Here is a 57,671-nt window from a genome sequence, read left to right as displayed (position 1 = left end):
TGTGACTGATCGTCGCCACACACCGATGCCCAGGTCCCGCACCCGAGTTGAGAGAGTGACCGTTATGAGACGACGCACCGTCACGATGAGCGACGTGGCACGCGAAGCCGGCGTGTCGGTGATGACCGTGTCGAACGTGCTCAACGACCGGTCGAACGTCGGGGCCGACACTCGACTTCACGTACTGGAAGTCGTCGACCGGCTCGGCTACGAGATCAACCTGAGTGCCCGGCGTCTTCGATCGGGGCGGACCGGCACGGTCGGCCTGATCGTGCCCAGGTTCGACTTGCACTATTACGGCGAGTTGGCGTCCCTGATCTCGGACGCACTGGCGGCAGACCGCATGCACCTCGTCGTCGAACAGTCGGGCGCCAGCCGTGAACGCGAGCTCTCCGCGCTCTCGCTCGCCCGGCTCCAGCAGTACGACGGCGTCCTGCTTGGCGCTGTCGGACTAGACATGGCCGATCTCGATCGGATCCATCCGGACCTGCCGATCGTGCTGCTCGGCGAGCAGGACGTGCCAGACCGCTACCACCGCGTCCAGATGCGTAACGTCGCCGGAGCGCGACTGGCCACCGAGCATCTGATCACCTGCGGCGCGAGACGAATCGCGGCGCTGGGCGGCAAACTCACCGCACCTCGCCCGGAGATGGCGACCTATCGCGCGAACGGCTGGGCAGGCGCGCTCGCCGACGCGGGCCTGGATCCCCGCCCTGACCTCGTGGTTCCACTCCACGACTATTCGATCGCGGAGGCACGAGCCACGATCACTGATGTGCTGGCTGCAGGACTGAAGATCGACGGCATCTTCGCCGTTACTGACGAGGTGGCGATCGGCGCCCTGGCCGGCCTCCACGATGCCGGGTTGCGCGTTCCGGATGACGTCCAGCTCGTCGGGTTCGACAACCTCGATATCTCTCAGCACCTCGCCCCCGGCCTGACGACCATCGACCCCGATCGCCCGACAATGGTGGCCGAGGCGCTGCGCTTGCTGCGCCGACAGCTCGCGGACAAGAACGCCGCCCCGGAACACATCGTCAGCACCGTCTCGCTCGTAACCCGAGGCAGCACCAGAAATTAGACCCCTGTTCGGCGAAGGCGCGGGACGCCAAGGTGGCGCACCACCTGTGGGAGGTCTCCGAGGAACCGACCGGAGTCACCTTTCCGCAGCACTCCCGGCCGGCCGCCTGACCGCCGGCACAGCTCAACGCTCCAAAAAGGACACGGCGGTCCCCTTTGGAGCGCGTGACTTCGGGTCAGGGCTTCACAGAGGGCGGCTTCTGGTACGGGCGGGTCGCGCCGGTCTCGGCGTTGTGCTCGGTGACCTTGATGCCCTGTTCCTCCAGCTTCGGGTACTCGATCTCGTCGAAGACGTTGTCGGGTCGGGGCGTATGTCCGAAATGGACTTCAGTCGAACGCGTTCCATTATGTGGGTGGGCTGGGCGATTCTCCGCGTGCCTAACGGTTGCGCGACGCTTTTGCACGGAGGTACAGCGCTGACGGAGGTAGCTGTCGACCCGCTATGCGACTGCGTTGGGTTCCCCGGGGTGGGTAGTGGATTCCCCCGGACGGTGGGCTTGGGCGCGTAGGTACGTCACCGCGGCAGCGCCTGCGATGAGCAGCGCCGCCACCAGCAGGAGCCCCGCGTGAATGCTTGTGTGGTGGACGGCGTCCAGTTGGCCGCGTTGTTGGTCCGGGTCGGTGCCGGCAAGCGCTGTCAGTACGCCGGTGCCGCCGAGCACGAGTGTGGACGTGAGCGGTCCGAACGACGCGGGTAGGCCGTCCACGGCCACTGGTACCCGCGCCACGGATGCGACCATCACGGTGGCGGTGGCGGCGAAAAGCGCCAGTAGGCACGCGCCGGCCACAGGCAGTTGGTGGTCGATGAGCCGCTCCGGGGTCCCGTCGGTAGCGGCCGCGGCGATGACCAGGACGATGGCGGACACCACCGCGAGGCCGACAGCCAGGTGCTTGCGCCAGCGTGACGCCGTGGCCAGGCATCCGGCGGCCACCCCGACCGCGGCGGCGGTCCAGCCGAGTACCGGGTCGACCGCGACCGAGTACAGGGCGAGCATCAGCGGTGCCGTGATACCCAGTTGGGTGAGTGCCGCGGTGGCCGTGCTGAACGCGACCCGGGCGCCGGCAATTGCGCACAGGATGGCACCGCCGATGAGGATGACCAGGCCGATGATCGCCGGTAGGACCTCCGGGTGTCTGGCGAGTTGGCGGCCCGACATACCGAGCGTGCCGTTGACCAAGTCTGAGTTGATGAACACCGCCACCAACGGAAGCAGTACGGCACCGACCATCGCGGTGATGATCCGTGCCGACGGCCGGTTCGCTACGGCCCAGTCCGTACGTCCCTTGATGGTCACAATCGCCAGCACCGTCCCGGCTACACCGACGACGGTGAGGGCGACGTGCCAGAACTGGGTGGCGGTCGGCGCTGCAAACCACGTGGTTCCGGTCAGCCCGGCGGCGAAAACCTGCGCGCCGATCCCAAGCGCCACAACGACAACACCCTGGGTCTTTGCGCCTTGGCGGAAAAGTTGTTGGGCGGCAGCGAGAACCGCGATGAACACCACTGACGGCCCGCCGCTGGCCGCGACCATCAACGCGGTGTGGGACAGGATCGTGTTCGGCAACACCGCTTGCAGCGTGACGGGCAGAGAAATCACAGTACCGACCAACAACAGCCACGGCCACAACCGCGTCGCGAGCACGACGACGAGTACGGCAGCGAGCACGGCGACCATCGGTACGGCCTGCTCCCACACCGCGTACCGACTCCAGCCGCTCGGTGTCGCCAACGCAATGAACGGCGCCAGCGGCATGCTGCGGTAACCGCTCAGTGATGCCGCCACGATCCCGAGTGCGGCGCATGCCGCGACCGTGGCGAGCAGGATGGTACGTTTTTCAGTCCCCCCACGCATGCGGGCGACTGTAGCGGAGCCCGTGGCGTTGGTTCTCGCAACGCCGACACGGTCAGGTCACACTCTGCCCCGGAGCATCCGCTCGATCCCGTCCAGGACCCGTTCGAACAGGCTGGAAACCGGAAACTCGCGCCGATCGACACAACCGGGAGCGGGCTCGGACAGCGCGCGCTTCGATGTCGTCAGTACTGAAATGTCCCAAGCGCCGCAATGCAAGCGCGCACCCTTTACTCTGCCGTACCAGTACTATCCGGCCGGTCAACGACAGCCAGGGGGACGCATGTCGACGCCGGACCAGTCCAGGGGTAAAGCGCTCAAGATCGCGCTGCTCATCGTGATCATCTCGGTGCTGCTCGTGGCCGGTGTGCTCATCACGTCCCGGATCGTCTACCTCAGCACGGACTCAGGCGTGGAAACGCAAGGCAAGCGGCCGTACACGGCGTGTGTGGTGAGCCAGCCCGCGCTCGACAAAGCCAAAGTGTCGGTGAGCACCGAGGGCACCATGAGCGGCGACTTCCATTTCAGTTGCACTTACGAGACCCGCAAGGGCTCAGATGGCGGCACCAGCAGCAAAGCTGAAGTAACGGTGACGAAGGCCGCGGCCGAAGCCGTTGAGACGAACGCCGACAGCGTCTTCGACGAGTTTTCAAGTGGCAGGACGATGGGCAATCCGATCGTACTGGAAGCCGACTACGAGTTCGGCAGCCATCGGAAGTTGTCCTTGGCCACAATCGGCAAAGAGACATTCGTCGATCTGTACGTCCTAAATGGAACGATCCTCTACAAGATCACGTATTCCAGCTCCACCAAAGGCTTCTTCAGCGATCGCCCGACGTCCGCCGATGCGGTGGAGGTGCGAGTTCTGACCATCGCCCGTGACATCGAAGACCGACTGGAAGATTGTTCCGCATTGCCCTCCACAGGACAGACGCGCGCCCAACGTCGGCTCGAACAAGCCCGCTGCCCGTTCGCCTACGAGGATTGAACACCCCTTCCGGGCATGGCAAGAAACCATGCCCGGAAGCAGCGTTCTCAACGAGTGTCGGCGTAGCGGCATAGGCTCACCAGCTCGTCCGTGGCGCCGAACATGATGAACCGCTGGCCGCCGACGACGTTGCCTGTCCTGGTCGAGAATGCGGTAATCCAGTTTGACCTGGGCGATCGCGACATCCGACGATCTGCGATCGTGTCCGTCCGCCTGGTCTACCGACTCTCTGTCCAGATGCTGTCCTGGCTTGCTCTGCTCGCTCGGTCGTCGGCAACGAAGGACGCGGAGATACTCGCCTTGCGCCATGAGCTCGCCGTGCTGCGACGCAACAACCCAAGACCTCGCCTATCCTGGCCGGATCGCGCGGTCCTGGCCGCACTTGCCCGAATGCTTCCCAAAGCCCTACGCGTCCACCGGATAGTCACACCGGCAAAGTTGTTGTACTGGCACCGCAAGCTGATCGCCGCGCGGTGGCGACAGCAAAAACCGCCGGGCCGGCCGCCGATCAGCGACGAACTGGCCACTTTCATCCTGCGCCTAGCGAAGGAGAACCGAACCTGGGGCGTGGTTCGCATCCAGGGCGAACTGCGTCGCCTCGGCCACCGAGTCGCCGCCTCCACCATCCGCAAGACCCTGCGCGCCAACGGAATCCCGCCATCGACACGCCACGATGACACCTGGCGCACCTTCCTACGAGCCCAGGCCAGCAGCCTGCTTGCGATCGACTTCTTTCACGTCGACACCGTGACACTGAAGCGGCTTTACGTCGCGTTCGTCATCGAAATCGAGACACGCAGAGTCCACCTACTCAGCATTACCGATCATCCGACTGCGGACTGGGCGGCCCAGCTGGCCCGCGAACTTGCCAGCGGCCTGGAAGAGGCCAGCCACCGATTCACATACCTGATTCGAGACCGTGACGCGAAGTTCGGTACCGCCTTCGACGCGGCCTTCGCCTCTATCGGCATCGAGATCGTGCTCACCGCACCGCAGGCTCCGCGGATGAATGCCTTCGCTGAGCGCTGGATCGGCTCCGTCCGTCGAGAGTGCACCGACCGGATCCTCATCACTGGAGAAAGACACCTACGCCACGTACTCGACGTCTACATTGCCCATCACAACGCTGGGCGCAGCCACCAAGGCGACGGAATGCTTCTGCGTGCGCCCCACGACGAACCGAACACGATCCCATGCCCGACCCCGATCAACGGGATCCGACGCCGACAGTGTCTCGGCGGACTACTCAACGAGTACCGACCTGCTGCGTGAAAGTCCAGGCCAAAACCGGTAACCGAGTTTTCGACCAGGACAGGCTGGGCCAGGCTGGTCCCACTCGTGGAGTGGGAGCTGGTCATGGCTCGTCGTCCGGATATGTTCGTCCGGCAGCTGCCCATGGACGAAGGCCGCAAGCTGCAGCGGATCACGCGAACAGCGAAGGACCCGGTGAAGCCGCGTCGGGCGATGCGATCGATGGACTCGCAGACAGCGTAGTCGAAGCGCCCCTTGAAGCACGACCAGCACCAACCGAAGTAATCAAGAAGGTCGTCGTGGTGGGCGTGCGCTTGCCGCAGCGCCTGCGCACGTGCGCTCGGTGCGGCAACTCGTGCTCGACCACCTCACCACGGCCGACCTGCAGGCCCTCGTCCGCCTAGCAGCCAAACTGCGTGCATTGTGTCGCTGCGGGTCAGCTTGCCGGGCGAGCATTGAGTGGTGACTCAGAACTCGACCGGCAGGGTGTCGTAGCGCTTGCCGCCCAACGGAGGGACGAAAGTCCATTGTGGAGCTTGGTTGGCGGCCGGCTGGATACCTGGCAACCGTTCGAGCAGCAAGCGGAAGCACTCGCCGGCCTCGACCCGGGCAAGCGCCGCACCCAGGCAGTAGTAGGTGCCGATACCGAAACCCAGGTGCCGGTTGTGCGCGCGTGTGATGTCGAACCGGGCCGGATCCGGGAACACGACAGGGTCATGGTTGCCGGCATACACCGCGAGATAGAAAAGCTGGCCCGCACCGAAGTCCTGCCCGGCGACGCTCACCGGCTCGGTGCTCTCCCGCACGACCGAGACCACGGGGCCGTCGCACCGCAGCATCTCCTCGACCGCCGAGGCCATGAGCTCGGGCCGGGACTTGAGCTGGGTCAGCTGATCAGGGTGCGCCATCAACAGCGTCAGGCCGTTGGCGATCAGGATCGCGGTCGTTTCGTGCCCGGCGAACAGCAACAGCACACAGTTGGCGACGATCTCGTCCTCGTTCACCACTCCGTCCCGCTCCGCGGCCGCGAACATGCTGATCAGGTCGTCCTGCGGGTGCGCGCGCCGGTCGGCCACGATCCGGCGCAGGTAGTCCTGCATCTCCAGGACACTGCGTTGGCTGGCCCGCAACGCGTCCGCATCGGCGTAATGTAAGACCCCTTCGATGTCCTGTGACCACCTCCGCAACTGCTCGCGGTCGCCAGCGGGCATCCCGAGCATGTCGGCGATGATGTTGGCAGGCAAGGGATAGGCCAGGTCGCTGACCACGTCCATCCGGCCATGCGGCTGTTGCGCGTCGAGGATCGAACAGTTCGACAAGCCGACGGCGCACGTCGTGGTCCGCCGGGTTGTCGAGTACTGGGTGCGGCAGGTGATCTCCGCATCGAACAACCCATACGAGGCAATGCTCGACGCTTGCGCGAGTGCGGCATGACGCGCGAGCCAGACAGCGCGCCCTCAGCTCTCTTGGACGTATCGGTCGACCACGTGAAGATGTACGTGGCCGACACCCAAGCGGCAGCCGAACAGTGGTCTCGGCTGTACGGGCTGACGGTGTACGCGGTGAGCCACACTGAGCAGTCACAGGAGCGCTCAATCGCCCTGGGGCATGGCGACATCCGGCTGATCGTCACGCAGGCTTTGGTCGAGGACCACCCCGCGACTTCGTACGTCGACCTACACGGCGAGGGCGTCGCGGACATCGCACTACGGACCACGGATGCGACCCGCGCGTTCGAGGTGGCGGTCGCGCGCGGCGCGCGGCCAGTGTCCCCTCCGACGACTCGTGATGGTGTAGTGACGGCGACGATCGTGGGTTTCGGAGACGTGATGCACACGTTCGTCGAACGATCCACTGAGGACAGCCGACTGCCCGGTTTTCGAGCTGTCCCCCATGACAGCACGGACGGCCCCAATCTGTACACGATGGATCATTTCGCGGTGTGCCTCGAGGAGGGTCAGCTCGACCCCACCGTCGAGTTCTACCAGGATGTACTCGGTTTCGAGATGGTCTTCCGCGAGCGGATCATCGTCGGCCCCCAGGCAATGGACTCCAAGGTCGTGCGGAGCCACTCAGGCAAGGTCACGTGGCAGGGCGGCAATCGCGGCAGTTCATGGACCGGCAACGCCACGTTCCCGGCGGAGTTGCGCCTGGTGAACGCACCGGACGGCCCCTCAGTGGCCCGTACCCCGGTCACCGAGCTGGACTCGTTGCGCGCCGACAGCAAGAGCTGGCGGAACGAGACGGTGAACTCCGCAGACGGGCGCAACCTCTTCGCCGGGATCCTGGCCGACACCTACGAGATCACCGCGCGGTTCGACCTTCAGGGCGCGACCGCCACGCAGTTCGGTTTCGCGCTGCACAGCCGCAGCGACGGCACCGCGGACCGCTCGGTCGTGTACGACCGCAAGGCGGGCACGTTGTACGGCAAGGCGTTGGCGCCCACCGACAACGAGATCAGCATGCGGCTGCTGGTGGACCGCGGCCAACTGGAGATCTTCAGCGGTGACGGGCTGTTCTCGGTCGCCGACAACGTGAACTTCGACTCGGCCGCGGTCAGCCAGGGCATTCGGCTCTTCGCGACCGGCGGCGATGTCCGGCTGAAGAGCGCGACGTTCGCCCGCCTCAGTACGAGCTGGGGCACGGCGCAGCCGACGCTGGAGAGCACCCTCGCGGGTCCGTGGCACGCCAGCGGCGGCTCGTGGACCGACACCAGCGGGGGCAAGCAGGGGCAAGCCACGGGCGACGCGTTCTACCTGAGTGCAAGCAGCGCAGGCGATACCGTCTGGCTGGGTACCGCGCAGGCCGCCGGGCTGACCTTCCGCGCCACCGGGTACACCGCGAACATCGACACCAACGGCGTGGTCAAACTCTGGCGCCCCGACCGGGACATCGCGACCTACAGCACGCCGATCGCCGCAGGCAGCACCCACCATCTGAAAGTGGAGACGACCGGCGACCGGATCAGGGTCTGGCTCAACCACGGCACCACCCCGGTCATCGACGCCACCGACACCGCCTACACGTCGGGACTGTTCGGCGCGAACGTCTACCACGGCTCCGCGACCGTCCAGAACCTGAACACCGGCTCAGGCGGCTTCACCGCGTTCTCCTCCGGACCATGGACAACGCGTGGCGGCACCTGGACCACCATCCCCGACGCATTGCACGCGAGTTCGTCCGGGGACGGCTTCTACCTCAGCGACCGCACCGGAACCGACTTCGGCTACGAAGGCGACGTATCGGTCACCAACGGCACGGCAACCGGTCTGACGTTCCGCGCTTCCGCCGACGGCGCTGGCTACACCGCGAACATCGACACCAACGGCGTGGTCGAACTCTGGCGCCCTGGTCGTGACATCGCGACCTACAGCACGCCGATCGCCGCAGGCAGCACCTACCACCTGAAGGTGCAGACGACCGGCGACCGGATCAGGGTCTGGCTCGACCACGGCACCACCCCGGTCATCGACGCCACTGACAGCACATACGGCACTGGTAGGTTCGGGGTCAACGCCTACGCCGGGAACACCACGGCGCAAAACCTCACCATCACCCGACGCGTTGAGTTGTCGCTGGCCGCGGGGCCGGTACAACCGTTGTGTGGCTTGAGAAAAGCAGCCATCTGTTGTGTAGTTTGGGATCGTGACCACGGGCAGGCTCGACGGGCACTACACGATTCTCGTCGTCGACATCAAGGAGTACAGCCGGTTCACCACTCGGCCGAAGCAGCTCGACGCCAGGAAAGGCGTTTATTGGGCGTTGCGGGCCGCATTCGATCGGTCCGGGATCCCATGGGAGAAGTGTATTCACGAGGACCGCGGCGACGGTGTGCTAGTGCTGATTCCCGGTCAGCTCTCCAAAATCCCGCTCGCCGCGCCGCTGCCGACCGAGCTGGCGCGTGCCCTTGACGAGCACAGCGCGGCGCTGCCGGAGCACGAACGGATCCAGCTGCGGGTCGCGGTGCACGCCGGCGAGGTTGCCGGAGACAGTTACGGCTACACCGGAACGGCCATCAACCTGACCTTCCGGCTGGTCAACTCGGCGCCATTGCGTGGGGCGCTGGACAAGTCCGACGGTTTGGTGGCGCTCGCCGCGTCGACCTGGTTCTATGACGAGGTCATCCAGCACCACGCCTCGGCGCGGCCGAAATCTTACCGGCGCGTTTTCGTGGAGAACAAGGAAACCCGGATACACGCGTGGATCAGCCGCCCGGACGACCCGTATCCGGATCGGGTATCCGACGACGACGTCATTCCGGACCGCGATTTCGAGGAACGCTACGTCGACTTCGTCCGGGAGGACAACTCGGGTTTCGAGCTGTTCAAGGTGGCCAGGCGGCGGGGATCCCGGGACTATTCCTTCGACAAGTACTACGTCGTCCCGCCGATCACGCGACGGCAGGCGGCTACGTCCGCCCCAGAGCTGACCGGCGCGGGCACGGACTCCGCCAACGCCATCGCCGGCGCGCGTCGCGTGCTGCTGCTCGGCGGAGCAGGCGCAGGCAAGACGACCTTCCTGACGTGGCTGGCCAACGACGTCGCGCGCCGGCATGACGAGGAGGGCCCATGGCACCGGGTCGTGCCGTTCCTGATCTCGTTGCGCCACTTCTCGGAAACCAACCTGCCGGACGATCTTGAGCGACTGCTGGCCGCCGTCGCGCCCGCGCTCGCTGAGGAGAAGCCGGCGGGCTGGGTCACCGAACTGTTCGGGTCCGGACGTGCGATGCTGCTGGTCGACGGGCTCGACGAGCTGGTGGAGAATCGCCGGGCAAAAGCCCAGCGCTGGATCGAAAAGTTCGTCCGCTCTTATCCGGACGCGCGTTATGTCGTGAGCACCCGGCCGTCCGCAGTGGACGATCACTGGTTCGTCGACACCGACACCGCGATCGGCCTTGATCGCTTCGAGCTGCCGGAGCTCAGCCGCCCCGGCCTCGGGCGGGTGATCGACCGCTGGTTCGCCGCGGCGGCCGACCTCGAGCCCAGCGCCGAGCAGCAGGAGCTGCTGAAGAGCTACCCGCAGCGCCTACGGGCCGAGTTGGACACCCGCCCGAACCTGCGTGGCCTGGTGTCCAGCCCGCTCATGGCCGGGCTGTTGTGCGCGCTGTACCGCGAAGACCAGTACCTGCCCCGAACCCGCCGGGATCTGCTCGACCAGGCACTGGACCTGTTGCTTGCCCGCTGGGACGACACCGCGCACCGCGGCATGGCCGTCGTCGGGGAGCTCGACCTTGTCAAAACCGAGAAACAGATCCTGCTGGAGCGATTCGCCTCGCCGATGGTGCGACGCAACGAACTGTTGGTGCCCAGGCCGGACGCGCTCGACCGGCTGGGCGAGGCGAAGAAGGAGTTACGGGCCCAGGCCATCGACTCCGGCCAGCTGCTGCAGCATCTGCTGGAACGGTCCGTGCTGCGGGAGAACCCGGCCGACCACAAGATCCAGTTTCTGCATCGCACGTTCCGCGACTACCTGGCCGCAGCCGACATCGTCAAGCGGGGCAGCCTGGACGAACTGGCCAGCCGGGCGCACGAGGATTCCTGGTACGAGGTGGTCTTCATGGCAGCGGCCCGGGCGAGAGAGGGCGAGGTCGCCGATCTGCTCGACGCCCTGCTGCGGCGCGCCAGGCGCAGCAGCACCGACCGCTCGACCGCCGACCGGCTGAAGCTGGTCGCGGCGGCGTGCCTGGAGTACGCCGACGTGGTCGACCCGTACAGCAGGCGCCTTGAAGTGGAGAAAGCAGCTCGCCAGCTGGTGCCACCGGCCGACGTGCAGCAGGCGGAGATGCTGGCGAAGGCCGGCCGGTTCGTCGTCGGCCTGCTGCCCGGACCGGACGAGCTGACCGGGCCGAACCGGGACACGGCGGCGGCCGCGGTGCTGCGGACCCTCGCGCTGGTCGGTGGTGAGGAGGCGTGGGAGAAGATCCGGCCGTTCACGGCGATGCACCAGTCCACGGTCGTCGAGGAGTTGTTACGCGGATGGCGGACCTTCGACTTCTCCGACGAATACGCCGCCGATCTGCTATCCAAAGTGGACTTTGGCGAGCGGGTGCTGAACGTCCACCGCTGGGGGATGCTGTCCCCGCTCCGGCACTTGACCACCCTGCGCGCGGTGAAGCTGATCGGCGATCTCGCGCTGGTCAGCGACCGCGACGGCATGCGCCCGCTCGCAGCTCTGCAGCGGCTGCGCCGACTGGAGATCGCCTCCAACGAGATCGTGCGAGACCTGCACCCCTTGGCGGACTGTGCCGTACTGCGAGTACTGATCATCTCCGGCTACAGCGCACTACGGGACCTGTCCGGGCTGAAGGGTTCCCCCGTGCAAGAGCTCCGCCTGCTCACGATCGGCCGGACGGTGCACGGCTATCCCAGCCTCGGCACGCTGGCCGGAACTGGGTTGAGCTCGCTGACGATTCGCCACCCCGGGCTTTCCGGCGGCCTCGACCCGCTTCCGGCTGACCTGCCACTGACCGAGCTGGCGGTGCACAACCGCGCGGACAGCCGATCGCTGCTGGGCATCGAGCGATTCCCGCTGCTGGCCAAGGTAACCGTCACCGGTGTGCCGCAGCCCAAGGAGATCGCGGCGCTGTGCGCGCTGCCCGGACTGCGCCACCTCGTGCTGCACGATGCGCACCCAGTCGCCGACCTGGCCCGGCTGCAGCCTCTGGCCGACCGGCTCGACGTCCTCGAGCTACGCGGCGTGGACGCGCCTGATGTCCGGTCTGCAATGAAGGCAGTCGGCGGCGAGCTCACCGCGAAGTTACGCACACGCGCGCATTCCTGATGCACAGGTGGAAAAGAGCTGTTATCAGCGCGGAACCTCGGCGGCAACACCAGGTGCCCGCGAGGACACGTGAACCACCAGTCCCCCTTCACGAGCGGTACAGGCCAAAGCAGCGATCCGGATCCAGCTGACGAGCAGAGCTAGCGTCAGCGGGATCAGGTCCTTCGCACTGGCACCAGACGGTCGTCGTCAGGATCGGTCGGGATGGCTTGCGGCGTTGCCCGAGGTGCCCTGGGCAGTAGGCGCCGCCACGGCGGATTCGTCGGCGTAGACCATGAGGGTGGAACCGCCGATGGCAAGCACGATGCCGATGAACCCGTAGACCGACGGCATGGTTTGGTAGACGATCAGCGAGAGCACGATGGTGAGGACCGGCGCGAGCGCGTTGGTCACCGGCGCGACAATGGTTGCTTTGCCGCGAGAGAGCGCCATGACGAGGAACAGCGCGCCGACGGCGTTGAGCAGCTGGATCCCCAGCGTGAGGGCGGGAGCCTGCCACGGGGCGTCGCTGGGGAACTCCCCCATCATCAACCAGGCGACGGGCACGAGCAGCAGCCCGCTGATGGTCATCCACGCGAAGGTCGTGGCGTCGTTGACGCCGACGTTGGCGGCTTTCTTCATGTAGTACGCCTGCACGCCCCATGCGACCATGACGATCAGTGCCAGGACCAGCCATGGTCCGGCGGCGGCGTCACCTGAGCCGCTGCTGATGCTGAACAGGACGATGGATGCCAGTGCGGCGACCACGCCTATGGTGGCCAGCATGCGGATGCGCTCCCGCAGGATGACCACCGCCATCAGCACGGTGATCGCGGGAGAGATCGAGATGAGCGGGAAGATCAGGTACGCCGGTCCGATGGTGAGGGCCTTGAACAGCACGAGCTGGCCACCGGCGCCGGTGAGGCCGACAACAAGGCCGTACACCGCCGCGATGGGGCGCCGGTCCAGCTTCTGGCCGCGCATGGCGAAGTAGGCGGGAATCAGCATCGTGAAGGCCCACAGGATGTACACCATCTCGTTGGGATAGTCGTACAACGAGGTCGGGGTGCTGGAGAATGCTCCCCAGACGCCCCAGAACAACACCAGGAGTCCCGCGTACGGGATCCAGCGGCCACGGGTTGTTGTGCGGTCAGGCATCATTGCCTCCTTGGAATACGGTGGTCGCGTGGGTCCGTAGCCGGTCGACGGCCTCGGTGCGCAGTGGTGTGCCGGCCAAGCGGGCCGCGTACAGCGCAGCACCGAGGACAGGCGGGAGGAGCGGGTCGCGCAGATCGACCGGCGTGTCAGCGAGGCGTTCATGGAACGCGCCACGCACCTCCTCGCTCGCGAAGACGCCGCCGGACCACGAGACTGGGACGATGTCGCCGGGCGCGTAGCCGAGCTGGGCGATGGTGGTCTTCACGAGGTCGGCCAGCCGCCTGCCCGCCTCGCGGAGGATCTCCACGCAGGTGGTGTCGCCGTCGGCCGCAGCCGCGGTGACGACCCGGGCCAGGGATGCCACCTTCATCCGGTCGCCCTGCCACCGGTTGAGCACCACGTCGACAAGGTCCAAGTCGGTGGCGAGCCTCAGATGGTCGGCAATGTGCTTGTGCAGCGGCCCAGCGGGCAGCCGGCCGTCAGACATCCGCGCGAACGCGTTCAGCCCACGGATGGCGATCCAATAGGCCGACCCCTCGTCGTCGAACAGCTCGCCCCAGCCGCCGACGCGCAGCCCGCGGCCGTTGTGTTCGCCGTAGGTCATGGATCCGGTGCCGGCGATCACGTTGACGCCGTCAACGGCTCCCAGCGACCCCGCCCAGCCGGCCACCATGTCGTTGTCACAGCCGTACCGCTGGTGACCGAGCACCCGGTCCGGGATGGCGTTCAAGGCCGCAAGATCGCCGCTGACCTCGCCATAGCCCGGAAGCGCGACGAACGCGTAGGTGATGTCCGCCGGGGTGATACGGGTTTCGCCGCAGACCGACGCGACGCCGCTGCGCAGGACGTCCTCGACCAGGCCGATGTTCCGCCCGAGGTAGTAACTGCTCGGGGCCAGAGCGGTGGCGAGGAGCTCGCCGTCACCTGTCAGCAGCGCGAACGCGGTCTTGGTGCCGCCGCCGTCCACGCCGAGGAACATGCCAAGGTCACTGGTCGAGCGCATGGATGGTGACTCCCTCCACGACTCGGTTCACCTCGCGGGCCGGGAAAGGATTGTCGGGACTGAGCCCCAGTGCACGTGACGTTGCCAGGGCGATGTGCTGGGCGGCCAGCAGGAGTACCGGTGCGACGGCGACATCAGGCAGGTGGCCGAGTCCTGGGAACGACCAAGTCTCCTCTTCCGCGTCGTCGCGGCATCCCACGGTGATCAGCTGCCCGTCGGGCAGAGCTGAGCGGAGCTCGTGCACGATGTCGAGGTCGTAGCGGCGCGTGTAGGGGTCGTTGGACAGGTACACGACCACCACCGTGGTGGCGGTGAGCACCGACTTGGGGCCGTGCCGGAATCCCAGCGGCGAGTCGAAGTAGCTCACGACGCCGCCGGCGGTCAGCTCGAGCAGTTTGAGCGCGGACTCGCGGGCCACTCCGGTCAGCAGGCCGCTGCCGAGGTAGACGAACCGGTCCGCATGGTCCTCGGCCAGTTCTCGTGCCCGCTTGGCCAGGTCCGGCAGCGCGGCTGCTGCGACGTCGGCGAGCAGCGCGATGTCGTGGCGTCCACCCAGCACAGTCAGCGCGGCCAGCATCATGCTGGTGACGCTGGAGGTCATGGCGAATCCGCGGTCGTTGGTGCCTTCGGGCATCAGAAGCGCGAGGCTGCGGCTGCCGCTCGTGGTTCGGTACAACCGTCCGTCCGGGTTGCAAGTGAGGATCAGGTGCCAGCAGTCGGTCAACACCTCGTCGGCGAGCTGGACCGCGGCGAGCGACTCAGGGCTGTCCCCGGAACGGGCGAAGGAGACCAACAGTGTCGGGTAGTCCTCGGCCAGGTGCTCACGCGGGTTGCTCACCAGATCTGTGGTGGCCACCGCGTCCACACGACGGCGTAGCGCCCGCGTCAGCCCGGGAGCGAGGATTTGCCCGGCGAACGCTGACGTGCCAGCGCCGGTGAGCACGATCCGCAAGTCGTTACGCGCCAACAGTGGCGCGAGAAACGCGTCGATCCGTCCCTGATCGGCGCCCAGGGAGCCGGCGAGCGCGCGCCACACGTCTGGCTGTTGGGCGATTTCCCGTGCGGTCCACAGGTCCTCGGTCATGCGGAGAAAGTAAGGACGGCCAGACTGGTCTGCAATGAAACTACTACTGGTACGATACTGGTATGCAAGGCTCCGACCACGGATTACGGCCGCTGGCACTCCCCCGCGGCGCCTTCGGTCCGGAGTCGGTTCCCTTGTACGAGCGAGTCGCGGGCCAGTTGTGGGAAGACCTGCGGGCAAGCGGAGCGCGCAGCAGCGACCGTCTCCCGTCCGAACGGATCCTCGCCGAGCGCTACCACGTCTCCCGGGTGACCATGCGCTCTGCGCTGGGACTGCTCGCCGAGCACGGCGCAGTCCAGGCCGCGCCCGCCCGCGGCTGGTTCGTCGCCGGCGAGGTGACCGCCGCGACCGCGACCGCACACGTCGAGGGATTCGCGGACTACGCCCGCAAACACCGCATCCCGCTCAGCACCCGGGTGCTGTTGTCCCGTGTCCGCCCCTGCACTGTCCGGGAGGCACAACGCCTGCGGATCACCCCGGGCGACAGCCTCTTCGAGATGCGGCGGCTCCGCTCCCTCAACGGCATGGTCGTCGCCCTCGAACACAACCGGCTACCGCTCGCCCTGTGCCCGGTCCTCGTCGACACGGACTTCACCCACGCGTCGCTGTACGCCACGCTGCTGACCGCCGATCCTCCCCAGATCCCGCGGCACGCGGAGTACGCCGTGGAAGCCCGGCCTCCCAACCGCGAGGAGGGCCGCCTGCTGGAGTTGGCGGGCACGTCTGTCCCAGTCTTGATGGCACGACAGCTGACCTACAGCCAGCACGGCCACCCATTGGAACTCACCGACCAGGCGTACCGGGGCGACCGATACCAGTTCCGCGCCGCCATCACCTAGGCCGTGTCTCAAAGTCCTCGTGACACGACCTAGGCGCAAAGGGAGACCACGCCCAAGATCAGGTCCGGTTGGTGATGGAGGCCCGGAAGCGGTAACGGTCGCCCCGGTAGACCTGGACGGTCAGTTCGATCGGGCGGTCGTCCTGGTTGAAGGTCAGCTGGGTCGCGACGAGCATCGGCATGGTGTCGCCGGTCTCGAGCAGCTCCATCTCCCGTGGCGTCGGGTGTCGGGCCTCGACCGAGTAGTCGGCGACGCGCGGCAGCTGTGGTGGGTCCGCCGCGCGCAGGGTGGCGTACAGCGAGGCGTTGTTGAAGTCGGTGTCCGCCAGAGCAGGGCAGACCGTCAACGGGAGGCGGTTGTGCTCGAGCACGACCACCAGGTCGTCGAGGAAGCGCAACCGGTGGAGGTCGAAGAGGTCGGCGCCGGGCGCGATGCGGAGGTGTTCGGACTCGGGCACCGTCGCCGGGCGAACCGTGGCGGACAGTACCCGGCTGCTCGCCGTCAGGCCGTTGACCTCGGCGTAGTCGGCGAAGCCCTGGACCTGAGGCGCTGTCGCCACAGACGCCGCCGCAGGTTCGGCCGACTGGTCAAGCTCGGCGACGAACCACCCGCGCGACGACGTGGGCCGCACGATGCCTCGCGCCTCCAGTTCAGCGAGAGCGGCTCGCAGAGTCACGCGTGACACGCCGTATCGGGTCGCCAGCGCTCGCTCGGAGGGCAGTCGGTCGCCCGCGCACGCCGCGGTGGCACGCAGATCGTCCAGCAGCTGCGCGGCGGTGCGCTCGTACAGCGGCAACGCGTCGTCCGCCAACAGGCCACGGGGCAGCGGCGTCTTCACAACGGGCATACCAGAACGATACCGGTCCTTTTTGGCCCCAAATCGGACGACCGGAGCATACCGATACAACCCATTGACAAGCCATTTTTAGACCACTTACGTTCGCCGGGTAGACCGCCGACTCGCTGTCGGACACGCACCTGACAACGAAGGGGAGTTCGACATGGCCAACATGAAGCGGCGAACTGTGCTGAAGGTGGCGCTGGGAGGTGCAGGCGCGGCCGCGTTTCCCGTTCTGGCCGGCGGCGCCGGATCAGCAGCCGCCGCACCGAACCGTGGACCCGACCTCGTGGGGGTCGGCGACACCTCCATCACTGTGGAGTTCGACGACAAGCTGCGTAGCCGAGTGGCTTTGAAGGGCGCCAACGTCACGCGCTTCGACGCTGGAGAAGCTCTGTTACTGGGCAACAGGACGATCGACGCGTTCGCTTACCGCAGCCACCAGACTCGCAAGACGTGGCACCCCCGGCACGGAGCGGGGATCCAGGTGACGATCCAGGGCGACTCCGCTGAAGGCGTACGGAAGACGGTCGAGCTGACCTCCTTCGAGCGCCTCGCGGGGATGGTCGTGATGACGGTGACCTACACCAACCTGTCCGGCGCCGTGCTGAACGTGACCGGGTGGCGCAACGGTGCCCACGAACTCCTGGACGCACCGGGCGGGTTCTACACCTTCTCCGGTACCACGCACGAGGACCGCCGCGACTGGGTGCAGCAGATGACGGACGGGTTCGCCCAGGAGAACTCGCTCGGGATGGTGTCCTCCGACTACGGCGGCGGTACTCCGCTGGCGACTGTCTGGCGCCGCGACGCGGGCCTGTCCATCGGACACGTCGAACCCGTGGCCAGGATCCTGCGCATGCCCGTGCGCAGAACGGGCGGCGGCGCGAGCATCGCCATCGAAGGCGACACGCCCCGTGCCCTGCAACCGGGCAAGCAGCTGACCACCGACACCACGTTCCTGACGGCACACCCGCGCGACCATTTCGTGCCGCTGCAACGCTATCGGCAATACATGGGCGACATCGGTCAACGCGCACCCGAGACGCCCAGTGCCGCAGTTGAGCCCATCTGGTGCGCCTGGGGTTACGAACGTGGTTTCACCGTCGAGCAGATCGTCGGGACGCTCCCGAAGGTGGCCGATGTCGGTCTCAAGTGGGCTGTGCTCGACGACGGCTGGCAGACCAACGAGGGCGACTGGGACATCAATACGCAGAAGTTCCCGCGCGGTGAAGCGGACATGCGAGCCTTCACCAAGCAGATCCGGGACGCGGGACTGCGGCCGCGTCTGTGGTGGGCCCCGCTCGCGGCCGACCCCGACAGCAACCTGTTCAGGCAACGCCCCGACATGCTGCTGTTGGACCGTGACGGCAACAAGCAGGTGGTCACCTGGTGGGACGCCTTCACCTTGTGCCCGGCGTACGAGCCCACTGTGGACTACTTCGTCGCGCAGGCGAGGAAGTTCATCCGCGACTGGGGCTATGAAGGGCTCAAGATCGACGGCCAGCACCTCAACGCCGTCATCCCGTGCCACAATCCGGCGCACGGCCACGCCCGCCCCGAGGAGTCGACCGAAGGCGTGGCGCGGTTCTGGAAGCGGGTGTACGACGCGGTGCATAAGGCGAACCGCGACGCCGTCGTCGAGCTCTGCCCCTGCGGCACGGCCTTCGCCTTCCACAACCTGCCCTACGTCGACCAGTACCCGGCCTCGGACCCGCTGTCGTCCTACCAGGTTCGCACCAAGGGCAAGACGATGAAAGCGATGATGGGTTCGGGCAGCAGCTACGCGGGCGACCACGTGGAACTGAGCGACGGCGGCGACGACTTCGCGTCCAGTTACGGCGTGGGAGCGGTGCTGTCGACCAAGTTCACCTACCCGCAGGCCTCTCCGAACGATCCGTACGTGCTCACCCCGGAGAAGGAGGTCTTCTGGCGCAAATGGGTAGGCCTGTACAAGAAGAACATGCTGTCCACCGGCGAGTACCGGGGCGAGCTGTACGACATCGGTTTCGACAAGCCCGAGGCGCATGTCGTCGCCAAGGACAAGACTCTGCACTACGCCTTCTACGCCGACCGGTGGCACGGCAAGGTCGAACTGCGCGGCCTGGGCCGCAGCCGGTACCGCCTCACGGACCCGTTCAACGGTGTCTCGCTCGGCACCGTCGACGCCCAGCACAACACCGTGAAGGTGACCTTCGAGCAGTTCCAGATCATCGTGGCGGAGCCGATCAGCTGATCTGATCCGCCGAGGTGCCCGGAGCCAGGCCCGCCTGGCCCGGGCCGTCCACGGTTCGGGTCATCCTGGCCGCGAACCCGTTCACGGCGTGCTGGAACACACGGGTCACCTCGGCGCCGTGACGCTCGGCCAGAGCCGTGCCTTGCCGGGAGGCGGCCGGAAACGCCTTGTCGCGCAGTTGGATCAGGTAGCTGTCAGCGATGGCGTCGACGGCGTCGGCGTAGCGGCATGGGTCTACCAATGATCACGGCATCTCCTCGATTCCAGGAAACGCAGGGCAACCTGCATGCCAGCGCGCCGATGCCCGAAACAACGAAATGGCGGACTCGCGCCAATGCCAGTGTGCACTGAACCAGGAGAAACAGTCTCTGTGGATGTCAAGCGAAAGACGACACAGCGAAACCGAACACCTACTCCCACGAAGATGGCCAACTCTTGCCAGACGCGTACAGGTCCACCAGTTTGGACAGGATCATTCCGCTGAACATACCGGATGTGCTTGAGGGACAACAGATCCACTGTCTCGGACGTCCGCGGCTCGCACCGGCTGGCCGGCTAGATTGACGACGTGGCAACACGTTGAGGGTGACTTGTTGTAGGCCCTCAGGCCCATAGCATGGCTTTCGTGTCCACGGCTACGACGGAGGATGACGAGTGAGCACAGTCCAGGCGTCCGACAGCAGGCGTCTCGATGTCTTCGCGGAAGGGCCGGAACATGCGCCCGCACTGCTGTTCCACCACGGAACCCCGGGCGCTGCCGAGTACTACGCGCCCCTTGTCGCGGCGGCGAAGGCAGCCGGATTCCGGTGGATCTCCTACACACGGCCAGGTAACGGCGGCTCTGACCGGTCGCCGGGGCGCACAGTGGCCGATGCCGCGGTAGATTCCGCAACGGTACTGGACGCGCTGGGAGCCGGCGAGTTCGTGACAGCCGGTCTGTCCGGTGGTGGCCCGCACGCGCTGGCTTGCGCGGCACTGCTGCCCAGCCGGTGCGCGGGGGCCGTGACTGTAGGCGGGCTCGCCCCGCGGACCGAGTTCGTCACCGCCGGGCTCGACTGGACCGATGGTATGGACCAGACCAATGTCGCCCAGTTCGACGCGGCCGGTGCCGGAGAGAACTCGTTGCGTGAGTTCATCAAACCGTTCGCGGACCAGATCGCCACGCTCGACGGCGCCGGGGTGGCCGGCATGCTCGGCAGTCTCGTGGACGCCCCCGATCGCGCCGTTCTCACCGGAGGCTACGCCGACTACATCGCTGCGAGCTTCAAGGAGGCGACCCGCGTCGGCATCGACGGCTGGGTCGACGACTTCCTCGCGTTCGTCCGGCCGTGGGGTTTCGCACTCGCCGATGTCCAGCGCCCGGTCGCGGTGTGGCATGGGTCCGAGGATCGAATGGTTGCCCCGCGGCACGGCGCGTTCCTGGCCGAACACCTCCCGGATGTCCGTCCACACCTATTGCCGGGCGAAGGGCATCTGTCCCTCGGTGTCGGCTCCTTTGCCGAGATTCTCGCCGAAACCAAGGCATTCCTGGACTAGCTGTCGCGGGTCATGAGGTTGTTGACGCCCCGCTGCTCGCGCGAACGGACATACATCCGCTCTTTTCCGGCTACTGACACATTTCAACCACCGCAACCGTGAATTTCGTACGATACATCGGATATCTGCCTACTTTGGGAGAGATTCGATGGGTATCAAACGACGACGCGTGCTGCTGGGGACAGCCGCAGTACCACTATTGGGCGCGACGCCTGCCGTGGCGGACGTGACCCCGCAGTCGGTCATCTGGGATGGCGACCCCGCCAGGGGAACCAGCGTGTTCGACGGCCTCGAGCGGGATCCGGGCTCGATAACGGTGGCGAATGACCCGCAGGGCACCTTCGGCCGGTGTTTCCGGTACCAGACCCAGGACTGGTCCAACGGCAAGGAGCGTTGCGAGAGCAGAGGATTGCGCAATCCCGACGGTTCAGTACTACGCCTGAACTCGGCATACGAGGGACGCACCCTCTACATGGGCTGGCGGGCATTGTGGAACGTCAACCCGAACAACGCGTGGATCGCCGTGTATCAGCTGCACATCTCTGGAGCGAGCGGTGGGCAGGCGAAGTCCGGCCCGTTCGTGCTGCGCACGGTAGGCGACGGCATGCTGCACTTTCAGCTCACCGCACCGGCGGGCGCGACCAGGCACATCTGGTCGACCAGGTTCCCGGTGAACCAGTGGAACCGGATCGTGGTCGGGATGCGAGTGTCTCGAGGCGGCGACGGCTGGGTGGAGTTCTGGTGGAACGGTGTCCAGCAGAGGTTCAGCAACGGCCAGACCCGCTATCCCTGCCCGACGTTGTGGGGCAGCCACATCAACCACAAGTGGGGCGTCTACCGCTCCGGTAGCAACAGCGGTACCAGCGTCGCCTTCCTCAACCGCGCCCGTCTTGGCACCACGCTCGCTGACGTCGCGCTCTGATCCAGTCCCACCACCTATCGCTGGTTTTCCTCCGCCGCCCAGCGATGGGCAACCGTGATGGTCGACCATCCGGACTGCTCGTGGATCTCGACTCGACTGGCGGTCGTTCCCAGGCCGGGACTACGTCGCACTGCGCACGAACGGTTCTGGGCCCGCGGTTGTCACGTGTCTGCCGCCATCACCGTCGCAGTGTCCCGCGTTACCCTCCCGCGACTCGCGGGGAACGAGCCGGTGCCCGTCGGCAAGTGGATCACCACGAGGAACGGCAGGTAAGACGCGCTCGCCTGCCGCGTCACCAAGACGGTGGAGCTTCGATGTCTCCCCAAGGGGCAACTCACAGTGCGATGTACTTGGTGTCCAGGCACTCCTGGATACCGCCGTCCCGGCCACCGATCGGTTCTGCTGCGTTTCCCGCTCGGCCAGCTGTCCAACGACGCCACCGTCATCGTCCCTCTGGCACCCTCCGCCTGGGCACCGCTGTACGGCATGCTCAAGGACGTCGATAGCTCTGCCTACAGCGGCGAGGACGCCTCTTCCTGACGGCGTGTGCCGCCGCGGAAGGCGGCTACGACGGCGATCGCTACGACCACGTGCATGAGCATGAGGCCGACGACGTTTCCGGCCGTCGCGCCACTGTTCAGCAGAAGCACATCCGGGATCCAGGTGAGGACCAGCACGACCGGAACGACCACGCGTAGTGCCCGTGGGGCATAGCGGGAAACCACGGTCCAGCCGACCGCCCCCAGGACGATTCCGATCAATGTCAGGGACAAGTATTGCGCAGGAACGAGGCCTGCCCCGATGCCGCCGTCGTCGAATTGGCGCGCGGCCAGCGCGATGGCCGTATTTGCCGCCAACGCGATCAGGGCGGCCACACCGAGCCTTATCGCGATGCCGCGGATTGAAATGCTGGTGGTCATAGCCATCCCCGCCTTGGGTTGTCTGTGCAACCCAAACTAAGTGGGTTGCGTGTTGAAGTCAAGCGGGATCTACGGAAGGCTGTGAGCGTGACATCGGAGAACGGCGCACCGGTGGGCTGGCGCGGCGATGATCGCGGCTTTGCCTGGCTCAACCTGGTGAAAGTGCTGCTCACGCTGCCCGGCGCGCTGGAAAGCCAGCTCATCCGCGATGCGGATCTCACGCTGCTCGGCTACATGATCCTCTCCCGGCTGGCCGCGCTACCCGACGCGACTCTGCGGATGAGCGAAGTCGCCCAGATGGCGAACGGGTCGTTGCCACGGACCTCTCACGCGGTGACGCGACTCGAAGAACGCGGATGGGTGAAACGAACCTTGTGCACCGGCAAAGGACGGCGGTTCACCACCGTGACGCTCACCAACGCCGGCCGCGCTCACGTCGAGGCCGCAGCTCCCGGGCACATCGCCAACGTTCACCGGCTAGTTGTGGAACCCCTGGGCGACGACTTCAGGGCGATCTGTGCCGCCGCCGAACGCATCGTCGAAACCCTTGGACTGCCCGTTGCCGGTGAGCCCGGCCTTTGATGGCCGGCAGTACATACAGCGGCGACAGGTGTCTGTGGCGCGCAAGCTGGTACTTCAGGATCCCGGACTTGTAGCAGATCACCTGGTTGCCGTTGAGCACCGACGGGAACCAGTACGCGGACTTGTCGTCCGGCGTCTTGCAGTGAGTCGTTGGCGCTGTTGGCGTTGATGGAGTCGTTGCCGAGGAAGGTGTGCAGGTGCGACGCGCCCGGGGACGCGATCACGTGGTCGGCGGCGTTCAACAGCAAGTACATCGACAACAGCGGCGGCCTGGCGAACACGCCTGTGCAGGTGAACGGCAACCGGCTGACCGTGACTGCCCCGGATCGCCTTGGCGTCTGGAAGGTCTACGTCATGGCCGAGGACGGCCACGGCAACATCGGCATCAAGACGAAGTCGGTCCGGGTCGTGGCGCCACAACCGGCCGGAGTGAACGTGGCACTGGGCAAGCCGTCCACCGCGTCGTCGTACCAGCAGATCGGTGACGGCGCACCACTGTGCGAGGAAATCGATGCCACCTGGGTGGGTCCTCAGAATCTGCTTACCCAAGACGTGGACGTCCTGGTACCCGCGGCGCTGGGCGGTTGGCCTGCCGTGCACCGTTCTGCAACCGTCCTCTGCGCTGTCGAGAAACGCCATGCTGATCAAATATGCACACAGCAGCGCTTGATTGAGCAGATTCAAGCAGATACGGTACGGCGCTGATCCGTCACGAGCTGTAAACGGAACGGAGTTCCCATGGCCGGAACACTCCGCAGGCTCGCTGCCTGCCTATGCGCCTGCACCGCCTTCCTTGCCGCACAACCCGCGAGTGCCGCCGATACGACCGTCACCTACACGCCGTCGGCGGAGAACTTCGCCAACCCGGAGCGGGGGCTGTACCACCACACCGGGGACTGCGACAAACAGGTCTTCGACGCCGCCGTGCTGCGCAACTACCGCACACAACAGGGCATCTCGCTCGTGATGTGCGTGTTCTACCTGGCGGAGTTCAGATCCGCTCCGATCAGCCAGGCCGCGCTGACCCACCTGCAGCGGCAGTTCGACGCCGCACGCACGGCCGGAGTCAAGGTGATCCTGCGTTTCGCGTACACCACGAGCACGGACGGCGCCGACGCACCCAAGGACCACGTGCTGGCCCACCTCGACCAGCTCGCCCCGGTCCTGAACGCCAACAGCGATGTGATCCACCTGATGCAGGCGGGGTTCATCGGCGCCTGGGGCGAGTGGTACTACACGCAGAACTTCGGCAACGCAGGCGTGATCAGCGCGACCGACTGGACAAACCGGAAAGCCGTCACGGACAAGATCCTCAGTGTCCTGCCGGCGACGCGGATGGTCCAGCTGCGGACTCCGAAGTTCAAACGGACCATGTACAGCGCCAGCCCGCTCTCCCCCGGCGACGCGTACAACGGCACAACCCTGGCACGCCTGGGACACCACAACGACTGTTTCCTGGCCAGCCCGGACGACTTCGGCACGTACGAGAACCCGTCCGTCGAGTACCCGTACCTCGCCGCGGAGACAACGTACCTCGCCATGGGCGGCGAGACCTGCGCGCCCAACCCGCCGCGATCCAGTTGTCCCACGGCCACAAGCGAACTAAGCAGCTTCCACTGGACATACCTCAACACCGACTACCACACCGGCGTGCTGGACAGCTGGCGCGCCGAAGGCTGCATGGCCGACGTGACCCGCCGCCTCGGCTACCGGTTCACCCTGCAGACTGGCACATTTCCCAGTGCGGCAACGCGTGGCGGCCAGTTGCGCGCCAGCATCTCGTTGAAGAACGACGGCTGGGCCGCCCCGACCAACCCGCGCGGCGCCGCTCTCGTCCTGCGCAACACAGCAACCGGCGCGTACTACTGGTTCACCGTCGAAGCCGACCCCCGCAGGTGGCATCCGGGCAGTACGACGACGATCTACCCTGCGGTCACGTTGCCCGCCGACATGCCGACAGGCATCTACACCCTGCTGCTCGTCCTGCCGGACAACCAGTTGACGTCCCGGCCCGACTACTCGATCAGGTTCGGCAACGAGAACGTCTGGGAAGCGACGACAGGCTTCAACAATCTACGCCACACCGTCACCGTCTCCTGACCCGAGGGCTCGCGGCACGACCCGGCCGTCAAATGGCCGGCAGCGGCGTCACCGCATCACTCGCCACCAACGGCCTACTTCGAATGATTTTCCTCGTCGACATGGCACCGCATACTCCCTCGCGCCATGGCTCCACTGTGGGCGTGGGAGCCGCCAGATCTCAGACCTGCAGTGGTCGCTCAGGCCAGTTCAGCAAGCGCGCACCGAGAATCGCCGCCTCGAGGGTGAAGCGCTGCGCGGGGTCTCGTGGGTCGTGTCCGGTGAGATGTTTCGGGTTGAGAATCTCGACGTGCGTTTCACGACGCGAAGATGGATCCCTATGGGCCAGCAGATCCAGTCCGTGCCGCTGCTCCACCACGTGCAAACCTACGCCGGCGAACACCGAGGAACCGAGTCAAAGCCGAACAACAGGCCCAACCGCCAGTACAGCCTCGAACGGTTCGACCACACCGCGAGCGGAATCACCACGATCACCAGCAACGGACTGCGCCACATCGACAGCGACGCGCCATTCGGCGAAGAAATCGCCTGCACACTCCGCACCCCACAAGCCGGATACGCACGCGCCATCGTCGGCGCGATGTGCGAGTTCATCACCCTCAGACGCACCCGCATCGAATACGGCCAGATCATCGACAACCACAACCACCTCTTCGACGGGACAGGCAAAGAGGGCCTACTCGCCGCCACCCACCCGCGCTTCGACGAGAAGTTCAACTACATCACACGCAACCCCAACGCCGCCCGCACAAGCGACAACATCGAACTGCAGATCGTCACCCTCCTCCCGATCAGCCGGCACGAGATCGAGCTTGCCGCGCCCGACATCGATCTGCTCTACGAGCAATGGCAGAAAAACCACCCTGACTTGCTTGACATCACCAGACCATCCGCCCTGTAGCGGCTGCAATCCGCGCGATACGCCAGATGTTCGGCCGCGCCAAACCCGACCTACTCCGCAAACGAGTCCTACTCACCGACTGAACCAAACCGATCAGATCACGGAAACCGTGCCAGAACCACGAATGGAGCGGCGTTGACACCACAGGTTCGAATCCACGTTCCTAGCTGGCCGAAACGGCACCAACCAGCGCCGACTGGCCCTATCGCGCCGCACGTGCAGCGCACCGCGCAAACGCGTGCATAGGAGTTGTCACCATGCTGCAACGGTCTTCAACCGACACGACCAGGGTGGATGTTCAGCGCCGTTTGCCACAGTTCGGGATTGTTACCCAAATCACATCCCGCAGCGGGCTACTTGGCGACCCTATTTGGCTGTTGGGTCAAAAAGTTTCATGATCCACTCCAGTTTCGCTCCAGAATCGGCCTGTTGATCTTGATTTAGATCAATGTGGACAGTTAGAGCATGATCATCCGGCAAACACAAAAAGGCCCTCCGACCTGATGATTCATTCAGATCAGAGGGCCTACTTGCGACCGTCGGGACGACAGGATTGAACCTGCGACCCCTTGACCCCCAGACAGGTCCATAAAGGAGGGTCACCTGCGGAAACAGAGAACCCCCTGCACAACACAGGTCCGTTGAGGTCAGTTTACCGCATCTCAAGCATCTACAAGCAGAACGAACTCTCCCAATTTTCTCCCACTCCCAGGCAGGCGACGCACAGCACCCAAGGCGCCCCACCACCATCACCAAAGCCGAAGCCCGAAGACACCCGCTGGCCCAAGGCAACGTAGACGGTCCTCTTGAGACTATCCACACCGGAACATTGCACACTTGACGTGCTATCAAAGGCGCATGGTTCGTGATCGTGCAATGCCCTAAGCCACTTTGGACAGTTCGAACGCGTCCAGAATGTGAGCTGAACTCGGTAGCCAGTGATTGACTCTCGCTTCGCTGGCCACGGCCATCGTGGTATGGACGTTCTACAGCTGCACGTGCAGGCTTGACACGAGCTGAATCCGGCCGGTCATCTCCGTGAGGCATTCCCAGGCCTGCAGGCTGGTCGCCGGGTCGGCAAGCAGGTCGATGAGCGCGCGGCGTGCAGTCGCTCGATGTTGCGGATCGAGCTGTACCAATAGCTGCGCGGCTTCAGTCCGCTGGGACGGCGCCGCGCCAATAGCCTGAGCTTCGAGGACCGCGCCGGCTCGATTCCGGTCGGAGAACCAGCGTGTGGCGAGCAGGCCATCTGCGAGCGCGCGGTGGTGTTCGTCCACGGACGTGTCGGAGACGAGCCGGCCGAGCACCCCGACTGCCAGATCTCGGTGTTCAGCGGGTTGGTCGAACAGGGCGCGGCTCGCGTGGTATCTCGCGGCAGCGTCGGCTGCCTCGTCCTTCGCGATGGTCTCCATCACCGACAGTCCGGCGTCGGAGTATCTGCTGTGCACTTCGATCAGCGACTGCCAAGCCTGCACTCGCGCCAGGTCCGGGAACTGTTCGGATGTCATTGCGTGGAGTAGCGCTATCCCCTCGGCGCGCTCTCTTCCGGACGTCGCGAGGGCTACTGCGGCCAACCTGCGCTCGTCAGCGTGGGCTTGCTCGTCGACGGCCAGGTCGCGCAGCACTGCGTTGGCGGCGTCGCGGCGGAACCTGGACATGTCGAGCAGTGTGGTGGCGGCGTGGCGGCGGCAGGCCGGGGTAACCCTGTTGTCCTCGGCGAATCGTTGAACGAAGTCGAACATCGCCTCCCGGCGGGGTGTGTCGAGTTCGGCGACGTTTATCGCGGCCTCGGTCCGTTCCCAGACCGCGCAGGAATCATCCTCGACAAGGCGCGTAAGCGCGTTGATGGCATCGGGACGGCAAGTCAAGTCCAAGCTGGCGAGGCGCAGGGCAGCCAGTCGGCGTTCCCACCCTCGCAGGCTGTCTCCGGTCAGTTCATGCAGCATCCGGGCGTTAGTGCGTCGATTGTGTGGGGCGATTTGGAGCATGCCTTCGACTGCTTCCAGGCGCACGAGTCCTGGAACGGTTGGGTTGGACCCAAGCTCAGTCAGCTCAGAGTAGGTCTCCCAGGCCCGTGTTTCGTCGGCCCGGACCAGTTCGATCCGCGCGTGGATCGATGGGATCGGTTCGGCTGTCTCCTCGGTCGCCAGCCGCGCCAAGGCGGTGAGGCCGGATTTACGCGCGGCCTGATCGAGGGAGCGCAGGTGCTTTGCTGCCTGTAGGCGACTCCGCCCGTCCGCTCTGCGATCGTCGGCGATGTCCTGCAGCGCGGTCACTGCGTGTTCCCTCGGTTCGGGGCCTAGGCGGACCAAGTGTTGCGCCGCTTGGTAGCGGAGCGCGGGGTCAGTGTGTCGGGCATCGGCCACTGCCCGAAGGGTGTCGACCAGTCCGCGCAGTGACGCACCGCGCCAACCGTCGAGTACGTCAGCAACCTTCATGCGCCACGACGGTTGCGTGGACGGGTCGAGGGCCAGCGCCCTGGCGAGGTCGGCGGCTTCACGCACCTGATCGCCACCGAAGGTTCCTAGCTGCACGCAGGCTCGAAGCCGGGATTCCGGCCACACCAAAGTGTCTGCCGCCAGGCCGCGTAGCGCGGCGGCGATAGCGTTGTACCGCTCGGTGCCGTTCTTCTCGACGAGGTGCTCAAGCGCATCGAGGCGATGTTCGGGGTGAACCGCAGGATCATGCGCGATGTTGTCGAGTTCCATGAACGCGGCCCGACGCCGGTCGCCACCGCACAATACTGCGACCTTGGCGATCTGAACTCGCGATCGGGCATCAGCCGCTTCCCGCAAGTGGTCAAGCCATGGACCGACCGTCTCATCCCTCGCGCGAGCGAGCACCAGACACGCGTTGATGCGCTCACGCTGCGGTGCCTCGGAATTGTCGACCATGGCGCGGAGGGTCGTCAGCGTGACGGCTCGTTCCTCATCGTTCACCTCCATAAGCGCCTCGGCCACGATCAGTCTGTGCTCAATGGGAAACGTGGCGTCGCTGGACACTGCGCGGAGTGTTCGAATGGCACGCCGGTGTTCATGTTCGCCGCCGACTTGCGCCACGAGCCGGATCAGGCCGGAGAGGTCCGTGATGCGGCCGGGATCGGCGAGTCGCCACTGCAGGGCTTCCGCCACCGGCGCGAGATCGCCTTCCGTGTGAGTGAACAGATCAGCCACGTACGGATCGACTGGACTGCGTGGCAGGTCAAGCAGCCAACGGTGTTCCTCGGCGAGTTCACTCTGAAGGTCTGGTCGGTGATCTCTGAGATCGTCGACGGCCCGCCAACGATCGTCGGTATCGGCGGTCGGATCCGTGGTGAGATGGCGAAGTGCTGACTCGCCGCGTTCGCGGTAGTGGCTTGGCGAGCTCAGCAACTTCACGGCTGCACGGCGCCGTGCGCCGTGGGAAGCAGCCACGTCGGCGCCCAATCTGGCGAGCAGTGCTGTTGCGTCCGCGTGGGCGCCGGTCCTGGCGAGCTCGGTGGCGATGGCCTCCTTGGCAGCGGACGTAACGGCCATAGACCGGCCGAGCCGAACAAGCAGCACTCTGGCCAGCGCCTCCCTGGCCGGGTCGACATTGCCTGTCAGGATCGCCGTGTGGACCTGCCAGTCCGCGGACATCGTCGAGTCGTCGAGGTGCGCATCGCACAACTGAAGTACATCGGCACGATGTTCATTGCCCATATTCGCCAAGATTTGACCGGCACGCGCCCAGTCCGCAGGCTTGCCAGTCGGATCGTCGAGCAGTCCAGGCAAGGCTCTGAGAGCCACCTCATACGCCTCGGCGCCTAGCTCAACCAGGGCGTTGATTACATCGAGTCGTTCGCCAAACGACATCGTCGTGTCTTGTACCAGCACACTCATGATGTCGACCGCTCTGGACCGATATGTCCGCCCGAGTCCGGCGATGGCCTGGGCCGCATAGAGCCGCCAGAACGGGCCAATGCTGTAGTCGTGGGCGACGCCAGCGAGGAGTTCGGCAGCCGAAGGCAGGTGGGGCGTTCCCAGTGTGCCAAGGGCTTTCGCGCCGGACACTCGAGTCCCACCAGATAGCGCCGGTTCTGCGAGCAGTCTCTGAAGCTGCTTCGCCGCCCAGTCGTAGCGACTCGGCGCGATCGCGAGTATCGCCTGGACTACTTCCAGGCGCTCGCCGTCGTCGATAGCTGGATCGTCGACGAGCTTGACCAAGACGTCCGCGGCGAGCTCACGGTGATGCCTACTGACTTTCGCGAGCGCTGAAGCGGCCTCCACTCGGTCAGATACTCCGAGAGCCGGGCTCAGCATCATGTCCTGCAGCAGAACCACGGCTTGCTGTAGGTACTCACCGCCGAGCTTGGCCAACTCGCGCACCGCGATGTGGCGTTCGTCCGGGGATGCGCCAAGGTCGACGGCCACGTCGGCGAGCACTCGTGCGGCCTCCTGACGATGTTCAGCATCACCGAGTTCGACCAACAGACCAGCCGACTCGACCCGGTCTCGCACAGTGGTCGCCGAGCGCTCCGTCATCCTGAGCAGCACCCGCATGGCGAAGCCGTGGGCTCCAGATCCGAACTTCGCGAGAACCTTCGCGGCCTTCCGACGGTGGTCGGGGGGCCAGGACTCACCGGTGTACGCCTCGAGCAACGGGATCCCATCACGGACGAGGTCAACTACGGCGATCTTCAACTCGTCGTGAATGTCCTCCTCGAGCAACGACACCAGCCAGGAGGGCACCTTTGGTCGTCCGATCAGACCACCGAGCTTCTTCTCCATACTCTCGAAGTCCGGCTCGTCGGTGAAAGCCTCATTGCGTAGAACAGACAGGTAGTTCTCGAGCCTCGCGTCGTCGCAGGGCACGCCCCGACTAATCAGTTCGCCAGCGCGTTCGCGCTGCTGAAGCGTGCCGTTTTGGAGTGCATCGAGCACTGCGTCGCCGTCCGGGCCGATGTGCAGGTAGTGCAGAACAACCGTGGTGTCGTGCTCGTTGCCCTGGGACATTCCGCGGATCAGCTTGGCCCAGGCGGATTCGGTGATGCTGAACCGTGCCGGGAGCATCTTGGCTTCCGCAGAAGCCGCAAGATGTTCGGCGAACGTCTGGTGCAGGAACCGCAACCGCTGTCCGCTTCGACTCAGCAGGCCACCCTGGCACAGCCACTCTGCCAGGTGGTCCTTCCACTTGGGCCCGCGCCTGGCCGGGAGCAGGTCCTTCTTGGTCAGGTAGTCCCCGGCAAGGTCAAGCAGCGGCGTCTCGGTCTTCATGTAGCTCAGGGCAAGATGCTCCAGCAGCGGTCTGCGTTCTTCGTCGATCCGCTCTGCCCGCTCATCATCGGGCCCCGCCAGCTCTGCGAGAACCACATGAGCGATGGAACGGCGGATTTCCGCATAGCTCTCGATGTACCGGTCGTAGAGTGCGTACTGGTTGGCTGGCAGCGAGCTGTCGGGGGCCGACTGGTGGAGTTTCGCTGTGATCGCCGCCAGCAACGGCATCTTCAAAACGCGTGTAAGACCGGCGGTTCGGACCTGGTCGAGGAAATGGTTGGCCGCGATCTCCCCCTCGGACGTACTGTCGCTGTTGAACCAGTTCAGCGCGAACCGCTTAAGAGCCTCCGAGTCAAACGGTTGCAACTCGAAGATGCCCGCCCCGTGGAGCCGCTCGGTCTCACGGGCATTCAGAGGCCTGGTGGTGATCAGGAACCTCGTCGAGTTGGTGGGCTGCCCAATCCGGTCCGCGATCTGCGTGAGCAGGTTCTTGCGTGAGGCCTCGTCGGGTATCTCGTCGAGCGCGTCGATCACGACCAACCATCGGTAGCCCTTGATGTCCTGCGTGAGCTGCGAGTCGGGCATCTGATGGTCGGAGAACCCCGCGTACTCCTCAGAGACCGACGCGTGCAACGCCTCGGCCCACAACGGCATGTGGGGGCGCCTGGGGTTGTCGAGATGCTTGGCAAGCACGCGAGCCGGCAGCAGCAGGGGGATCAGGGTCGGTGCGGCAGGATCTGCTCTTGGTGCCCGTGCCCATTCGGCACGTGTGACCGTCAGTTGCCGGGCGAGCATCGTCTTGCCCATGCCCGCGTCACCCTCGATCACGAGATGATCGTTTTGATCGAACACGTCATCGAACGGCTGTGCCAGCGTCGACGCCAACCGTGTGCGCTCCACATAGCCCTGTTTTTCCGATGACTCTTCTAACGGGTCATCCCGTCGCATCTCGGCCAGCGAACTGACGCTCTGCCTCACATACACCTTCAAAAGGGACAGGTGCTGGCGCTCCGGAAACAGTTCGCCCAGGTCGCTACAGTGTCTGACGACCTTATCCAGCAGGTCGACCAGGACGGCTGGAAGCGCGTCGAGCTGCAACTCGACTATCCCGACGAGCAGAACCTGCAGGTCCTCGGTCCGCGCCACCCAGACCGAATGCTCCCCCCACCCGTCGGCGCTGTTGTAGCGCGCACGCACCACACCCACAACGACATCGTCAGTGAGCCGGCGCACCGGCGCACCGCTCATCCCCAGCATCACCGACGACGAGACCATACGTCCCACCAGCACCTGCCCCTGCGGCGCGCGGCCCGCCCACTCGCCCAGAGCAGGCAGCCAGCGGTAGTAATAATCCGGATCGTCTATTTTGGACACACCGGTCGCCACGACCTTGGTTTTATTCTCCACCAAGTCGGTGCGGGACCACCCCTTGACCGACTCCGCCAGCGGCACCGATGCCCTCATCACGGCCAGGTCATGCAGCCGGTCGACCTGCACCACCTCAGCGCTCGCCGCCTCACCGCCAACCTTAAGCGCGTCCACCGACACCGTCGCCCCCACCTCACCGCACCTCAGACCGTGCAGCACGTGCCACGCGGTCACCAACACCCCTGGTGACACCTGGAAGCACGTCCCCACAGCGACGCCATCAGCGTCGAGCACCCGACCCAAATACCCAGGAACGACGGAGTCACCGGTCATGGCCTACTCCGGTCGCGGCGCGTCGTAGGTCAACTTGACCTTCAACGTCGCATCCGCCTGGCCTCCCACCACGATCACATTGCCCTTCACAGAAAACCCGAGCCCAAACTCCACTTCGAACTTGTCCGGTCGAGCCGCCCGCCCGCCGAGCTTGCCGATCACTTCCATCGTCGACACCGCGGCGCCCACAATCACCTCGTGCGCCCTCTCGAAGGCGTCCAGCACCCGCCGACCGGTGTCCCCCACAGCCGAAGTCTTCTCCGTCCCCGCCACCGGAATCGTCTGAACCAGCACCTCGACGTCCCCAATCCGCATCGGCACGACTTGACCAGCCACAACAAGCCCCCTTCAGCCATCGTTACCCCCTGATCGCTCATCTGCGCTGCGCGTTACTCACCGCAGTCACGCGCAAGCCTTTCGTCGAGCGCCGCAAACGCGCGCCGAACGCGCCCTGACCAGCGTGGTGGCGACCTGCTACCTGGAGGCGCGTCGATCACCAACTACGATGACTGCCCAGTCGGCCGCTTCTGCGTGTGGGACCACCTCAACGGTTATGGTTCAATCAAAATCATCGACCCCGGCGGCGACGCCGATCTGCGTTCCCCTGCTCCTGACTGGAACGACAGGATCCGCTCACTGTGGAACCGCACCGGAAATGTCTGGTGCACCTTCCGGGACATCAACTACGCCAGCCTCTCCGGCGACCCATGGCCAGTCGGGAACTGGCGAGGAAACACGGCTCAGTACAACATGGACATGAAGATCAGCTCGCTCCGCCCGGGACGGTGCTGATCGGTGGGGTCGATCGTGGTGCGCTGGCTCGCCAGCCTGTGCACCGTACTCGGGCTCGCTGCGTTGGGCGCCATCACGCCAGTAGGCGTGGCCTTCGCAACCCCGGCAATCAATGACGGGAGTGCGTCGATAGCCGCATTCTCCGATTGCCCGGTCGACTGGCTCTGTGCGTGGGAACACGTTAACGGGCAAGGCCGAATGATCCGGACTCAGACCGGCATTAGCGACCTTGGAGACATGGACAACCAGATCTCATCGTTGTGGAACCGCACCAGCGCGGTCTGGTGCGCCTACGACGAGAGCGACTTCACCGGGCCGGTGCTTTGGCTCGGGAACATACGAATGGTGCAGCTCGCCAGCATCGGCTGGGATGACAGGATCAGTTCCCTACGCCGAGGTGGCTGTCAGCAGCAACCGAACAATGCAATAGACACGACTCGGCGCCGGGCGAACGGCGGGATATCCCTACCTCGCCCGGTGCCAGCCGCATGCACAGGTACGCCGCTTGCCCTGCACGACAAAAGGTCTGACACCGGCCCACGACCAGGAACTGGCACGCCCGTCAACGGTGTAGTACAGCGTGGCGAACTCGATGAGCAGGATTTCACTAGTGCCCACAAGCAACTCTGTTCATCAACTCGGTCACGCCATGGCACGCGTTTCCCACGGCATGACAGAACGAGAGTCACGTTCCAGAAACACCCTGCAAAGCAGGTGCAGCAGTATGACCACCGACAAACGACCGCACAGGGAACGAACAAGAACACCCGTTGGCGAATGCTCGCCCAGGTGGTCACGGTCGGACCGGCCATGGCCTGGTGCAAGGAACCCCTTCTGGCGACCTGCCCCACGGAGATCTCGACACTGGGCGGCACGCGTGACTCGAACTCCACGGCGATTCCTTCCGTGGCCGCAGCAGCGGGTGGCTCGATCACGTCCACGGTCAGTGTGGACTCGCCGTTGTCTGATGTGGACAGTTGGATCTCTTGCCGAGTCGGGCCATTAGGCCGAACATGGTGTCTCCTGGAGCGGTGCCGACTGCGGACTGGCAGCCCACGATGTCCTACGACATCCACGGTCCTGAACGGAACAGATCTACACGGAGGGTCGGCCGCAAATCCTGACCCGCACAGTTCGTTCCGGTTACACGCTTTGGGGCCGTGGCGTCCTTCCCGGCTGGAGGTGAACGAAGGCATGCCCCGCCGCTACGCCGACTACCTGCACAGCAACGGATTCACCAACCTGAACATCATCTCCACCATCCAGCCGATCACCGGGTTACGAGACAGCCTTTAGTCTCAGAAGTCGCGGGCGCAGATGCTCAGCGGCGTATCCGTCCGGCGGACCCGCTTGTGTCCAACACTTTTCCCAGCTGCGACTCAGCTCCGGCATCGCTGGATGACGGGGTCCGCCGAAAATCCAGCACAGCATTTGACTTTCTGTGGTGTGACCGTAGAGACTTCCGCACCCTCGCTCGCCGAAGATCACGCCAGGCGGGTCAAGCAGAATCCGGCTGGAGCCCGCCAGGTTCGATTCGACCGACCCGGTGACAAGCCGGGACCTTCGCGAGAACCACGAGGTGATCGAGAATGACGAAGATCGGTAAGGCACTCGGGGTGCTGGCCGCGGCCGTGGCGCTGCCCCTGGCGGTGAACGGGACCGCGTACGCGGACATCCCGTTCGACCGGCCGATCAACGGGAATGCCACGTACTACGACAACTCGGGTTACGGCGCGTGCGGCACCTGGGTCAACGCCGCCACGGAGATGCTCGTCGCGGTGCCCGCCTCGTACTGGACATCCCCGAACCCGAACAACGACCCGCTTTGCAAGGGTGTCTCCGTACAGGTGACCTACAACGGGCGGACCATCACCGTCCCGGTCAAGGACAAGTGCCCGAGTTGCGGCAGCGGGCACATCGACCTCAGCCGGCCGGCGTTCGCCCAGCTCGCCGATCCCAATCTGGGCAACATCCCGTTGACGTGGAAGTTCGTTCGGTCCTGACGACGAAGCACGCCCGTTGCCGGCTCCCGCGTCGGCGAGCCGGCAACGGCGCGGCAACGAGGAGAGCCGTACATGCGATCTTTCCGCTACGTGATCGTCCTCCTGCTGGCGGTGCTGGCTCTTGGCACGACGCCGGTTTCCGCGGTGCAGGCGACGAAGAAAGGCGTGAGCGCACTCAATTTCAACGGCGTCACCACCGCACTCGCCGATGTTCGGGCGGGTTGGTACTACGCGTGGTCGTCGAATACGCAGGGCATCACCGCGCCTCCGGGCGTGGAGTTCGTGCCGATGATCTGGGGTCGCGGGTCGGTGACCGACGCCGAGCTGAACCAGGCCAGGGCCCTGGGCACCACCCTGCTCGGCTTCAACGAACCGGACATGGCCGGTCAGGCGAACATGTCGGTCGAGCAGGCACTCGACCTGTGGCCCCGGCTGCAGGCAACCGGGATGCGGCTGGGCGCTCCGGCCGTCGCGTTCGGCGGCGACCAGCCCGGCGGCTGGCTCGACCGGTTCATGAGCGGTGCGGCCGCTCGCGGCTACCGCGTCGACTTCATCCCGTTGCACTGGTATGGCAGTGATTTCTCCAGGGCGGCTACCGATCACCTGCGGGGTTATCTGCAGGCGGTCTACGACCGGTACCGCAAACCGATCTGGCTTACCGAGTACGCGCTCATCGACTTCACCGGTCCGGTCCCGCGGTACCCGAGCCAGGCCGAGCAAACCGATTTCGTGCGGAACTCCACCGCGATGCTCCAGGGCCTGCCGTTCGTGGAGCGCTACGCCTGGTTCACGTTGTCGACCAGCACCAGCCCCACCGGGCTGTACAACGGCACGGCCGCCAACGAGTCCGGCGCCGCGTACCGCGCGGCCGGCTGATCCGCCCGCGTGTGACGCGATTCCTGTGGTCGGACCGTGAAGACCGCGGCCGGCCTTGTCCAGATATTTGGTCTGTACCAATTTTGTCGAGCGGTGCACACCGCCGCCGGGAAGGAGGTTCTTCCGTGTCGAAAGTGAAACGGCTGGTGCAGGGCATCATCGCCGTTGTGGTGGGGCTGGCGGCCACAGCTGGCCCGGCCGCGGCGTCGTAGCAGGCCGAGGCCGCCTTCGTCGTCAGCGAGGCACAGTTCAACCAGATGTTCCCCGGCCGGAACTCCTTTTACACCTACCAGGGACTCGTGTCGGCGATGAACGCGTTCCCCGGCTTCGCCAACAGCGGCAATGACACCGTCCGCAGGCAGGAGGCCGCCGCGTTCCTGGCCAACGTCAGCCACGAGACCGGTGGTCTGGTCCATATCATCGAGCAGAACCAGGCGAACTGGCCGCACTACTGCGACTGGAGCCAGCCCTATGGTTGCCCGGCCGGGCAGGCGGCCTACTACGGCCGTGGCCCGATCCAGCTGAGCTGGAACTTCAACTACAAGGCGGCCGGCGACGCGCTGGGCGTCGACCTGCTGCGCAACCCCAACCTCGTGGAGAACGACGCGGCGATCTCGTGGAAGACCGCGTTGTGGTACTGGATGACGCAGAACGGTCCTGGCCACATGACTCCGCACAACGCGATGGTCAACGGCCACGGCTTCGGCCAGACCATCCGCAGCATCAACGGCGCCGTCGAGTGCGACGGCCGCGCACCCGCGCAGGTGCAGCACCGCGTCGGGCTGTACCAGCAGTTCGCGTCGATCCTTGGCGTGAACCCCGGCGGGAACCTCTACTGCTGACGCGCCTGTTCGCGACAACCCGGAGGAACAATGCGCAAGATCCTGTGTGCGGTGATCGCCGTGATCGCCGCACTGGTAGCTGTGACGCCCGCGGCCGCGGCCGCGGACCACACGGTCACCTTCGTCAACCGGTCCGGTCAGACGATCTGGATCGGCAGCGGTGTCAACGCCGACGGCTCGGTGAACTTCACCCGGCTGCCCGTGTTGCAGGACGGGCAGTCCGCGACGGTCACGATCCCCGAGTCGAGCGCGCCGAACCACTGGCGTGGCAAGTTCTTCGCGCGACAGGGCTGCACCGGCGAGCCGGGCAGCACGTTCCGCTGCAAGGTCGGCGACTGCGGGCCGTTCCCCGACCGCTGCACCACCGGTGAGCAGCCGGCCAGCCTCGCGGAGTTCAACTTCGACCGCAAGGACGCCCTGGCTCCCTGGTACAACGTGAGCTACGTCAACGCGTTCTCGTTGCCCATCACCATCGATCCCCGTGACGCGTCAGCGCCACCCGGCTCGAAGGAGTGCGAAGGGGTCGGTTGCTCGCAGAACCTGTTGCCGTTCTGCCCACCGGCGAACCTGACCCGGTGGGACGACGGCACGCCGATGCTCTGCACGAACCCCAACCGGGACGCCAAGACGCCGTACAGCGACGCGATCTCGTCCCGGTGCCCCAAGGCGTATGCCTGGTCGAAGCAGGACACCGAGCCGGGCAACCAGGTGATGCGCCAGTGCCGTCAGTGCAGCGGTTTCACCGTCACGTTCCACAGTGGAAGGTAGGAATCCATGGTCCAACGTGCGCTGACCGGGGTCGCCGCCGTGGGATCGGTGCTTGCTGCCGTTCTGCTGGCGGCGCCGGCCGAGGCAACGGTCCAGACCATTCAGGATGACGTGGTGCGGCTGACCAACGCCGAACGGCAGAAGGCCGGTTGCCCACCGCTGACTGCCGTGGCGCAACTCAATGTGGCTGCCCAGCGCCATTCCGAGGACATGGCGGCCAACAACTTCATGGGCCACACGGGTTCCGACGGCAGCACGATGGTGACCAGGGTGGAACGGGCCGGGTACACCGGCTGGCGGAGCCTCGCCGAGAACGTCGCGGCCGGGTACCGGACCGCCGAGGACGTCGTGGCTGGGTGGATGAACAGTTCCGGCCACCGCGCCAACATCCTGAACTGCGGGTTACGGGACATCGGCGTCGGGTACGCGACGAATCCCAACAGCACCTACGGCGTCTACTGGACGCAGAACTTCGGCAGTCGGTAGCACCGTTGACGTGTCCTCCCCGGTTCGAGACACCGGGGAGGACACGTCATGTCAAGATCGGGCAACACGCTGTGACAATCCGGGCAGAAATCACCGTTGTCCGGCGGCATTCTGCCCGTAGGCCACAACAATCACTGAACGTGACCCAACGGCCGAGGACCGAAGTGTCAACCGACATCGACGTCGCGTCCGGCTCAGTGCAAGCGACGCTGCCGACCAGCAAGGACTGGTTCGTTCCGGCGGTCCGGGATCTGTTGTCCCCGCGTCTGGGGGACGTGCCCGCGGCGGTCATCCCTGGGGCCCGTTCGCCGGATGGGTATCGTTGCCCGGCTGACCAGGCCATTCAGGTGGCACACAGTGGTACCTACCGGGTGGAGGCTGTTCAGCTCGCCGAGCAGGCGTTGTCCGGCGGCCACTGTGCGACGGACCCGAAGTGCTTCCGGCACGCCGTGCTGACGATGGTGTTCGCGGGCGATCTGATGTCGGCTGAGATGCACTGCGCTGAGGCGCTGCGGCGCGTGGAGTGGCGTGCGGACGGACCCGTCCGTCAAGCTTTCACCTTGCTCCAGGCCAGGATCCGGTACCTGACCGGTGACTGCGCCGGTGCGCAGGAGAGGCTCTCGCGCCTACTCGGTGGCCCGGTGCATCCCGGCCTCCGTAGCCCGGCTGTGGCCTGGCTGGTCGAGGCGCTGGTCCAGCGGGACGAACTCGGCCGTGCGGAGGCGTTGCTGGCTGAGCATGGCCTGCTGGAGTCGGTCGGGGCGCAAATCCCCGACCGGGCCGCGGTACTCGCCGCTCGTGCGGCCGTGCACCTGGCTGCTGAACGGTTCCAGCCGGCCGTGGACGAATACCTCGAGTGTGGCAAGCAGTTGTCGGAGTCGCAGATCGTCAATCCCGCCGTGGTCGCGTGGCGCTCCCGCGCGGCACTGGCCGCACTTGCGACCCACCGCGTCGACCTCGCTTTGGCGTTGGCTCACGACGAACTAGTGGCCGCACGGCGGTGGGGTTCACCTGCCGCTGTGGGCGCCGCCCTGCACCCTGTTGCGATGCTGCAGACCGATGACCGCGGCGCCGAACTCCTGGCGGACGCGGTGCGGTTGCTGGACGTTGCCCGTGCACGCAACGAGCAGATCTGGGCGTTGTACGACCTGGGGCTCATGTTGCGCAAGCGGCAAAACAACGGTGCAGCGCGGGCAAAGCTGGAACTGGCAGGCAACCTGGCCAGGCGCGGCGGCAACACGCGCTGGTCACGGCTTACCAGGTCGGCGCTGAACAGGCTGCCGGCGTTCGGCAGGACAGCCGCGCTCACCAAGCAGGAAGCCAGAATCGCCCGCCTGGCGGCAGCCGGCCACAGCAACAAGGAGATCGCGGCGAAACTGTGCCTCACGGTCCGGACAGTCGAGTTCCACCTGTCTGGGGCGTACCGCAAACTCGGCATCTCCGGCCGGCGTGAACTCGGCGCGGTGCTGGCGGCCGTCTTCTGAGGAGCTGTGCGTGTGAGGTTTCAGAACCTTGCGCCGAGGTGATGAGCTGCAGCGATCCACGCTTCGAAGCTGAGGCATGATCGTGCGGCGTGGCCCTTGCGACCGTTGTATCTGATCTTCATCTGACTCGTTGTGAGGCCCTATGGGTTGGACTGAATCGCACCCTGGTGTCGCCGAGTTGCCGTTGCAGTACTGCGATCTGGTGCCGTACACGAGGATCTCGATGTCCTTTGTCCCGGTCGGTCATCGGGAAGCAGGCGAAGCATGGCGAAGGTGTTGGTCAGTCTCGCCTATTTGATCAACGACACACCCACATTGTCAGACCAGTGGCGTCTCACCTAAAGGCTGTCTCGTAACCCGGTGATCGGCTGGTGGAGCGTGTGGGTGATCATGGTTGGGTGCAGGTGATCTCTGCGTCCCGGTCGGAGTGGATCGCCTCGTTCACGGGGTTGCAGCCCAGGTCAGTTCCGAAAGCTGGTGCGGGTGGTGGCCCAACGCGGTGGTGAGGCGATCGCGGATGGTCATCCGGGCCGTCAGTGGCGGCTGGAACTGGCCGGCAGGGTGCTGCTGGTGGCGACCTATTGGCGGACGAACCTGACCATGCGGCAGATCGGTCCGCTGTTCGGCGTCTCGCACTCCGCGGCGCATCGGGTGGTCGACTCGCTCGGCCCGCTGCTGGCACTGGCCCCGGTCCGCCGACGCCGCATCGACCAGGTCGCCATCGACGCCGACACCCGGCTGGTAATCGCGACCGGTGATCCGCAACCGGGTAACCGCAACGACTGCACCCGTCTACCGTGACTCCGGCATCGCCGACGTCCTGGACGGTCGACCTGTGATGGCCGATGGCGGCTACCAAGGCAATCCCGGCGTGATCATGCCGTATCGCAAGCGCACCAAGGACACTGCTTTGCCGGACTGGCAGGAGAATCTCAACAAGATCCACCGCAAGATGCGTGCGCGGGTCGAGCACGCGGTTCTCCAACGTGGCTTAGAACCGTCTGACCGAGGAGGAGCGGACGGCTGGACACATGATGTGCGCTCACTACTCCGGTGCAGTGGAATACCACCAGGGCACAACACCGATGTCGAGCAGTGCGGTTGTTGTCCTCGGCCAACGCGAGCGCGTGATAGAGAGATGCTCAGTTGCTCTCTAGGGATGACCGAGCTCGGCGTACCTACCTCGACCGATGGTGACCAGCGGGTATCGGCTAGCAGTCCGGCGCGCCTCCCGCAGCCGAAATAAGGGTGAAGGTATCGTTGCGCAGTTGCGTCTACTGGAGATGGCTACAGCTCGAATTCGGGGAGGGTTCGTGACGACTTCGAGACGTCGCCGGATTACACCGGCTGTCAATTTGCCAAATCGTTGCGTCAGATCCAATGTTCGGCTACAAAATAGGCGACAGTCGCGCCCACCGCATCCGATTCGCCTGAGGGTTAGACAAACTAGATCGGTCTTTCTAACAGTGGCGACCCTAGCTGCATCTATTGCTCCCGTGGGCGCCTTGTGGTTTACCGATTTGTCGTTGCAGGCGACCCGTGAGCAAATGCGCACTACCGAGCAAGGGCAATACGCCGACCGATTCACAAAAGGGGTCGAACAATTATGGTCTCAGCAAGCAGTTGTTCGACTGGGCGCGGTACTTGAATTGAAAAGCTTGGCAGATGAGTCAGTTCGTGACGCAGTGAAAGTCGTGAGGGTTTTGTCCTCCTTCGTGCGCAGTCGGACACCCATGCAAGGCTGCTTGCCTGCCGGTTTCGTGGCGGATGGAGCTCGTGGATCGACACGGCTTCCTGATGATGTTGCCGCAGCGCTCGAGATGAGTCAACAGTTAAGTCGTTCAACGAATGTCAACCTTGCGACAGTTTGCTCAGCTGAAGAAACTGCACCACTCAAACCTGAATAATACCAGCCTAGTATAGAGAAGCACGCCGGGGACAAAAACGACCCTTGCCTGGAAGACTCGTTGAGCGTCGACCGAACCACGCTCCGCGAGGGACATCCCTGCGACTGTGGGGATGCCACTTCCAGCGCTGCGAGATTCGCAGTCAGGACGGCGTGCAGGATTCACTTCTCAGCGCTTGATCCATGAGGCAGGGCGTGGGCGAGATGCAGAACGGCATCGTGCGCTTGCCGAAAATGTCATCTGTGCAGGTCAGGCGGCGTGGTGGTACTCGTTGAGGATGCCGCCCAACCGTGGGCGTCGGCGGATGTCGAGTTGACTGATCTGCGCTGGATCGGTGATCGGCTCGGGCAGTGGTCGTAATGGTCGGGCGTTGGGGATGCCTTGGTGCGGCCGGTGCGAGTTGTAGAACCGCTCGTATTCACGGAGTGCGTGAAGCAGGTGTCGCTGGTTCCAGATCAGGCGGACGGCTTGGGTCACCCAGGCCGCGGTCGGATGTGGTGTCGCGCCGAGGATGCGGATCCGGCGCTGCGCGTGCTCGATCACTGCCAGGACGTACATGCGGGCGCCGGTGAGGGTGATGGTTTCGAAGAAGTCGCAGGCCAGCAGGACTTCGGCTTGAGAGCGGAGGAATTGGACCCAGGTGCTCGACGCTCGCTTGGGTGCGGGGTCGTGCCGGCGTCGGTGAGAATCTCCCACACGGTCGAGGCGGCGACCTGCAGGCCCAGGACAAGGAGTTCGCCGTGGATCCGGCGATAGCACCAATTCGGGTTCTCTTTGGCCAGGCGCAGAACCAGGACTCGGATAGACCGGATGGTGCGCGGTCGGCCGGGCGCTTCGGTTGCGACATCCTGGCGTGGCGTCGGCGGAGTAGATCACGGTGCCAGCGCAGGATTGTATCCGGGCGCACCAGCAGACGGAGCCTGCGCAAGATCTGGCGTGGTAACCGATGCGCGAGCGCGGCGAGCAGCGCCCGGTCAGCAGGACTGAACCGCACCCTGGTGTCGCCGAGTTGCCGTTGCAGCACTCCGATTTGATGGCGCAACGCGAGGATCTCGATGTCTTTGTCCTGGTTGCTCATCGGGAGCAGGCGAAGCATGGCGAAGGTGTTGGTCAGGCCGAGGTAGGCCAATCGCAGCAGCACGGCCGGTCATCCTGCCGTAGAACCGTCGAACCGTAAGTGGATGGTGCCGATTCACCGTGTACAGCATCTGACCAGCACGGATGAGATTTTCGGCAAGCGCAGGTTTCCAGACGTCGTTGCAGACAAGCCGGACTGGCACCTGGCGTTCGGGATCCTGGCCGCGCTGTGCGTCGTGGGTGCGGGGATCGGAGTGCTGGCAGCCAGGCGGATCTGGCAGCGGCCGGCGGTCTGGCGGGTAGTGACGTCGCCGCGTTGATCCGGCAGCTGACGTCATCGACCGACCACCCCTTTCCGCCCCGGCTATGACGATACCTCCCGCTCACACGACTCCACTCGCCGAAGCTCTCCGCAGAACCGCTGCGGGCGTCCCAGGATGGAACGACCGCAGCGGTTCTCCGCACCGTTATCGCAGCCGGTAGGCGCGCATGATGGTCTGCTCGACTGTGTTGCCCGCAGTGTCGGTCGCTTTGGCACGCAAGGAGACATAACCGCTGGCTGGGTGTTGCAGCAGGACCTGGCCGTTGATCAACGGCGCTTGCTGCCAGTGGGCGCCGCCGTCGTAGGAGACGTCGACGGTCAGCGAGGCGACGTCAGCCGCTTTGCTGCCGGGGTTTCGCTGGACGCTGACCGGCACCTCGAACGCCCGGGCGCCTGGCGCGGAGTTGGCCGCGTCGAGGACGGGCGCGAAGCGAACCACTTGCACGGGCAGGGCTGGCGTGCCGTCGTAGCAGACATCCCAGACGACGCTGACCTTCGTCGAGGTGTCGGTCAGGCTCCGTGCCGCCTCGGTCGCCACCCGATAGCGCCCTTGTGGCTGAGCGCCCGGGATCCGGCAGACGACATCGTCGGATTCGCAGACCTTGGTGCCGTCCCGCAGAACCGAGCTGTGCGCACTGTCCAGTTTGGATCTCCCGACGGTGTCCGGAGCCGAGCCGAACAGCGGTACCTGGAATATCATCGATCGGTCCGCCTCCTGGTTGGCCCACCGTGTATCGCCCGCCCGCTGCGGCAACGACGGCCCGAACACCGCGCCGTTCCATCGCTCCGCGGAGCGCCGTCCGGGCTGGTAGGTCCGCAGCAGCGCCTGCTGCTGCACGTCGGCCTGGTCGGGATCCTGACTCGCGCCGAGCTGGAAGAAGAACCCGGTCCAGGTGACGCCTTCGGTGGTGAACAGCTCGTCGCGGGTGGACGGCAGGCTCATCGGCAGCAGCGGCGTGCCGGGGAACATCGCGGTGGGCAGCTGGGTGGACGAGGCGATCGCGCCCTTCGCCCCGGTGCCTCCCTTGCCCTGCAACAGGTTCTCGGTGCGCACCGTGGCCAGTTTACTGTCGCGTACATGACGCGACCCGGTGTACGCCTTGCCGGGCGTGAACCAGGCCAGGTTGTACACGTACGGCGAATCCTTGAACTCGCCATCGGCGCCGGCGACCGCGAACATCGCCTGCTGGCCGCCGGTGAACCTGCCCGCTGGGGCGTCCGGGCCGATCTGGGCGGTACCGACCTTGCTCAGATCCGGGGTCTCGATCCATCCGGCGAGGAAACCGCCGCCGTCCGGCAGTATGACGGAGCCGATTGTGCCGGCCACCAAAGAGGCGTTCGCCCGGTCGACCGTGACTGTGACCGGTTTGGCGGTACGGGCGTCCACCGTGATGACTCGGTCGGCGGACAGGTCGACCCATGGCGCTGTCACCAGGTCTGTACCGTCCTGACCGTTGCGCAGTTCGGTGGCCAGGACATAGTGGCCCCGTGGCGCGCGGATGTGCATTGTGCTGTCCTCATCGACGGAATATTCCGGATTGTGCCCCTCGTAGGATCCAGCCAGCGCCATGAAGTGGGAAGTGGCCTTGCCGTTTCGATCCAGCGCGGTGACGGTGACGTTGTAGCTCTCCACCTCACGCACGACGGCGACCGGAGTGCGAACCGACGTGCCGGTCCCGGTCGCGATCACCTGGCCGGTGTAGTTCCCGTCCGGATGCTCGCCGCGGGTATCGGCCGTGATGTCGACGCTCGCGGTGCCACCGGCCGGAATCGTCAGCGACGTCGCGGAAAGGGTGAACGTCGTCGCGGGCTTGCCGTCCGGGCCGGTCGCGTCGACCCGCAGCGCGAGCGTCACATCGGTGTCGCCCATGTTGCGGTAGGTCAGCGTGCGCTTGATCAGCTGATCGTCGTTGTGTGGCCACAAAGCCTTGCCGAAGCTGATGCTGGGCTGCTCGGGCAGGATCTTCTGGGTGATCGCCTTGGCCAGGTCGACCCGGCCTGCGCCCTGTTGGAACGCGGAGGCGTCCGCGCTCGGCGTCGCCGATGCCATCAGAGCGGCCTTGACCTGTGCGGGAGTCCAGTCGGGGTGTTGCTGGAACAGCAATGCCGCGGCGCCAGCGACATGCGGGCTGGACATCGACGTGCCGGTGCCCGGCATGCGCAGCTCGCCTGGTGTGCCCATGATGCCGTCCTTGGAACGAGCGGCCACGATGCCCACACCAGGTGCCGTGAGGTCCGGTTTGATCGCGTGATCACCGATCCGCGGCCCCTGGCCGGAAAACGGTGCCACGGCATCGTTACGGTCCACCGCGCCGACCGACAGCGCTGCGTTCGCGGTGGACGGTGAGGCCACTGTCTGCTGCCCTCCCTGGCCGTTGTTTCCCGCACCGAGCACGAACAGCGTGCCGTTCTGGGCGGTCAGGCGGTTGATCGTCTGCTCGATGGGATCGTCGCCGGGCTGGTCCTGCCCGCCCATGCTCATGTTGACCACTTTGGCGTGCTGCTCGGTCGACGCCCACTCCATCGCGGTCAGCACCGCCGACAGGTCGCACTGGCCGTTGCCCAGGCATACCTTGCCGATGAGCAGCGAGGCGCTGGGCGCGACGCCTCGGTACACGGGGTCAACGGAGGCCACCGTCGAAGCGACATGGGTGCCGTGCCCGGCCAGGTCGGTGTCGGGTTCGGTGGTGAAGTTCTTCTGCAGTGCGATCTTCCCGGCCAAGTCGGGGTGTGTGGCGTCCACACCGGAATCCAGCACCGCCACTTTCACCCCGGCTCCGGTGTACCCGGCCTGCCAGGCGCTCGGAGCGCCGATCTGCGGGACGCTGCGATCCAGCGTGAGGTGCAGCTTCCGATCGAGCCAGACCTTGCGAACCCCACTGGTCAGCGTACCGTTGCTGATCAGCGAACGCCAGAAAGTGCTGTTTGTCTTGGAAAGCCGGACCGCGGTCCCGTCGATGGCCGCGAGCTGGCGCACCTTCTCAGTGCCTGCCAACGACTTGGCCGCCACACCGCCCTGCACGATCAGCGGCAGGTCGGGACGGTCGTCATAACCCTCCCTCGCGAGCATCGCCACGTCGAACAACTGCAGGTCGAGCTGTCCGATCGTGACCAGCCGCGCCGCGTCGGACGGGATGACGTAGGTGTGATCGCCCTGTTGACGGATCGAGAAGCGCGTCCCCGCGCGCCCCTCGCCCGCGACCGGCGTCACCCGCGTGCCGCCTGACGCTCCTAATAGGACGCGATCGCCGGTCACCAGGGTGACCACCTGCCCGTTGTCGCCATCCGTCACCGTATTGGCCTGTCCGGATGCTGTCGTTGCGCCGCACAGGATTGCGGTCGCCACGACTGTGCGTATCGCTCTCTTCAAGAGCCACTCCTGCCGCAGTGGACGGCACGCCGGCCGGCGTGCCCACTTGCGATCTCATCGAAGGCTCCGTCATTTCGGCGTCACCGTCAGAGATATGCAGAGTGCTGCCACTCATCTTCTGACAGGACAAGCTCTTCATCCGACGACGTGGTGTCCGCCGGTGCAGGGAGCACGACAGTCACCACAAGGCCTCCGCCCTCACGCGGTTCGGCCCGCACGTCGCCGCCATGTGCGCGGGCCACCGCACGCACGATGGACAAGCCCAGCCCCGCGCCGCGCGATGCACTGGAGAGCCGTTCGGTGCCCAACCGGTAGAAGGGCTCGAACAGGTTCGGGATCTCGTACCGGGGCACGGCTGGTCCGGTGTTGCTCACCTCCAGCACTGCCGAGCCGTCCGGCTTGGTGCCGCTCAGGACGCGCACCCAGCCATCAGCCGGGAGGTTGTACCGCACACCGTTCTCGACGAGATTCTGCACGAGATGTTCAAGCAGCACGGGATTGCCGCTGGTCGGCGCCTCCTCGGCCACCGTGTGGACGGTGACCGACCCTGCCTGCACCTGGTCGGTGACATGGTCGACGATATCCGCGACGTCCACGAAGGAGCGTCCGGCGATCTCACGTTCGGAGCGGGCCAGCAGGAGCAACCCGTCGATCAGCCGCTCATGGCGGGCGTTGATCTCCAGCAACATCTCGCCGAGCTGGCACACGTCCGGCGAGGCGGTGCGACGCTGCACTGCGATCTCGATCAGCGTCCGGTTGAGGGTGAGCGGGGTGCGCAGCTCGTGCGAGGCGCTGGCGATGAACCGCCGCTGACCGTCGAAGGAACGGTCGAGACGTTCGAGCATGACGTCGAACGTGTCGCTCAGCTCCTTGATCTCGTCGTCGGGACCGTTCAACGCGATGCGTTCGTGGAGCCCGCGGTCAGCGGCCGGGGTCTGCGCGATCCGGCGGGCTGTCTCGGTCACCCGGTGCAGCGGCTGGAGCATCCGGCCGGCGATCAACCAGCCGAACGCGATCGCCGCGGCGCCGACTATGCCCAGGGCGATGCTGCCCTGGGCGAGCACCGCGTCCAGCACGTCCTGCTGAACACTCACCGCGCTCTGGTTAAGGATCGCGTTGCGTTCTGGCGCGTCGTTAGAACCTGGCAGCGGCAGACCGTTCGGTGGCGGGCCGAAACTGCTGAACGTGGCCTCGGTGTGCATCCGCTGGGAAACGAGCGCGTATGTCGCACCGAGCAGCACCATCCCAGCGAGCAGGAAAAGCCCGCCGTAGAACAGGGTCAGCCGGGCGCGGATGGTCAACCGGGTGCGCTTCACGGGATTCGGTACCCCACTCCTGGGTCGGTCAGTACCACGGGCGGGTCACCGAGCTTGCGCCGTAACTTGAGGATCATCATCCGCACGGCGTGCGTGAAGGGGTCGGCATGTTCGTCCCATGCCTTCTCCAGCAACTGTTCCGCCGAGACAGCGACGCCGTCGGCCCGCAGCAACTCGGTGAGGACTGCGAACTCCTTGCGGGACAACGGAACGTACCGGCCGTCCCGGTAGACCTCGCGGCGGTGCGGATCGAGCCGGATACCGGCCCGTTCCAGGACCGGTGGCGCCGCTGGTCGTGATCGTCGACCCAGGGCCACCACCCGCGCGGCCAGCTCGGCGAACGCGAACGGGCTTCGGCAGGTAGTCGTCGGCGCCCAAGGTCAGCCCGGTGACCCTGTCGTCGATCTCCGCGGCCGCGGTCAGCATCAGCACGCGCACATCGGGATTGCTCTCGGCGAGCGCACGGCATACGTCGTCGCCGTGCACGACCGGCAGGTCACGGTCGAGCACCACCAAGTCGTAGTCGTGCACGCCGATCCGTTCCAGCGCCGCACCGCCGTCGTACACAACGTCAACCGCGTGCGCGTCCGCGCGTAGACCCTCGGTCACCGCGTCGGCGAGCAGCGATTCGTCCTCGACCACCAGAATCCGCATGCCCCTATGGTGACCCACGGTGACGTCACTTCAACGTCACCATCAGCGCCGGGACCCGGCTGAAGAAGGTTTCGACCATGAACCTGGCCGGAGCCATCCTGATCACCGGCTCGACCGCTGGCAACCAACCCGGCCCCAACACCACACCTACGCCGCCTCCAAGGCCTTCGCCAACACCTTCGCCGAATCACTGCACACCGAACTGGCCGGGACCGGCGTCACTGCACGCTGCTCGCGCCCGGCCCCGTGCGCACCGAATTCACCCACGTCGCCGACGTGCCAGGCATCGACCGGCTGGGCCTGGCTCGCTATGGGTGTCCCCCGAGACCTGTGCCGCTCGAAAAGTCATCGCTGCACGTCAAAACACGTGTCGGTCGTCGTGATGACGCACCGACGATTGGGGGATGACGCGCTATGCCAACGAGACCGCAAGCACGGCTCGTGCCCCGTCACCACGAACGCCGTCCTCCGCAGACGGATCACCAGCAGATTCGATACCCGCGCCAGGGCGCGCAGAACTGCTCCGCACCAGCATCCTGAAGGCCTCATCACGGAGCACAGCTCACCGACCTCGACAACCCCGGCTACGCCGCGACCAAACATGCCGCCGTCGGGTCGCCGAATGGCTCGCCTTCACCTACCTTCATCGCCGAATCAGAGTGTCCGCGCTACGCCCGAAGGCGCCCGGACACCTATCCTCGACAACGCGGCCGACCTGCTCCAGACTGCGATCACCGTCGAGCAACTCGCCGAGATCACCCTCGACGCCATCCACGCCAGCTACATCTCCACGCTGGTCCAGAAGCATCAGCAGATCCGGGGGTCACGCGACGCCTAACGACACCTTCCCTGTCCGGCCGGCACAGACGCGGCCCGCGCGGAACTCCGGACACAACGACGACCGCAACTGAAAGGCAGCAATGAGCACGATCACCACTACCGACGGCACGGAGATCTTCTACAAGGACTGGGGCACAGGCCAACCGATCGTCTTCAGCCACGGCTGGCCACTATCCAGCGACGACTGGGACACCCAGATGCTGTTCTTCCTGCACCACGGCTACCGAGTCATCGCCCACGACCGGCGCGGACACGGACGCTCCAGCCAGACCAGCGACGGCCACGACATGGACCACTACGCCGACGACCTGGCCGCGCTGACCGCCCACCTCGACCTGCACGACGCCATCCACATCGGACACTCCACCGGCGGCGGCGAGGTCGCGCACTACCTCGGCCGGCATGGCGAGGACCGCGTGGCGAAAGCGGCACTGCTCAATGCTGTGCCGCCGCTCATGGTGCAGACCGACGCCAACCCCGGCGGCCTTCCCAAGAGCGTCTTCGACGACCTGCAGGCCCAACTCGCCGCCAACCGGTCCGAGTTCTACCGAGCGGTGCCATCAGGCCCGTTCTACGGTTACAACCGTTCCGGCGCCGAGCCGTCGGAAGCGGTCATCCAGAACTGGTGGCGCCAGGGAATGATGGGCGCAGCCAAGGCGCACTACGACGGCGTCGTCGCCTTCTCCCAGACTGACTTCACCGACGACCTCAAGAAGATCACGGTGCCAGTCCTGGTGATGCACGGCGACGACGACCAGATCGTGCCCTACGCCAACTCCGCACCACTGACCGCACAACTCCTGCGCAACGCAACCCTCAAGACCTACCCCGGATTCCCGCACGGCATGCCCACCACCCACGCCGAGACGATCAACGCCGACCTGCTGGCCTTCCTGCAATCCTGACCAGCCCGACGGCCGGCTACCATATCAACTCATCGGCAGACTCCGCTCTCACGCCAACAGCGTCACCACCTAAGTTCCGACCCGTCCAACAACTCCTGGAACCGACAAGCATGTCCCGGCGCCCGTCAACCATCTCCTGGAGCCAAACTGTCAACGAACTCCTGGAACCACACAGGGTCTCGCGGGCGCGGCCTGGCGATGATGAAACGCATGGCACACATCTTCCGGTTGATGCACGGCCCGCACGGCACCACGGTGGTCCTGGGCTGGTCACTGCCCGGTTAACTCCCACCGGCAGGCGTGCGCAGCCGCACGCAGCCGGCGGCGCGTCCGCGTACGAATCGGTTCCGGCGATCAGCGCGGTCACCGGAGGTCGTGTGGGCCGGCCGCGACCGCGACGCCAAGTACACCCGCGCGTTCGACGCCGTCTTCCACGCCGAGAACATCGAAAGCCTGACGACACCACCCCAGGCACCCAAGGCAAACGCCCACTGCGAACGCGTCATCGGCACGCTGCGCCGCGAAATCCTCGATCACATGCTGACCGTGAACACGACCCATGCCCACCGTGTTCTCACCGAATACGAACGCCACTACAACCACCATCGCCCACATCAAGCCCGCAACCAGCAGCCACCCGAAGCACCAACACAGCCGCCAAAACCCATGCACCACAACCACACTCACGTCATCCGCAAGCGCCTACTCGGCGGCCTCATCAACGAGTACCACCGGGCCGCCTGAACTGCAGCGATGTTTTTGAGCGGCACAAGATCGGCGACGGCAAGCCCTAGAACCCGGCTCCCTCAGGCACCTGGTCGTAGGACTCACCGGCATACTGGCCGACCCACCACACGCGATCACGTTCACACTGGCCAACCTGCTGGATAGTCCACACAGCAGCCAGCCGACGTCAAGTTCCAGGCATCCGGCGCAGCAAGGGACTTCGAGACAGTAATGAGATTGCTCGCCGCCGACGTCATCTAGCACCAGGCCGGCGACCACCGCTTGACCGGCCTACAAGGGCTCGGCGGCAGTCAACGAGATGATCGGCGGAATCACCGAGGTCAGCCGCAGCAGCATGCAACTGGTTCAGCTCGCAGCACCGATGCTCAACGGCGACCTGGTCGCCACCAACGTCCATTTCACCGCCACCCGCGACGACGCGAAAGTCAGCCTTGGCGGCCTCGACCTGTTCCGGATCGAGGACAGCAAGATCGTCGAAGTCTGGCTGTTCTCAGCCGCGGCAGGCGAAGCGGCCGAGAAGAAGTTCTGGCTCCGCTGACCAACTTCCACATCGACCATCGACTCAACTGAGGCAACGGCCGACGTGCCTGGTTCAGCTGGCGACTTGGCGGCGTTTCCTGAGCATTAGCAGGGATCCCAGTACGCCGGCCACGACGAGAAAGGCGATGACCGCGGGCCAACGGCTGGTCCCGACGGCGGTTTGGGTGACCATGCCGGCCATACCGGCGAAGAACAGGACCGCGGATATGAGGCCGCCGTTCGGTTGCTCGTAGTCGACACTGCGCCACCAGCTTCGGCGCCGGCCGTTGCGCCACCCGACCTGCACAGCGAAGACGCCCATACCAAACAGGCCGATGGCGAGGTAGCCCAAGGTGGGAGTGGAGCGACGGGGATGCTGCGCAGTCTCCAGCACAGTGTCGCTGGAAAGTTCGAGCAGGACCGGGTTGCCGCCGTAGTACACCGCGGTGAGCTGCATACCGTCCCGGATCTGGTCCTGCCCGGGTTGTTCAGGCACAGTCACCCGGTCGTTGTCATTGCCGCGTACCTGCGGCGCGACCGCGCTCACGTTGAGGGACCATTTTCGCTCTCCGGACACCCAACGAAATCGAGAACGGGTCTCGCGTTCCACGGTAGCCGGTCCACGGATCAGGCAATCCTGACTCACCGCACCAGTGCACGCCGCCATCTCAGTCGGCCGCACCAAATCAGCCACGGTCTGCACCCCCAGTGCAAGGCTGCCCGCGACAGCCACCGTTCCCAACACCAGCCACACCACCGGTCGCACCCGCCGCACAGCCCACCCCCGATCCACGAAGCCGCCCCCACGGGCCTCAGGGTTCCCAAAACCACCCTGCTTTATTCCTGCCGATTAGTGCGTGGACGCGATGCCGATCGCAGCCACAGCACCGATTACGGGGAAAGGACCGACTGGCAATGGATTGTGTTGGGACACACGCGCTGAGGCGGAGAAGCAACCATGTCAGACTCGCGACAAATCCTCATCCACGGTCATACCCGCAGACACTCACCAACTGAAGACACCTGTGACTCCAGCATCTCCCACAGACAAGAGATCAACCCGACCACCTCACGTACACCCTCAACACCTGACGGGTCTTTACCAGCGAAGCCTGTCCTCAGCGGACCTCGAGAACGCGACGAGCACCCACAGCAGCTGGACACATTGGGCACTACATATGCCGCAGCGCGGGCGTACCAGGCTGTTACGGACTTCTACGAGGACGTGCAGCGATGACTTTTCGAGCGGTATAAGGTCGGCGCGGGTCGTGCAGGTCATGACCCCCAATCCGGCGCGGTCGCCGCTTTGATTGACCCCACCGACCAGCACAGCGCATCCCATCATGCCGTCCCCGCCGGCGGCGAAGGGATGACCAGCAGCCGCTACCGCCTGCCCGGGCCGGAACACCGGCCTTGATGAGCGCAACGCCCCCACACCAACAGACAAACAGGAACACCCACCCCCTTTTCTTCCCCGCCTTGCACAGCATGCGCCGCCCGGCACCGGCATCAAGGCCCTCCGGCCGCCAACGCGGTCGGACTCCACCCGAGCCTTGACCCCGACGCCTCACCCCGGCGCGCCCACAACCCAGCGGAGAAGACCAAAACAAAGTCAGCAGCACCCCTTGACCGGCCCCACTCCTTCAGGGATGACCTGCGTGGACGCAATTTTCGGCACCCATAGGGTCAGCGGCGCGCAGTAGCGACGACAGCTCGATGCACCAGTTCAGATGCTGAACCGTTCAGAAGTGTGGCGCCCGACGCGGAACCTTGGATATGGTCGAAGCGGAGGCCATTCTCCTCGTGTGAGACGGTGAGCTGTTGACTTCGTCCGGGTTGCGTCGAACGGGGTGGGGCCTGCTTATCTTCGGCATAGGCGCGCCATCCGTGTTGTTGCCGATATCAGCGTGGTTGACCAGGGACGACAGCGCAAGTTTCGACAAACATGTCGGCTGGGCGAATATTCTCGCTCTCACGATCGGCGCGGTTGGCGTGATCTTGATATTGGTTGATAAGGTGGAGAGGTCGAGCGATCTCTCGTCGTCGCGCATTGACGATCTCGCTGGCACCGTGGCGAAGGAAGCCCTGCGCCAGGACAGTCTGTTACTTGCTCATCTGTTGAGTACGGACTCGCTGGACAGCCGTGCGGCCCGGGGAAATTTCGTCAAGGTCAGACCTCGAACATCCAAAGGTAGGCCTACGAAAAGGGTGACGAAGGAATTCGGCGAGATTGTTGATTTTTACATAACCGAGACCAAGGGTCGGCTGGTCATTCTGGGAGCGCCGGGGACTGGCAAGACGGTCTTGACTGTACTACTGACAGTGGGATTGTTGAAACGACGCCAAAACGGTGAGCCTGTACCGTTCCTGGTCAGCCTCCCGTCATGGGATCCCGCCAACCAAGACTTCGTCGAGTGGCTTGCGGAACAGATCGCCATTCGGTTCCGGATCGGACGTAAGATCGCGGCGCGGATGGTCCAGGATGAGCTGATTCTGCCAGTGCTGGACGGCCTGGATGAGATGGACTCGTCGGAAACCGCACCGCACCGATCCGAGCAAGCGGTGAAAGGGATCAACGACTATATTGCTTGCACTCCCGACGCTCGAATCGTCGTGGTCTGCCGATCTGGTCCAAGATACTACGAGCGGCTCAGCCGAACCGTGCGGAACGCCGATGAGATCACCATCCAGAACCTGGAACCGAAGAAGATCATCGGCTACGTGCGTACGCATTGTCCGGACGAGCGGGCGCTGGACGCTTGGGAGCCGGTCTTCAATGCGCTGATGGAACGGAAACCGAACCCCGTCCTGTCCGCTTTGGACACGCCATGGCGGTTGACGGCCGCCGTGACCCTTTATCTCCAAGGAGAGGATCCCCGCCAGTTGCTGCCTACGGACGAGGAGTTGTCAGGTAGCGGTGACTATGCGGCGAGAATCAAAGGGCTGTTGATGGAGACTTACGTCATCGCCAAGGTGCTGCTTCATCGAAAGCGGTTGAACGCAGCAGTGACCTCGATCAGGCAGCTGCGCCACATTGCGAGCCGGCTCGCAGTCCTTGAAGCGACCGGGCATGGCGGGAAAGAGATAGTTCTGTCTCAATGGTGGAACGCCTTTGCATCTCAGAGTGTGGTTGTGTTTCATGTAGGGCTAACCTTCCTGGTTCTACAAATCCCTTCTCTCGTCATTGGATATGGCCCATCGGCTGAGCAGGGAATTCTTTCCTTCCTTGGCGTATTGAGCGGAAAAATCACTATCTGGTATTTCGCATGTAAGCGGGCTATCACGAGAGATAAGCCGGTCGCCTTCCGGCTTCGTAGTCTGCGTTCGCCTGCTCAGGTCGTGATGTCCGCGCTCAGCGTCGTGGTCTCAACTGTCTGCGGCCTGTTAGCGGGGACAGCTTATGGAGCCATGTATGGTGTTGGCATAGGTATGACTTCTGCCGCGCTGATGTTGCTTGTCGCTGCGTCTTATGGTCCTCAGCGCGTTGACGCGACACATCCGCTGGCCTCGCTCCTGAATGATCGCAACTTCGCTATCGCACTGGGGCTCACTGTCGGAGCCTTTGCGTTCCTGTACTACATTCCGCTGCGCGGCATCACTACGGCGCTCATGCTTGCTTTGATGTGCGTCATGGGAAGCATTCTCGCCTCAGCTTATACGCGTTATCTTGTGACGGCCTTCGTTGGCTGGATATACGGTCTCCCGCTACGGCTCGCCAGATTTCTGTCCTGGGCTCAACGCGCAGGTTTCCTTCGCCTCTCAGGAGCCGGCTATCAGTTCCGACACCAGGAACTGCTCGAGTATTTGCAGCGTCGATGACCGCGGTCAGACCTTGAGGCGCCATCAATAATATCCTGTGGGGCTCAAGTACTCATCGCTGCTGGTCAACGGTGCGCCTGCCGGAAACCTCATCCTATACCGCTCGAAAACTCGTAGCGCCCGATCAGACCATTCATGTAGGGCGCTGGAACGACGCTCCAGTGATCGTGTCGCGGCTGCACCGTGACACCGCTAAACGTCGTCCTCCGCCGCAAGATCGCGGGCAGGTGCGGCACCCGCACAAGGGTTCTCGCAGACTGCTCCGCACCAGTGTCTTCAGGGCCTGATCAAGGAGCACAGCTAGGTAGCTTGACGTGTAGCAATGACTTTTCGAGCCGTCCAGCGTAGCTCGTGCGCGGTCCGGTGGCCATGTGCGCCATGTTTGCCCACCTGACAAACATGATGACCAATAGGGAGCTGTCCAGCGCTACCGGCCGGTCGGCATACCTGCAGGTCATACGCCCGTTCGCTTCACATCGATCTCCGTTCGGGCGAGCGCAAGCCGTCACGTGACACCCTTAGTTGTACCTATGTACAATCAAGCCATGCCTAGTTCTCCCAAGGTGACCAGATCGATGGAGGACGTCCTCTACGTCTTCATGGACGACCCAGCACGGTCGTACTACGGCTACAAGTTGTGCGAGTCAGCCGGCGTCAGTCCCGGCAGGCTATATCCGCTTCTTGCCCGCTTGGAGGCGACCGGGTGGCTGACGAGCGGGTGGGAGTCCAATGAAGCAGATCAGGGTATCGAACCTCGCCGTCGCTACTACCGAATCACGAGTTCAGGAATGGAAGGCGCAGCCAAAGCACTCCAACAGCGAACTCCTCGCCGCCTGCTAACGCGTTTCCGGCTACCAACATGGGGATGGACACAGTGACGGCCGCAAAAGAGGGGTGCATACGATGAGTAGGCCGGAGCGGATCACGGAGCCCTTCCTCGATATTGTCGAAGTATTCTGGCAATCAGAGGAAGGTGTGCACGGATATGAACTCGCAAAGAAGACAAAGCGTGGCCGACCTACAGTCTACAATAATATCGACCGACTAAGTAGCTTAGGATGGATAGCAAGCAGATGGGAAGATCCGGCGAATGTCACCGGTCGCCCACTGAGGAAGATTTACCATTTGACCCCCGAGGGGCAATCGCTCGCGGAAGAGTTGCTGATCAAATTTGGGCGGATTCATCATGGAGACTTTGGCACCGCAACAGAGGGCCCTGGTGATGACCGGTGAACAACACGGTGCTGATTTCGATTCTCATCAGTCTAGGTGTCAATGAGTTCCTTGGGTTCACAGACTGGCTGGCCGATCGGCTAACGCGATGGGCTGCACGACGTTGGGAAGCGAAGACTGGGTTCGACCACCTGGAAGAATGGCTCGAAGACCTCGAACACTCGCCAGGTCGGCTATTCAAGGTACTTAGCGCATCTTGGATGCTGCTGGGAACCTTCGTCAACGTCGAGCGGCTAACGTTGAACCTGCCATCCCTCTGACGCCTTTCTCTACCACTACGAACAGCTCTATGCACCGCGTTTGCCGCAGCGCGAACCGTTTCTGGGATGCTCATACGTAGGGGTGTTGCCCACATTGCGCCGCAGGCGACGAGCCGTCTTCATCTAGTGGGCATCAGGGCGGCAGTTTCACTTTTGCCCAAAAAGCTGTCGACGGCACGTGAAAACTGACCCCGGCGTGGCATCCGAATTTTGACCCCCTGTCCGGTGACTCTGGCTCGAGCCGAGCCAGGGAGGACGAAGGGTGTTGTCCGTGGAAGATTGGGCTGAGATTCGCAGGTTGCACCGGGCGGAAGGGTTGCCGATCAAGGCGATCGCCCGGGTGTTGGGCGTCTCAAGGAACACGGTGCGCGCCGCGTTGGCCTCGGATGCGCCGCCGAAGTACGTGCGGCAGCCGAAGGGGTCCATTGTGGATGCTGTGGAACCGCGGATTCGTGAGTTGCTGCAGGCA

At 64.9% G+C, this 57,671-nt stretch carries 45 protein-coding genes and 4 pseudogenes; 34 read left to right on the top strand and 15 right to left on the bottom strand.

Annotation, left to right across the window (positions count from 1 at the left end; translation table 11 throughout):
* Positions 1 to 64: 64 nt before the first annotated feature.
* Positions 65 to 1,081 carry a LacI family DNA-binding transcriptional regulator gene (locus tag B9C43_RS52560; protein WP_200826110.1) on the top strand — a complete coding sequence of 339 codons (1,017 nt, stop codon included), beginning with the start codon at positions 65 to 67 and terminating at the stop codon, positions 1,079 to 1,081.
* Positions 1,082 to 1,520: 439 nt separating this feature from the next.
* Here the strand turns inward: B9C43_RS52560 and B9C43_RS52555 are convergent, their stop codons facing one another.
* Entirely contained in the window at positions 1,521 to 2,933 is a 1,413-nt protein-coding gene (locus tag B9C43_RS52555; RefSeq protein WP_084434722.1) for a hypothetical protein, read from the bottom strand.
* A gap of 280 nt (positions 2,934 to 3,213) precedes the next feature.
* Between B9C43_RS52555 and B9C43_RS52550 the strand changes: the two genes are divergently transcribed.
* From B9C43_RS52550 to B9C43_RS52540, 3 genes are all read left to right on the top strand, one after another.
* Positions 3,214 to 3,918 (top strand): hypothetical protein, encoded by a 705-nt coding sequence (locus B9C43_RS52550; protein ID WP_084434721.1) that lies wholly within the window; start codon positions 3,214 to 3,216, stop codon positions 3,916 to 3,918.
* A 201-nt stretch (positions 3,919 to 4,119) separates the two neighbouring features.
* Entirely contained in the window at positions 4,120 to 5,190 is a 1,071-nt protein-coding gene (locus B9C43_RS52545) for an integrase core domain-containing protein (protein WP_084434750.1), read from the top strand.
* A gap of 84 nt (positions 5,191 to 5,274) precedes the next feature.
* On the top strand, positions 5,275 to 5,412 hold the full coding sequence (locus tag B9C43_RS52540; RefSeq protein WP_200826109.1) for a hypothetical protein: 138 nt from the start codon (positions 5,275 to 5,277) through the stop codon (positions 5,410 to 5,412).
* Between the two features lie 224 nt (positions 5,413 to 5,636).
* Here the strand turns inward: B9C43_RS52540 and B9C43_RS52535 are convergent, their stop codons facing one another.
* Positions 5,637 to 6,560: a cytochrome P450 gene (locus B9C43_RS52535; protein WP_235039357.1), complete on the bottom strand. Its 924-nt coding sequence runs from the start codon at positions 6,558 to 6,560 to the stop codon at positions 5,637 to 5,639.
* Between the two features lie 39 nt (positions 6,561 to 6,599).
* Between B9C43_RS52535 and B9C43_RS52530 the strand changes: the two genes are divergently transcribed.
* A complete protein-coding gene (locus B9C43_RS52530; RefSeq protein WP_160097373.1) occupies positions 6,600 to 9,080 on the top strand; it encodes a GH32 C-terminal domain-containing protein in 2,481 nt (826 codons plus the stop codon).
* A complete protein-coding gene (locus tag B9C43_RS59255; protein WP_327225473.1) occupies positions 9,001 to 11,949 on the top strand; it encodes an NACHT domain-containing protein in 2,949 nt (982 codons plus the stop codon). Before B9C43_RS52530 ends, B9C43_RS59255 begins: the two co-directional genes overlap by 80 nt.
* Before the next feature lie 189 nt (positions 11,950 to 12,138).
* Here B9C43_RS59255 and B9C43_RS52520 read toward each other — a convergent pair whose 3' ends face one another.
* From B9C43_RS52520 to B9C43_RS52510, 3 genes are read right to left on the bottom strand one after another with little or no spacing between them, the layout of a single operon-like run.
* Positions 12,139 to 13,086, bottom strand: coding sequence for a DMT family transporter (locus tag B9C43_RS52520; protein ID WP_033393876.1), 948 nt, complete (start codon positions 13,084 to 13,086; stop codon positions 12,139 to 12,141).
* Entirely contained in the window at positions 13,079 to 14,089 is a 1,011-nt protein-coding gene (locus B9C43_RS52515; protein ID WP_235039356.1) for an N-acetylglucosamine kinase, read from the bottom strand. The genes B9C43_RS52520 and B9C43_RS52515 overlap by 8 nt, the downstream gene beginning before the upstream one ends.
* Entirely contained in the window at positions 14,073 to 15,173 is a 1,101-nt protein-coding gene (locus tag B9C43_RS52510) for an SIS domain-containing protein (protein WP_084434717.1), read from the bottom strand. The genes B9C43_RS52515 and B9C43_RS52510 overlap by 17 nt, the downstream gene beginning before the upstream one ends.
* Positions 15,174 to 15,235: 62 nt before the next feature.
* On the opposite strand from B9C43_RS52510, the gene B9C43_RS52505 reads away from it, so the two are divergent.
* Positions 15,236 to 16,012, top strand: a complete 777-nt coding sequence (locus tag B9C43_RS52505) for a GntR family transcriptional regulator (protein ID WP_084434716.1) — start codon at positions 15,236 to 15,238, stop codon at positions 16,010 to 16,012.
* 58 nt (positions 16,013 to 16,070) lie between these two features.
* On the opposite strand, the gene B9C43_RS52500 is transcribed toward B9C43_RS52505, so the two are convergent.
* Entirely contained in the window at positions 16,071 to 16,859 is a 789-nt protein-coding gene (locus B9C43_RS52500; protein ID WP_084434715.1) for a GntR family transcriptional regulator, read from the bottom strand.
* Positions 16,860 to 17,013: 154 nt separating this feature from the next.
* On the opposite strand from B9C43_RS52500, the gene B9C43_RS52495 reads away from it, so the two are divergent.
* Positions 17,014 to 19,086, top strand: a complete 2,073-nt coding sequence (locus tag B9C43_RS52495) for a glycoside hydrolase family 36 protein (protein WP_084434714.1) — start codon at positions 17,014 to 17,016, stop codon at positions 19,084 to 19,086.
* Here the strand turns inward: B9C43_RS52495 and B9C43_RS52490 are convergent.
* Positions 19,079 to 19,327 (bottom strand): hypothetical protein, encoded by a 249-nt coding sequence (locus tag B9C43_RS52490; protein ID WP_084434713.1) that lies wholly within the window; start codon positions 19,325 to 19,327, stop codon positions 19,079 to 19,081. The genes B9C43_RS52495 and B9C43_RS52490 overlap by 8 nt on opposite strands.
* Positions 19,328 to 19,740: 413 nt before the next feature.
* Between B9C43_RS52490 and B9C43_RS52485 the strand changes: the two genes are divergently transcribed.
* Together B9C43_RS52485 and B9C43_RS52480 are read left to right on the top strand one after the other, a co-directional pair.
* A complete protein-coding gene (locus tag B9C43_RS52485) occupies positions 19,741 to 20,622 on the top strand; it encodes an alpha/beta fold hydrolase (RefSeq protein WP_084434712.1) in 882 nt (293 codons plus the stop codon).
* Positions 20,623 to 20,770: 148 nt separating this feature from the next.
* Complete coding sequence (locus B9C43_RS52480; protein WP_033393862.1) at positions 20,771 to 21,544, top strand: heparin lyase I family protein; 774 nt, start codon at positions 20,771 to 20,773, stop codon at positions 21,542 to 21,544.
* 512 nt (positions 21,545 to 22,056) lie between these two features.
* Here the strand turns inward: B9C43_RS52480 and B9C43_RS52475 are convergent.
* Positions 22,057 to 22,464: a DUF6069 family protein gene (locus tag B9C43_RS52475; protein ID WP_051898188.1), complete on the bottom strand. Its 408-nt coding sequence runs from the start codon at positions 22,462 to 22,464 to the stop codon at positions 22,057 to 22,059.
* A gap of 87 nt (positions 22,465 to 22,551) precedes the next feature.
* On the opposite strand from B9C43_RS52475, the gene B9C43_RS52470 reads away from it, so the two are divergent.
* The 4 genes from B9C43_RS52470 (at position 22,552) to B9C43_RS52455 (ending at position 26,047) form a co-directional block, all read left to right on the top strand.
* The gene (locus B9C43_RS52470; protein ID WP_235039355.1) at positions 22,552 to 23,046 is read left to right on the top strand and encodes a MarR family winged helix-turn-helix transcriptional regulator; all 495 of its coding nucleotides are present in this window, start codon (positions 22,552 to 22,554) and stop codon (positions 23,044 to 23,046) included.
* Between the two features lie 150 nt (positions 23,047 to 23,196).
* A complete protein-coding gene (locus B9C43_RS52465; protein ID WP_084434711.1) occupies positions 23,197 to 23,751 on the top strand; it encodes a hypothetical protein in 555 nt (184 codons plus the stop codon).
* Positions 23,752 to 23,784: 33 nt separating this feature from the next.
* Positions 23,785 to 25,146: a DUF4832 domain-containing protein gene (locus tag B9C43_RS52460; RefSeq protein ID WP_084434710.1), complete on the top strand. Its 1,362-nt coding sequence runs from the start codon at positions 23,785 to 23,787 to the stop codon at positions 25,144 to 25,146.
* Positions 25,147 to 25,465: 319 nt separating this feature from the next.
* Positions 25,466 to 26,047, top strand: coding sequence for a suppressor of fused domain protein (locus tag B9C43_RS52455; protein ID WP_160097369.1), 582 nt, complete (start codon positions 25,466 to 25,468; stop codon positions 26,045 to 26,047).
* A 986-nt stretch (positions 26,048 to 27,033) separates the two neighbouring features.
* Here B9C43_RS52455 and B9C43_RS52450 read toward each other — a convergent pair.
* Entirely contained in the window at positions 27,034 to 32,982 is a 5,949-nt protein-coding gene (locus tag B9C43_RS52450) for a serine protease (RefSeq protein WP_084434708.1), read from the bottom strand.
* 3 nt (positions 32,983 to 32,985) lie between these two features.
* On the bottom strand, positions 32,986 to 33,276 hold the full coding sequence (locus B9C43_RS52445; RefSeq protein ID WP_143447228.1) for a CU044_2847 family protein: 291 nt from the start codon (positions 33,274 to 33,276) through the stop codon (positions 32,986 to 32,988).
* Positions 33,277 to 33,357: 81 nt separating this feature from the next.
* Here B9C43_RS52445 and B9C43_RS60350 point away from each other — a divergent pair, with 81 nt between their 5' ends.
* From B9C43_RS60350 to B9C43_RS56335, 10 genes and pseudogenes are all read left to right on the top strand, one after another.
* Complete coding sequence (locus tag B9C43_RS60350) at positions 33,358 to 33,774, top strand: peptidase inhibitor family I36 protein (RefSeq protein ID WP_084434706.1); 417 nt, start codon at positions 33,358 to 33,360, stop codon at positions 33,772 to 33,774.
* 3 nt (positions 33,775 to 33,777) lie between these two features.
* Positions 33,778 to 34,083 (top strand): annotated as a pseudogene (locus B9C43_RS60345) (peptidase inhibitor family I36 protein); the annotation flags it as partial.
* A gap of 1,280 nt (positions 34,084 to 35,363) precedes the next feature.
* Entirely contained in the window at positions 35,364 to 35,777 is a 414-nt protein-coding gene (locus B9C43_RS52430) for a cysteine/serine endopeptidase inhibitor (protein ID WP_084434704.1), read from the top strand.
* A 72-nt stretch (positions 35,778 to 35,849) separates the two neighbouring features.
* A complete protein-coding gene (locus B9C43_RS52425; RefSeq protein WP_084434703.1) occupies positions 35,850 to 36,653 on the top strand; it encodes a glycoside hydrolase family protein in 804 nt (267 codons plus the stop codon).
* A gap of 221 nt (positions 36,654 to 36,874) precedes the next feature.
* Positions 36,875 to 37,495 (top strand): annotated as a pseudogene (locus B9C43_RS52420) (chitinase); the annotation flags it as partial.
* Positions 37,496 to 37,525: 30 nt separating this feature from the next.
* Positions 37,526 to 38,263 (top strand): thaumatin family protein, encoded by a 738-nt coding sequence (locus B9C43_RS52415; RefSeq protein ID WP_084434702.1) that lies wholly within the window; start codon positions 37,526 to 37,528, stop codon positions 38,261 to 38,263.
* A 6-nt stretch (positions 38,264 to 38,269) separates the two neighbouring features.
* Positions 38,270 to 38,749 (top strand): CAP domain-containing protein, encoded by a 480-nt coding sequence (locus B9C43_RS52410; RefSeq protein ID WP_084434701.1) that lies wholly within the window; start codon positions 38,270 to 38,272, stop codon positions 38,747 to 38,749.
* A gap of 164 nt (positions 38,750 to 38,913) precedes the next feature.
* Positions 38,914 to 40,233 carry a helix-turn-helix domain-containing protein gene (locus tag B9C43_RS52405; RefSeq protein ID WP_084434700.1) on the top strand — a complete coding sequence of 440 codons (1,320 nt, stop codon included), beginning with the start codon at positions 38,914 to 38,916 and terminating at the stop codon, positions 40,231 to 40,233.
* 398 nt (positions 40,234 to 40,631) lie between these two features.
* Positions 40,632 to 41,212: pseudogene (locus B9C43_RS52400) on the top strand (transposase family protein); the annotation flags it as partial.
* A 517-nt stretch (positions 41,213 to 41,729) separates the two neighbouring features.
* Positions 41,730 to 42,140 (top strand): hypothetical protein, encoded by a 411-nt coding sequence (locus tag B9C43_RS56335; protein ID WP_143447227.1) that lies wholly within the window; start codon positions 41,730 to 41,732, stop codon positions 42,138 to 42,140.
* 249 nt (positions 42,141 to 42,389) lie between these two features.
* On the opposite strand, the gene B9C43_RS58040 is transcribed toward B9C43_RS56335, so the two are convergent.
* The gene (locus B9C43_RS58040; protein WP_235039354.1) at positions 42,390 to 42,836 is read right to left on the bottom strand and encodes a hypothetical protein; all 447 of its coding nucleotides are present in this window, start codon (positions 42,834 to 42,836) and stop codon (positions 42,390 to 42,392) included.
* Positions 42,837 to 43,321: 485 nt separating this feature from the next.
* On the opposite strand from B9C43_RS58040, the gene B9C43_RS52390 reads away from it, so the two are divergent.
* Positions 43,322 to 43,537 (top strand): hypothetical protein, encoded by a 216-nt coding sequence (locus tag B9C43_RS52390; RefSeq protein WP_084434699.1) that lies wholly within the window; start codon positions 43,322 to 43,324, stop codon positions 43,535 to 43,537.
* A gap of 147 nt (positions 43,538 to 43,684) precedes the next feature.
* Here B9C43_RS52390 and B9C43_RS52385 read toward each other — a convergent pair whose 3' ends face one another.
* The 3 genes and pseudogenes from B9C43_RS52385 to B9C43_RS52375 all read right to left on the bottom strand — a co-directional run bounded on the left by B9C43_RS52385 (position 43,685) and on the right by B9C43_RS52375 (position 48,879).
* Entirely contained in the window at positions 43,685 to 46,909 is a 3,225-nt protein-coding gene (locus tag B9C43_RS52385; protein WP_143447226.1) for a S8 family peptidase, read from the bottom strand.
* 86 nt (positions 46,910 to 46,995) lie between these two features.
* Complete coding sequence (locus tag B9C43_RS52380; RefSeq protein WP_235039353.1) at positions 46,996 to 48,225, bottom strand: sensor histidine kinase; 1,230 nt, start codon at positions 48,223 to 48,225, stop codon at positions 46,996 to 46,998.
* A pseudogene (locus tag B9C43_RS52375) lies at positions 48,222 to 48,879 on the bottom strand (response regulator transcription factor). The gene B9C43_RS52380 and the pseudogene B9C43_RS52375 overlap by 4 nt, the downstream one beginning before the upstream one ends.
* Before the next feature lie 622 nt (positions 48,880 to 49,501).
* Here B9C43_RS52375 and B9C43_RS52365 point away from each other — a divergent pair.
* The 4 genes from B9C43_RS52365 to B9C43_RS52350 all read left to right on the top strand — a co-directional run bounded on the left by B9C43_RS52365 (position 49,502) and on the right by B9C43_RS52350 (position 51,909).
* On the top strand, positions 49,502 to 49,717 hold the full coding sequence (locus tag B9C43_RS52365; RefSeq protein ID WP_084434697.1) for a hypothetical protein: 216 nt from the start codon (positions 49,502 to 49,504) through the stop codon (positions 49,715 to 49,717).
* An 82-nt stretch (positions 49,718 to 49,799) separates the two neighbouring features.
* The gene (locus tag B9C43_RS52360) at positions 49,800 to 50,624 is read left to right on the top strand and encodes an alpha/beta fold hydrolase (RefSeq protein WP_084434696.1); all 825 of its coding nucleotides are present in this window, start codon (positions 49,800 to 49,802) and stop codon (positions 50,622 to 50,624) included.
* Positions 50,625 to 50,999: 375 nt separating this feature from the next.
* Positions 51,000 to 51,368, top strand: coding sequence for an integrase core domain-containing protein (locus tag B9C43_RS52355; RefSeq protein ID WP_200826107.1), 369 nt, complete (start codon positions 51,000 to 51,002; stop codon positions 51,366 to 51,368).
* Positions 51,369 to 51,669: 301 nt separating this feature from the next.
* Entirely contained in the window at positions 51,670 to 51,909 is a 240-nt protein-coding gene (locus B9C43_RS52350; protein WP_084434694.1) for a hypothetical protein, read from the top strand.
* A gap of 54 nt (positions 51,910 to 51,963) precedes the next feature.
* On the opposite strand, the gene B9C43_RS52345 is transcribed toward B9C43_RS52350, so the two are convergent.
* Complete coding sequence (locus B9C43_RS52345; protein ID WP_143447225.1) at positions 51,964 to 52,437, bottom strand: hypothetical protein; 474 nt, start codon at positions 52,435 to 52,437, stop codon at positions 51,964 to 51,966.
* Between the two features lie 1,364 nt (positions 52,438 to 53,801).
* Between B9C43_RS52345 and B9C43_RS52335 the strand changes: the two genes are divergently transcribed.
* The 5 genes from B9C43_RS52335 to B9C43_RS52315 form a co-directional block, all read left to right on the top strand.
* Positions 53,802 to 55,709 carry an NACHT domain-containing protein gene (locus B9C43_RS52335; protein WP_160097365.1) on the top strand — a complete coding sequence of 636 codons (1,908 nt, stop codon included), beginning with the start codon at positions 53,802 to 53,804 and terminating at the stop codon, positions 55,707 to 55,709.
* A 530-nt stretch (positions 55,710 to 56,239) separates the two neighbouring features.
* Positions 56,240 to 56,587, top strand: a complete 348-nt coding sequence (locus B9C43_RS60340) for a PadR family transcriptional regulator (RefSeq protein WP_084434690.1) — start codon at positions 56,240 to 56,242, stop codon at positions 56,585 to 56,587.
* 25 nt (positions 56,588 to 56,612) lie between these two features.
* Entirely contained in the window at positions 56,613 to 56,942 is a 330-nt protein-coding gene (locus B9C43_RS60335) for a PadR family transcriptional regulator (protein ID WP_084434689.1), read from the top strand.
* Positions 56,939 to 57,202, top strand: a complete 264-nt coding sequence (locus tag B9C43_RS52320; protein ID WP_084434688.1) for a hypothetical protein — start codon at positions 56,939 to 56,941, stop codon at positions 57,200 to 57,202. The genes B9C43_RS60335 and B9C43_RS52320 overlap by 4 nt, the downstream gene beginning before the upstream one ends.
* A gap of 262 nt (positions 57,203 to 57,464) precedes the next feature.
* Positions 57,465 to 57,671: helix-turn-helix domain-containing protein (locus B9C43_RS52315; protein ID WP_143447223.1), on the top strand; the 207-nt coding region annotated here is incomplete at its 3' end.

The sequence above is a fragment of the Kibdelosporangium aridum genome (genome assembly GCF_900176515.1).
Classification (GTDB): domain Bacteria; phylum Actinomycetota; class Actinomycetes; order Mycobacteriales; family Pseudonocardiaceae; genus Kibdelosporangium; species Kibdelosporangium aridum.
The sequence above is the reverse complement of the archived record's forward strand: the minus strand, read 5'-3'. Positions and strand labels throughout refer to the sequence as shown.

Excerpts from the sequence above, each read along its gene's own strand:
- B9C43_RS52410 (WP_084434701.1), top strand. The coding sequence starts at position 38,270 with ATGGTCCAACGTGCGCTGACCGGGGTCGCCGCCGTGGGATCGGTGCTT.
- B9C43_RS52555 (WP_084434722.1), bottom strand. The coding sequence starts at position 2,933 with ATGCGTGGGGGGACTGAAAAACGTACCATCCTGCTCGCCACGGTCGCG.
- B9C43_RS52480 (WP_033393862.1), top strand. The coding sequence starts at position 20,771 with ATGGGTATCAAACGACGACGCGTGCTGCTGGGGACAGCCGCAGTACCA.
- B9C43_RS52530 (WP_160097373.1), top strand. The coding sequence starts at position 6,600 with ATGACGCGCGAGCCAGACAGCGCGCCCTCAGCTCTCTTGGACGTATCG.
- B9C43_RS52520 (WP_033393876.1), bottom strand. The coding sequence starts at position 13,086 with ATGCCTGACCGCACAACAACCCGTGGCCGCTGGATCCCGTACGCGGGA.
- B9C43_RS52450 (WP_084434708.1), bottom strand. The coding sequence starts at position 32,982 with ATGACCGGTGACTCCGTCGTTCCTGGGTATTTGGGTCGGGTGCTCGAC.
- B9C43_RS52515 (WP_235039356.1), bottom strand. The coding sequence starts at position 14,089 with ATGCGCTCGACCAGTGACCTTGGCATGTTCCTCGGCGTGGACGGCGGC.
- B9C43_RS52500 (WP_084434715.1), bottom strand. The coding sequence starts at position 16,859 with ATGCCCGTTGTGAAGACGCCGCTGCCCCGTGGCCTGTTGGCGGACGAC.
- B9C43_RS52390 (WP_084434699.1), top strand. The coding sequence starts at position 43,322 with ATGGTGCCGATTCACCGTGTACAGCATCTGACCAGCACGGATGAGATT.
- B9C43_RS52495 (WP_084434714.1), top strand. The coding sequence starts at position 17,014 with ATGGCCAACATGAAGCGGCGAACTGTGCTGAAGGTGGCGCTGGGAGGT.
- B9C43_RS60335 (WP_084434689.1), top strand. The coding sequence starts at position 56,613 with ATGAGTAGGCCGGAGCGGATCACGGAGCCCTTCCTCGATATTGTCGAA.
- B9C43_RS52350 (WP_084434694.1), top strand. The coding sequence starts at position 51,670 with ATGATCGGCGGAATCACCGAGGTCAGCCGCAGCAGCATGCAACTGGTT.
- B9C43_RS52475 (WP_051898188.1), bottom strand. The coding sequence starts at position 22,464 with ATGACCACCAGCATTTCAATCCGCGGCATCGCGATAAGGCTCGGTGTG.
- B9C43_RS52415 (WP_084434702.1), top strand. The coding sequence starts at position 37,526 with ATGCGCAAGATCCTGTGTGCGGTGATCGCCGTGATCGCCGCACTGGTA.
- B9C43_RS52540 (WP_200826109.1), top strand. The coding sequence starts at position 5,275 with ATGGCTCGTCGTCCGGATATGTTCGTCCGGCAGCTGCCCATGGACGAA.
- B9C43_RS52560 (WP_200826110.1), top strand. The coding sequence starts at position 65 with ATGAGACGACGCACCGTCACGATGAGCGACGTGGCACGCGAAGCCGGC.
- B9C43_RS60340 (WP_084434690.1), top strand. The coding sequence starts at position 56,240 with ATGTACAATCAAGCCATGCCTAGTTCTCCCAAGGTGACCAGATCGATG.
- B9C43_RS52510 (WP_084434717.1), bottom strand. The coding sequence starts at position 15,173 with ATGACCGAGGACCTGTGGACCGCACGGGAAATCGCCCAACAGCCAGAC.
- B9C43_RS52455 (WP_160097369.1), top strand. The coding sequence starts at position 25,466 with ATGGGCCAGCAGATCCAGTCCGTGCCGCTGCTCCACCACGTGCAAACC.
- B9C43_RS52505 (WP_084434716.1), top strand. The coding sequence starts at position 15,236 with ATGCAAGGCTCCGACCACGGATTACGGCCGCTGGCACTCCCCCGCGGC.
- B9C43_RS52360 (WP_084434696.1), top strand. The coding sequence starts at position 49,800 with ATGAGCACGATCACCACTACCGACGGCACGGAGATCTTCTACAAGGAC.
- B9C43_RS52460 (WP_084434710.1), top strand. The coding sequence starts at position 23,785 with ATGGCCGGAACACTCCGCAGGCTCGCTGCCTGCCTATGCGCCTGCACC.
- B9C43_RS52425 (WP_084434703.1), top strand. The coding sequence starts at position 35,850 with ATGCGATCTTTCCGCTACGTGATCGTCCTCCTGCTGGCGGTGCTGGCT.
- B9C43_RS52365 (WP_084434697.1), top strand. The coding sequence starts at position 49,502 with ATGGCTCGCCTTCACCTACCTTCATCGCCGAATCAGAGTGTCCGCGCT.
- B9C43_RS52430 (WP_084434704.1), top strand. The coding sequence starts at position 35,364 with ATGACGAAGATCGGTAAGGCACTCGGGGTGCTGGCCGCGGCCGTGGCG.
- B9C43_RS52550 (WP_084434721.1), top strand. The coding sequence starts at position 3,214 with ATGTCGACGCCGGACCAGTCCAGGGGTAAAGCGCTCAAGATCGCGCTG.